The sequence below is a fragment of the Ruegeria sp. K11 genome (assembly GCF_056531905.1).
On the sequence record NZ_JBQFMP010000004.1, the window covers coordinates 1 to 56738 of the forward strand.

Below are 56738 nucleotides of genomic sequence, written 5' to 3' on the forward strand. Positions count from 1 at the left end.
GATGAAGGGTGCGGGAGTGCCTTTCGGAAAGGATGAGCGAAATGTACAGTTTCGAGTTTGAGAAGCCCTCGAGCATTGCGGATGCGGTTGCTGCGCTGGGGGCTGAGGATGCGCAGGCGTTGGGGGGTGGTCAGACGCTGATCCCGACGCTGAAGCAGCGGCTGGCGGCGCCGTCGGTGCTGGTCAGTGTGAGCGGGATTGCCGAGATGACCGGGGTTTGTGTCGAGGATGACGGCGCGGTCTCGGTGGGTGGGGCGACGACCCATGCGACGGTGGCGCGCGAGGCGGCGGGGTCGTACCCGGCGCTGGCGGCTTTGGCGGGGCAGATTGGTGATCCGGCGGTGCGCAATCGCGGCACCATTGGCGGCTCGGTGGCCAATAATGATCCGGCGGCCTGTTATCCGGCGGGTGTGTTGGGTTCGGGCGCGACCATCGTGACCAACAAGCGCGAGATTGCGGCGGATGATTTCTTTGAGGGCATGTTCGCAACCGCGCTGGACGAGGGTGAGATCATCACCTGGGTCCGCTTCCCGGTGCCGCAGGCGGCGAGCTATCAGAAGTTCCTGCAGCCTGCCTCGCGCTTTGCGCTGGTGGGCGTTTACGTGGCGCGGTTCGCAGATGGCGTGCGCGTGGCCGTCACCGGCGCCAGCGAGGATGGCGTGTTCCGCTGGTCCGAGGCCGAGACGGCGTTGAACACCGAATTCCGCGCCGATGCGCTGATGGATCTGCGGATCAACCCGGCCAACATGATCGGTGATCTGCATGGCAGCAAGGACTATCGCGCACATCTGGTCAGCGTCATGACAAAACGCGCCGTCAACGCCTGTACCTGACACACCACAAAACAAAGCGGAAAACACACATGCCCCCGGCACAAAACGCCGGGGGATTTTTATCAGGCGATCGTTTCAACCAGACCGGTCGGGTGCACGCAAATTGCCGTTGGGTTGCCGTCCATACGCCTTAGTGTTTTGGCGATTTCGGCGGCGTCGGCATAACAGAACGCAGTAGATAGCGCGTCGGCAGTTGTCGCATCTGCAGCCTGTACGCTGATCGTCGACCAACGCCAATCTGCAGTGCCTATCGGGTTCAGGATATGAGACTGACCATCCTTGAATTCCATTGCGCCGGGGCTGGAGGTTGCGATCGCGCGATTCTTCAACCGCAGAGTTTCAACCAATCCAAACTCTGGGTCGGACACGCCCAGCGTCCAATACCGACCGCCAGCATGGAATTCGCCAATATTGATCAGAACATCACTCCAGCCGGATTGTTTGAGTTCCTGCGCGACCAGATCCGTCGCAAAGCCCTGCGCTATTCCGTTTAGTGTCAGAGACTGCCCTGTTCCCAGCGCAATTCGGTCCGGCGAGATGCGCACCCGATTCCACCCGACGAGCTGGCGCGCCGACGCCCCGTCTTCGCCACGCGCCAGAGCGGTCCAAAGGGGTTGAACTGTGGGGTCGAACCGGCCTCCGGTGGCGGCATGAGCCTGCTGGCAGGCCTGCATCAATTGCAGAAACTCGGGCTCGGGGTTGACCAGAAGACCCGTTTGGTTGAGGCGGGAAAGACCGGACTCGGGCCTATACAGGCTGAACAGGGTCTCGCATCTGTCCAGCAGGTCCTGCACGCGCATGATGGCGGCCGTTGCCGCGCTGGGGCAAGCATCAAAGCTGAGGCTGACTTCGGCACCCATGGCATAGCCGGTCCACCGGGTCGGCGTGGCCGAGGCCGGAGCAGCAGCAGCGACGGCCGAGATAGCAAGGAAGCGACGGCGGTTCATCATTTCGCGGCCACCCCTCTGGACTGGCGTCGTGCTGCGACGATCAAAGGAACGCAACGGGTGCGGTCATCATGGATCGCGACGCAATCCAGGCATTGAAAGCACTCGTCGTACTGGATTTCTCCGGTCTTTCTGATCGCTCCGTATTTGCATTTGACCCTGCAAAGCTGGCACGGAGAACCGCATTCGGCGCGACGCTCGATCCAGTCGCGCCCACGGATCAGACCCCCGATCGCCAGAAACGCGCCCAAAGGGCAGACATAGCGGCAGAACCCCTTGAACAGCACCATCCCGAACAACAGCCAGAACAGCGCGTAGGCGACATAATACCACTCTCGCACAAAAAAGGTGGTGATGGCTGTCTTGAACGGTTCGACTTCGGCGGCCTTGTCGACATGATCGGGCGTAACAAAGACCATGGCGACTAGCCCGGCCAACACGATGTACTTCAGCCATTTCAGGCGTTGGTCCCACACACGGGACGGTTCGATCTGGCGAATACCAAGGAACTTGCCGATATGATGCGCGAATTCCTGCAGGGCCCCGAACGGGCAGAGCCAGCCGCAGAACAGCCCCCTGCCCCAGGCGACCAGACCGGCGATGGATACGGCCCAGATCAAAAGCGAGAACGGGTCGTAAAGCAAGAACGCGTAACTGCTCCCATCCAGCGCCGTGCGCAATGTTCCCAGAGCCGTGACAATGGACAATTGCCCCTGCCCCCACCAACCGACAAATCCCACGACAACGGCCAACACACCAAGCCGGATCGGCGTGAACGCCGGTTGCCCGGCAAGCGCGTTCACCCGCACGCCCAACGTCGTCACGAGGCCCACAAGAAAGACACTCAGAATGATCATGTCGGTTTGCCGATTGCGCAGTGCCTCCAGCCATGGCGGGGCCGGAGTGATCTGGACCGGGCGGTCAAAGAACCGTTCAGGCGTGGCATGAGGAATGTCGAGCGTGACCGAGCCGGTCTCGGGCTGAAACATCCCGTGTTCGCGCACGGCCAACACCTTGAGCACCCATTCGCGCGAAGGATCCAAACCAAGACGGCGATCTGTGCGCAGGATCATGGCGACCCCATCGGGCATGTCATCGGCCAGTTCGACCAGCAGGTCAGCATCGCGAAGCGCAACCGGCAAACCATCCTGTTCGGCGGAAATCCAATCGGGGGCGGTGTTGCGCACAAAATCCTCGCTGACCAAGCCGTGACGAGCGGTTTCGATCAACAGGATCGGCTCGTCATTGTCCGAAATCTCCATGAAGTTCTGCAGGTCTTCATAGCTGTCTTCTGACAGTGCGGCCCGGGCGATGGATTTGGGGCCAAGATCGACGATCCACAGGTCCAGAAAAGCTTCGTCAGGGTAATCCTGCGCCTCGGGGTCGTCATCTTCCCAAAGCGTGCCTGCGAACAGCGCGTCTACCTCGGCGTTGGTGACGGTCTTGCGGGTGGCAATACCCTGGGTGACCAGATCTTCCCAGTCCAGCGCTTCATCATGGTCGGGTTTCGGGAAGGCAGGTGGCGCACTGGCAAGGCCCTGCATCTTTTCGCGGGCGACCGCCAGCGCCGCCCCCATGACGGATTCGTGCGCAATTCGCACGCTGGCCGTCGCCTTGGTGACCCCATCAAGGTAAACAAGCTGTGAGCCGGACGCCGCATCACCATAGGGTGTCCCGACCACAATCGAGTCCGAAATCGACAGGCCGCCATATTGTTCGAAATACTTGTGAAACGGTGCTTCACCCAGTCCGGATACAAAGATCGGCTCGTTATGTTCGATCAGTTGGACGTCCATGAAACGGCCTTCGAGGTCCAGCACCACCAACGCGTTGATCGGCGCGCCTGAAAACCCCGGCAAAGGCGCCAAGGGTTCTGTTTCAAAGACATATCCCGCCTCGATGCCGCCTGAATTCAACAGCGCATAGACGCCCTTGTCGTTCAAAACATCGCCCAGCGAGAACGGAGCCCGGACATAGGTTTCGATCTGCGCGCGCGGCAACGGCTCGGCAAGGGCCGACAGTCCGTTAAGGAATAACAGAAGACTGCAAATGAACGCGCGCATAAGCGCGAGATTATAAGCCCGTATGCCATGGCGACATTCGACAAAGGTCCTAAGTGTTTGCATCTACGACCCCAAGGCCATTGACGGGCGGATCGCCGACACAGACACCCATCGGCACCCTTACGACCAAAGCAGCATTTTCCGAGAGGGGCACAGGTTGTAGGTTTTCTGTCGACCACCAGTCATTCATGGGAGGACATTATGGCCTGGAGCGCACCGAAGCTGAAAGAAGTGAACTGCGGCATGGAGATCAACATGTATTCTCCGTCCGAAGACGAAGGCCGCGAGCACGAGCGCGACCTGTTCTGATCACCTGAACGCAGCGGAGGCCCTAAGTGCATTTTCCGGGTCTTGGGGCTTCTGCAGGCGGTGACCTGGCGCCATGAAGTTGTAGGTGCCGGAATTAAGCGGATGGCCGTAAAGGGACCATTCTGCCTTCCGTACACTTGTCTTTGTCGGTGTCGCCAGATGGGGTGCGGTGGAGCATCCTGAACGCCTCGTTTGATATTCGACAGCAGATGCCGGAGAATCGTGGAATACACCTCAGATCGCTGCGCGAACCTCCTGTTGCGTCGGTCCTGCTGGCCAATGGGGGCATTGATCATATCGCGAGATTGCCAAACCTGCGCCAACCAGACGCTGTTCGGCCCGTTTGCTACCGGTGACATTCTGAATGTGTTGGCAGACAACCAATTTTTCGATGCGGCGGACCGTCGGCAGATTGACCTTCGGGACGTTTTTGCGCTTTGGGATAGCCTGCAGGCCAGTCTGTTCGCTGGACCCGACAAAATCACCTTGTTCATGTAATAGTGCGCGGTTCAGACCAATCTGATCGGCGAACAAACCGTTGGGGTCCGCCTAAGCTCGGGCGACAAGATTGCTTGTTAAAATCCCGGCTGCGCGCAGGTATCGGACAACCTGCTGGACCGGCTCACAAATGCTGATCAGTTGTTTTTTGACGGACCGCTCTGCCACGCCGCCCTGATGATCACACACTTGACGTGCGGTACGGTGCACGACAAACCTCTGTCGGATATCTGGTACCAACGCGACGCGCTCAATGCCGATCGTGGCACCGATTGAATGCCCGCACCCTGCCAGAGCTGCGACCGGAAGGAGATCGATTTTGGCAGCAGCCGCAGCCGGGCTATGCGCTGGCCGGGGATGCAGGGGCGACAGACCCGATCTGCCAAAAAAATACCAACGCATGCGCAGTTTGGGGTACTTCTGTTCGAGCAATCCGAAAATGCCCCATGGATTTCGTCTATCGCAAAATTTGACTGGGCGCTTCCCTCACAATGATCGATAACGCCCGGCATCAAACGACTTGACCCGGACCGGGATCAGGCCGAATGCTGCGCACCGGGCGCGGTTTTGGCCACCCCGATCATGACCTCTTTGGGAGCATCGCATGGACTGGGACGAATTCAATCATTGGGGCAAGCACATTTCCGATTGGGCGGCAGACTATCACAAAGGGCTGTCAGATCGTCCCGTACGTGCGCAAACCGCCCCTGGTGAGATTGCGGCTCTGCTGCCTCGGAACGCGCCGGATGGGGCCGAGACCATGGAAACCATCCTCAGCGACTTTGAACGCATCGTGATGCCCGGTATAACCCATTGGCAGCACCCGCGCTTTTTTGCATATTTCCCGGCCAACGCCGCGCCGCCGTCGATGTTGGCGGACATGCTGATCACGACCATCGCAGCGCAGTGCATGTTGTGGCAGACCTCGCCCGCAGCGACCGAGTTGGAAGGCGTCATGGTGGATTGGCTGCGGCAGGCCATGGCCCTGCCCCAAGACTATACCGGCGTCATCCAGGACAGCGCCTCTTCGGCCACGCTTTCGGCCGTCCTGACCATGCGCGAACGGGCCACAGGTTACACCGGCAATCGCGACGGGCTGAATGCTAAAGGCGATTTGCGCATCTATTGCTCGGAACAGGTGCATTCCTCGATCGATCGGGCCTGTTGGGTCGCCGGGATCGGGCAGAACAATCTGGTTAAAATCCCCACCACCGGGCCGCGCCACGCCATGGAGGTCGAGACGCTGCGCGCTGCGATCCGCGAAGATCGGACCAATGGCCATATTCCTGCCGGTCTGATTGCCGCGACCGGGGGCACCGGGATCGGGGCCAGTGACGATCTGGCGCCGGTCCTTGCGGTTGCGGCCGAAGAAGACCTGTACACCCATCTGGACGCCGCCTGGGCCGGGTCTGCCATGATCTGCCCCGAGTTTCGCAGTGACTTTTGGAACGGAGTCGAAGGGTTCGACAGCATCGTGTTCAACCCGCATAAATGGCTGGGCGCGCAGTTCGATTGCTCGGTGCAGTTCCTGCGCGATCCGGTGCCGCAACTCAATACCCTGAAAATCGAACCCGAATATCTCAAGACCACCGGGGCCGAAGTGACCAATTACTCGGAATGGACCATCCCTCTGGGTCGCCGTTTCCGGGCCCTGAAGATATGGTTCCTGATCCGCGCCTATGGCCTGGACGGTCTGCGCACGCGCATCCGAAACCATGTGACCTGGGCCAATGACGTGTGCGAGGCGATCCGTTCCATGGACGGGTTTGACATCGTGACCGAGCCGATCCTGAGCCTGTTTTCTTTCCGGTGCCCCGGCGATGATGCGGCACAGCAGCGACTGGTCGATGCGCTAAATGATGATGGGCGGATATACCTGACCCAGGGCATGTTCGAAGGCCGCAAGATCATCCGGTTTCAGGTCGGTCAGTTCGACACGACACGCGATCAGGTCATGATGGCCCCGCAAGTCATCCACGAGGTCTGGCGCGGGCTGTCCTGATCCCACCGGGGTCAGCCGCGCCGCCCCGAGATGTCGCAAACAGGAGTGACCCGCCCCGCGCGCCATGATAAGCGCCGGACAGAGGCCCCTCGATGACACACCAGAAAACACTGCATTACCCGTCGGCGGGCATCGGTTTCGTGCTGGTCGGAATCCTTGCCATTTCGGTCAACGATATGCTGATCAAGTTCTTGTCCGGCGGCTATCCCCTGCACCAGATGGTGTTCACCCGGTCGCTGATCGGCATCGGCTTCAGCCTGGCACTTGTACAGGTTGAAGGGGGGTGGCGCATTCTCAAAACAGATCAGCCGGGCCTGCATGTGCTGCGCGGGCTGGTGCTGGTTATCGCCAACCTGACCTTCTTTACCGCCCTTGCGGTGATGCCTCTGGCCGAGGCCACCGCCGTCTTCTTTGTGGCCCCGCTGATGATCACCCTGCTCAGCATCCCATTGCTGGGTGAAAAGGTCGGCCCGCTGCGGATCGGAGCGGTGCTGGTTGGTTTTGCCGGGGTGATCATCATGACCCGGCCATGGGAAAGCGGCAACAACCGCGAGATCAGCCTGCTGGTCTACCTGCTGCCCGTTCTGGCCGCGTTCACCTATGCGCTGAACACTGTCATGACACGGTTTTTGGGCGCAAAGTCCAAGGCGTCAGCCATGGCAGTCTACATCCAAAGCGCCTTTATCGCCGTCAGCCTGTTGTTTTGGGTCTTTGCTGGCGATGGCCGGTATCTGGACGGCATTGAAAACGAAAGCCTCATCTTTCTACTGCGTCCCTGGGTCCGGCCCGAGGGCACGGACATCTGGCTGTTTGCGGGTCTGGGTTTCAATTCGGCCGTTGTCGGATACTGCCTTGGTCAAGCCTACCGGTTGGCCGATGCCGCCACAGTTGCGCCGTTTGAATATGTCGGGCTGCCGCTGGCCATATTCTGGGGCTGGATGATCTGGGGCGAGTTGCCCGATCTGCCCGTCGCAATCGGCATTGCACTGATCCTGAGCGCGGGTATCTTTGTGTTTCTGCGCGAGCGGCAGAAGGACAAGGCTGTCAAGCGGAGCAAACGCTTAGATCGCAGGTTTTAAAGCACGCGCAGCGTCACACCTCAAAGCCGGGCATCAGAAAAATGCGCATACTCACGGCGGCAAAGAACAGGCCCGTGCCCGAAAGAACAAAGACATGCCAGATCGTGTTGTGGAAGGGCAACCAGTCCATCAGGTAGAACGCAATCCCGGCCGTATAGACGATGCCTCCGGCCATCATCAGGAACACCACCATCGGCGACAGTTCCTCGAGCATGGCGGGTCCGGCCCAGATCACGGCCCAACCCATCAACACGTAAAGCGCCAGCCCGATCCAGCGAAACCGGTGCGGATCCACCATCTTGAGCGCAGACCCCAAAGTGGCCGAAGACCAAAGGCCAAACAGCATCCCCGAAACCGGCGCGCCGGACATCAGCAGAAACGGCGTATAGGTCCCCGCGATCTTGATGTAGATCCCAGAATGATCCAGACGGCGCAACAATCCCGACCACTTCTCGCTTTCGATCATGTTGTAAAGCGCCGACATGCTGAGCATCAGAACCAGCGTGAAACCGTAGATCGAGGCCCCAAGGACGGCAAAAGGGTCACCCTGATACAGAATGGTCGACGCGACCAGCACCGGGGCAGCAACAAGGGCCAGAGACACGCCCAATATGTGAACCACACCATCGCTTCTGCGTTCGGCCCGGCTGTACGCCGGTCGGATGTCTGCAAAAGACCACATACAAATAAATCTATTCACCACTTGCGCTTGCGGCAAGGCAACTGCGGTCACTTCCTGTTTCGGAAATGATACAATTGCCATTTGCCGACGGCACCTTGCCAGATGTCGGATGCCGCGTCACAGTGCAGGAATTGCCGGAAAAAGGGGACGGATCATGAGTTGGGAAAACTATCTGGACACGCATCAGCAGCGCTTTATCGACGAGCTTTGCGATTTCATCCGCATCCCCTCGGTGTCCGCCAAACCCGAGAACGCAGGCGATGTTCGCACAGCCGGTCAGTGGGTGATCGACCGACTGACCGCCGCCGGGATCGAGAATGCAAAAATGTATGAAACCGCGGGGCATCCTGTGGTTTGTGCCGACTGGCTTCATGCGGGGGCCGACAAGCCGACGATCCTGATTTACGGTCATTTTGACGTACAACCGGCCGAGCCTTTCGACCTTTGGACCTCACCACCGTTTGAACCCACAATCCGCGGAGACAGGGTATACGGACGCGGCGCGACAGATGACAAGGGCGCCATGTTCGTGCCGATCGTGGCGGCTGAGGCATTGTTGGCCGAAACCGGACGTCTGCCGGTCAATGTACGGTTCTTTTTCGAAGGCCAGGAGGAGATCGGTTCGCCCGATCTGCCGCCATTCATCGAAACAAACCTGGACCTGCTGCAGGCTGACATGATCTTTTCTGCAGATGGCAGCCAGTGGGACACCGAAACACCTCAGGTCGTGTTGGGCCTCAAGGGGTTGACATCGCTGGAGGTCAAGGTGACGGGCGCACGGTCCGACCTGCATTCGGGGATGCATGGTGGCGGCGTCGCGAACCCCGGAATGGCATTGTCGCAACTGCTGGCCAGCATGAAGTCCATTGACGGGCGCATTACCGTCGATGGGTTTTATGACGACGTGGTCGATCTGACGGATGAAGACCGCGAGGCAATTGCGCGCGTGCCGTGGGACGAGGCTGCCTATCTGGCGCAGACCGGTGCACCCGCCACCTATGGAGAACCCGGGTACACCACGCGCGAAGCGTTGTGGGCGCGCCCGACGCTGGAGGTTAACGGGATCACTTGCGGCTGGCAGGGCGACGGCACCAAAACGGTTCTGCCTTCGACCGCGTCAGCCAAAATCACCTGCCGGTTGATCGCCAATCAAAATCCCGAACGGGTATTTGACCTGATCACAGCCCATGTCAAAGCGCACTGCCCCCCGGGCGTGACCGCCGAAGTGTCGAAAAACCCCGGTCGGGCCGATCCCTTTCTTGTGCCTGCCGGTCACAATGCCACGGCCATCGCCGGACAGGTTCTGGAAGAGGTCTACGGCAAGGCCCCCTTCAAGACCCGCGTCGGAGGGTCCATCCCTGTCATGTCCACCCTGCTGGATCAGCTTGGGCTTCACGCGGTGATGTTTGCCTTCGGCCATGAGGACGAAAACCAGCACGCCCCGGACGAGTTCTTTCGCCTGCCCACATTCCGGCGGGGTCAAACGGCATATGTCCGGCTGATGCAACGGCTTGGGGCGTAACGCTCAAGCGTCACGACGGTTGTCCCGGGCCAATCAAAAAAAGTCGTTTGATCCGGCAAGACGATGCTACCGGCACAGAGAACCGTTGCTGCGGCGCGCCAGATCCAGATGGAAATGCCCCTTGTGAAACCGATCGGCCTCGGGCCCTAAAACAGTGCCGAAAAGACCACAGGCACCGGCGTGCAGGTCGCGCAGGGCCGCGCCGAATTTGTCGGACCCCCACCCATCGCTGACTTTGATGATCGTGCCGTCGTTCAGCACAAACGCAGAAATATCGACGGCCCTGCCCGTGGCATGCTGGGACAGACGGGCACGGGGTTGGTTGTTCTGGGTCTTGCAGGCATAGTGACCGGCCAGCCGCATGCCTTTCAAGCCGTCCCCAAGCTCTGCGAACACAGGTTTGGCCGTGATCTCGATCCATGTCTTCAACGTCACCGCCATCTGGCAATCCATGACCGCCAACTGACTGAGCGCGACGTCCGACACGTTGTAGATCCGCACGGGCTCGGCGATGCCACAGCCTCGGAATTTACCCCGGATCGGCGCACGCGTTTCCCCCAGAATGGTCCAGTCACCACAAACCGCGCCGCGTTGGCGCATTTGCGCGCGTCCAACCGAAATCTTCTGGAACTTGCAGGGCCGCAATCTTGGTCTGGGTGAGGTTTCAAGGGGCAATTCAGGCAGCACCAATGGTTCTGCAGCGCGTACTGTCTCGTCGAAAAGGGGCTCATATGCGATCAGAGTGGAGGGTTGCAGAACTGGCCTGTCCCCACAATCCAGTGCGGCGCTCACTGCACTAGGAATTAGGAACAGGACAAGACACAATGCTGCCCCAGTCTGTCGCGCTCGCGCGACCAAAAGGAAATTTCGGACAAACCGCACCGCTTCAGGAGACATGATTGGCCAAAAACGCGACAACTGGATACTCCACTGCAAACAGGCATCCCGGCTCAGGATACGTAGGCTACGCGTTCAACTCCAACACTTTCTGATGGCAATCTTGCGGCGCGTTGGCACAGCGCTTGCAGGCATGAGAAACCGGATTGCCCAAAGCCACGTGTCGCTCAACTGGCCCGTCGAACGAGGAAATTCAGGAAGAATTGTCCGTCAATACGGCGCGGCTCGTATACCAGTCTGCGCCCTGTTTCCAACCCTTGCGGAAGTTTCACATCGATCCGGACCTTATAAGGCGTGACCGGAGGACCGAAATGCGAACTGAGGGTAAACCGCAGGGTCAACTGACCGCTGTCATCAAAGCTGCCCTTGAAGTCCCTGAACCAGGGCCCGCCACCGGTGAAGGCCTGTGCCGAAACCAGCGTCAGGGTGTTTCCGCTTTTCCTGATCCGTAGGGCAGCAAGCGGTTCGACCTTGCCGGGGTAATAGGCCGAATCCGGGCGGCTGGTCGTTTGCCAGAAATCGTCGTCCCATCTGCGTCGGATCGAGATGACATAATCCCCGTCAAATCCCACTGCTGCTTTCGGCACAACTTCTTGACACACCCGGCCCTGCTCTTTTCTCAGGGCCGCCAAAGTTGCCGGTGTGTCGTGACCATTGGCCGCCAGCCCGAGGTTCTTGCGCGCACTGCGATACCGTGCATAAGCCGATCTTGTGCGAGGGCCCACGACGCCATCCGCCGTACCCGCGCTGCACCCCACCCTGTTCAGTTCACTTTGAATATCGCGGACAAGCGCGCGCGTTCGGGCGTCGTCGTCCGGTTGCTTGGGCGGCAATGCGACGGTGTCCGGCGGAGATGGCGGATCGTCTTCAGCCGGGGCTGGTTGCGCTTCTTTCTGCCGCAAGTCTTCGCGCAGAGACAAGGCCAGCGTCACCGCAAAATGGTCCTTTTGATCCGCGTAGCTTTCCAGAAAGGTGTCAACCGCCTCCAGCGTTGCCAGAGACCGCGCCAGCTCAAAATCGGCGTAAATCTGATTGCTTATGGCCTCGGACTGCCCTGCTACACGTGGCGCTGGGGCTACTGCGGGAACCAGAAAGATGTCCTCGCTGGGCAATGAGCCATAGGTGAACGGCTCCTGAAACCCGTCTGTCATCTGGTAGACCGTGTCCCGCACCTTGCGAAACATCTTGCCCAATTCCAGACCCGGTTCTTCGATATGTTGCAGCAACGCGGTCGCATAGGGGCTGTTTCGCCCGTCGCCATCCAGCGCAAGGGTTCCTCCCTTGGCCGCATAACTGACTAGAACGCCGCTGGGGTCGATCCGTCCCAACCCGCGCCCGATCGACCGGGTTCCGTTCTCGCGGGTCATCGTATTCAGAAACGGATTGTTGCGGCAGGCATCGACCAGCACGACTTTCAAACCTTTCGCCGCTGCCAAAGAGCTTATGACACTGTCCAGCCGTATCGCTTCAAACTCGACATCCTGATCGCTGCGCAACTCGGAATTTACCGGGATCAGGTAGTTCGTGTTGTCAATCTCGATCCCGTGACCGGCGAAATAGATGACCGCCATGTCCGCGTCTTTGGCCGCCCGACCGAAATCCCGCAGGGCAAGGCGCATACCGCGATAGTCCAGATCATGACTTTCCCAAACCTTGAAGCCGATCCATTCCAGCGCCGAACTCAGATCGTCTGCGTCGTTTCTCGCGTTGGGCAGATTGGCCACATGGCGATACTCTGCGTTGCCGATCACCAACGCCACACGGTCCGCTTCTGCGTAAGCCGCTGCGGCGAACACCTGCCACAGCGCGACCAGTACAAAAATCACCTTGTATGACATCCGAGACAACATGGCACGGATCAACGCTAAACCACCTATACCAACTGAACTGCGTGACACTGTACCACGAAAAGCAGCCCCGCACGATTACAGCGCCTTGTGCTGATCGCGAGAGGATAAAGAGCAGGTCACCGTAGCCGGGCTTCAAGAATGACCGATCGTGCGTACCGACCCGACCCATCGAACCATTGCGTCGGAACCACATCGCTCAGATCGCGCCGGCCTTTTCTTTCGTGCTGGAACTGCGCAAAGGCTTTTTGACCACTGCCATGCTTTCGGTTCGGCTTGGATGGCAGCCAGTTGGTATAGGCAACAGCCTCGCCGCTGTACCAGCGCCACCCGATGACATCGTTGTCTTCCTGCGGGTCTTTCCGAAATCCGAAATATGGACCTTCCTTGTAGCTAATATTCGTTCTGCTGTCGTAACCCGCATCAAAAAATGAAGGCTCATTGGCGATCATGCGCACGACAAAAGCATTTTCCGCGGCGGATGTAATCGAGGCCAGATCAACACCACATTTCTGTGCGTCGCTGCGGGCTGTCTGGATGCTGCCCCCATAGACCAACGCCACGTACAAACTGTCGCGAAACGTGCCATAGATACTTTTTCGTAAGCCCAGGCATTTCAGGATCTCGGTAATCTCTTCGGTCTCGCCCAGCACCTCCAGCTCGTCCGGGTTTTGACGCACTGCAAAAGGGTTGCTGATGAAGCCTTCATCCACCCCATCCTGAAACCCGATCCCCAGACGCGCCAAAACAGCAGGATCTGTAAACCCTGTCGGCTCCAACCCATGCGCGGCCTGCAAAGCCCGGATGCCGGACCGGGTCTTGGGTCCAAATGCACCATCCGGTGTTCCCACGTCGAAACCCGCTGTGTTCAGGGCCTCTTGCAGCTGTCTCTTTCGGGTCCGGTTCGGCAGCAAAACATCCTCGACCGCACGCGCCTGCCCCTGCTTGCGGGCCCAATTCGGAGTGATCTGGGCCATGCGGGTCAGCACGTCCGGCGTTGCGATCGTGGTCGCGCGGTACTTTTGGGCGGTCAAGCTCCAGCCCCGCAGGGTATTCACCTTCATCGCGGCCGCCATCACTTCCTGTCGGGATGCGGGCAGAGGCGCGCTTGAAACCGGGATGTCGGGCAGCTTCAACGCGGCAGGTTCGGCTTGCGGGACCAGAAAAATATCCTGGCCCGGCAAAGAGCCATAGATAAAGGGCTCCTGAAACCCGTCTGTCAACGCGAACACCCGATCCCGAACGCGGCGGAACATTTTGCCCAGTTCAAGACCGGGCTGTTCCAGATGCTCCAGCAGCGCGGTCGCGTAAGGGCTGTTTCTGCCTTCTCCGTCCTGCGCAAGGGTTCCCCCGCGCGCGGCGTAGCCGACGATGACACCGCCCGGCTCAATCGCCGCCAGACCGCGGCCAACCGAGCGTGTGGACGACGACCGGGTCATTTGCGCGGCAAACGGATTGTTGCGGCAGGCATCCACCAACACAATTTTCAGCCCTGGCGCGTCGGATATGGCGTTTACAATCGTATCCAGCCTGATCGCTTCAAATTCGACATCCCGGTCGCTTTTCAACGTGGCATTGACTGGTATCAGGTAATTCGTGTTCTCAATCTCGATTCCGTGCCCGGCAAAATAAACCAGCGCGATTTCCGCGTCAGAGGCGGCTTCGGCAAAATCACGCAGAGCCAAACGCATCGCGTTGTAATCAAGGTTTTGACTGGTTGTGACGGCAAAACCGATTCTCTGCAGAGACTTCGAAATATCCTCGGCATCATTGGCTGGGTTGTTCAGGCTGGAGACGTTTTGATAGGCTGAATTTCCAATCACCAGCGCCACGCGATCTTGATTGGCAAGGCCCCGATCTGGAACCAGAGCTATACAGAACACCACGAGATACAGCAGATGGCAGCTTGGCCAGGGACGTTTCGAAAACATAAGGCAGGACTCACCTCAACACCGGTTACGCAAGGGACGATACCACAATTCTGCAAAAGAGCGAACGGGCTGCTTATTCGGACCTTGTTGCCCCCGAACTGGACTCTGATGAAAATCGGACCTACTCTCAGCCGGAAAGTGTCAGTTCAAATCCGTTAATTTCCCGAGGCTTAATGTGTCGTGGGTCAGAGTTCTCAGCGCCGTCTTCCTGTTTGCATTGGTTTTGACCATCTGCGCGAGTCATCCCGCCCGCGCCGCAGGCGAAAGCAAAAGCCAACAGCCACGGGACGATGTCGTGTTTGTTCCACCCGACATCGGAGCCCCCAAGGACCGTATGGGAGCAGGCACGCGAAGCACCACATCGGATCAAAGCACAGACACGTTACAAATTCTTGTGCCGGACGGCGGCGGGCTGACGACCTTGTCGTCTCCGCCTCTGATCTGGAGATTGCCGCGCGGGCACAGGGGCGACCTGACAATTGCACTGACCCCGGTTTCAGGGGGTGGCGCCGAATTGACACTGCGCGGTCCGTTTCCACCTGGTAACTATGGGCTGGACCTTGCACGATCCGGTTTCGAAATGGAAACCGGACGTATTTACGAGCTTACTGTTACCCTGCTGGTAACTACGTCAGGGACTGCGGCAGCGCGGGAGGTCGCTTTGATCGAACGTGTTCCCGAGAGCATGCGCGCGTCCAATCCGGCTGCAGCAGGACTTTGGTTTGATGCCCTTGCGCAATTGTCCGAGATCGGTCTGAGCGGGCGGGTGCGCGTGCTGGACCCGGACAAGTTTGATCAGCTGTTGTCTACGGCTGGCGTAACGCAGTGACGTACAAGTCTCGACACCCGCCCGGGTTGGGGGCATCAACACTGTTACCGCTTTGGCAGCGCTGGGTTTTGATCCTCACGATCACACTCGGCATAGGCAGTGTTCTGGTCGAACTTCGTGAACGCGGCGTACTCGAACCGGTGGAGTTGCTTCAGTATGACTGGACCACCTCGGCGATCGCCAGCCCTCGACCCGTGCAGGACGTGCAACTGGTGGCAATCTCGGATCGGGACTTGGGCGAATGGGGCTGGCCTGTCCCCGACGACAAGCTGACGCAATTGACTCAAGCTGTGCTGGCCGCCGGGGCCAGCGCTGTCGGGATCGACATTTACCGGGATGTGCCCGCAGGTGCCGGACGCGCAGGGCTGCTGGAGGTTCTGAACGACCCGCGGGTTTTCGTGATCTCCAAACTACCTGACGCGAACGGGACCGGTATTTCAGCCCCACCAAACGCCCGAACCGGGTTTTCGGACATACCTATCGATTCGGACGGTGTCGCCCGCCGGGCCTTATTACTGGTAGGCACGCAAGACGGGGTTTCATTGTCCCTGCCGTTACAGCTTGCGGCAAGATTCGCGGATCAACCCGCCTTGCGAAGCGACCCTGACAATCCACGTTTTCTGATGTTCGGCGACACCGTACTGCGGCCTTTGCAGCCCGGATCGAACCTGTTTCGAAATGCCGATACGGCCGGATATCAGATCACCATTGCCTATCGGAACACCCGTCCGATTGCTTCGCATGTTCCTGCCGCCGAGGTTCTGGCGCAGACCGATCCGGGACGTTTCGAGGGGAAGGCGGTGATTATCGGGATCACCAGTCATTCGGTCAAAGATTACTTTTCGACGCCTCTCAATCGATCCACCGGGGCCGGGTTTACCTTTGGTGCCGAGATTCATGCGGCCATCACCCAGCAATTGATCGACTATGCAAATGGCACGCTCTCGCCTCTTATTTCCATCGACGGTCCGATCTCGACTGCGTTGATTTTTGCGTCGGTCCTTGCGGGCACGTGTCTCGCCGTATTGGTGCGGGCTACCTCCAAGGCAATTGTGCTGGCCGGGGTCGGAGTCGTCTTGCTGGCCGTGGGTCTGTCCGCATTCCAGAACCTTGCGCTGCTTTTGCCAGTGGCCCCTTCGGTACTGGGCTGGACATTCGGTTTCCTGATCGGGTTCGCAATCATCGCCGGACTATCACGCCGACAAAGGCGCACCATCGTTCAGGTTTTCTCGTCTCATTTGTCCGACGAACTGTCCTCAGAAATCTGGCAACAACGCAAAAAGCTGTTGTCCGGCGGCAAGCCGAAATCCCGCAGAGTGTTTGTGACCGCCCTGCTGGCCGATATCGAAGGGTCGACCCGCACCGGAAACGCGATGGATGCAGAGGCATTCATGACCTGGATTTCCCGCATTCTGGACAAGCTTGGTGAAGTCGCGCGGCAACATGGTGGCTTTGTCGAGAAATACACCGGCGACGGCATCCTCGTGGTCTTTGGCGCACCAATCCCAAGCGAGACATCAGAGCAACGACAAGCCGACGCAGTCGCGGGGTTACGTTGCGCCCACGCGATGCGCGCTGCGGCCATTGCTCTCAACAAAGAGGTCACGGATCAACCACAATACCGGTTGCGCATTGCCCTGAACAGCGGTGAAGCGCTGGGGGGCAGTTTGGGCGTCAGCGGCTCGATGCATTACAATGTGATCGGCGACACGATCAATGTCACCGCTCGTCTGGAAAGCTGGATCAAATCTCTGTCGCCGGATGGCGACGGGTTTCGCCCGGTCTGCATGACCCAATCCACCGCAGACCTGATTGATGCCGGGGCTAACTGGCCTGTCCTGTCCAGCTTTTGCCACGACGACGGGGTAACACAGATCAGTGTGATCAATGCGATGTAGCGGGCTTTGATCTCAGGCGGTTGCACTTTCGCAACTGGCGCATGGAATCTACTGCTTCGAAACCACAACATCCACATAGTAAGCTGGGTCAAACCGGCCTTCGGTGCTGCGAATACGTTTGCTGGACGACATATCAGGCGGCAGATCTATCGATATAGAAAAGGGCACAACACGAGTTTTTCCGAACAGATAGTTGGTCCTGCCGCTGATGCGCAAACGGCCCGAATCGGATAACGAGGCCCGATATTTCTTCGATCTCGCCTCGCCGCCGCTCGAACGGTCAACTGCGCTGATCAACTGAAATCCGACCGCTGATTTCCGATATTTCAGCCATAGCATTGTTTCCGTGCGTGTCCCCGCTTCTGCCCCGAGCGGGTCGGGCCGCCGGCGGATGTCAATCACGTAGTCTCCAAAATACGCATTGGCCCCGGACTCGCCCACCGTTGTACCGGACAATGAAGGCGCGCTCTGCCCTCGTGTCTGGGGTTGGCTTTGAGCCGATGGTTGCGCCGGAACGGCTTTCTTCAGGGCCGCATAGCTTTGAGCGGTCAGATACCCCGTCCGCGCCACGCCAGTTTTGGCTTGAAAGCCTTTGAGCGCCGCGCGCGAGCGCGGTCCGAATATCCCATCCGCAGGTCCCGCCTGATAGCCAAGAGCGTTCAATCCAAGTTGAATATTACGATAGTCGGTCCGGCTGAGTTTCAGCGCGGTCTCAATGTCCTGACCCGGTTTCTTCGGCTCGGCGACAATAACTGCCTGATCCGTTTCTTGCTCGGGTTTTACCGGCACTTTAGCCTCAGGTTCGGGAGGAGGCGGTGGCGTGGTCTGCTGGCTTTCGATACGCAACGCGGCGGCAACCTCCTTGGCGTACTTACCGGCAGATGTGTCAGGGAATAACTGCGCAATCATTGCCAGCGCGCCCTTCCTGGCGGCCTCATCCTCCATACGCAGGGCCTCTTGCAGAATGCGTTGCGCGGAAATGGCGCGGTCCTCTTGAGGTTGTGCGGCGGTGTTCGGGGATTGCGCAATCCCAGCGACCGGACCCTCGACCGCAGCAGGCACAAGGAAAAAGTCCCGTCCGGGCAATGAGCCATAGGTGAACGGTTCTTGATATCCGTCGGTCAGATCGAAAACGGTATCCCGCACTTTACGGAACATTTTGCCCAACTCCAGACCGGGCACCTCGATATGTTCCAGCAATGCTTCCGCATATGGGCTGTTGCGCCCTTCTCCATCCAGCGCCAGAGTGCCGCTGCGGGCGGAATACCCAACAAGAACACCGCCCGGATCGATCCGCCCCAACCCCTGTCCGATCGAGCGTGTGGCCGTGGTGCGCACCATATTCGTCAGGAACGGGTTGTTGCGACAGGCATCGACCAGCACCAGTTTCAAACCCTGCGCCGTGGACACCGCATTCAACATCGTGTCCAGGCGGATCGCCTCAAACTCGACATCCTTGTCGCTTCTCAGCTCTGCGTTGACCGGAATCAGATAATTGGTGTTGTCGATCTCGATCCCGTGCCCGGCGAAATAAACGAGTACCATTTCAGCACCGGCCATCTGCTCAGAGAAATCGCGGAGTGTCAGGCGCATGGCCCGGTAATCGAGGTTGTACTTCTCGGTCACATTGAACCCGATCCGCCTGAGCGCTGCCGCAATGTCTTGTGCATCATGCGCCGCGTTCGGCAGGTTCGAAACGTTATCGTAAAGGGCGTTTCCGATCACAAGCGCCACACGCTCGGCATAGACTTTGACCGTTCCGCCCATCCACAGGGCAGCGGCCAAAATCAGGATTAGAGAATAGCGAGGCCGATACATCTGGTGCCCTGAAACAGCTGAAAACTCACAAAACCTGCCGAAAAGCCTAGCACATTACCGGCAAAGCGGCGAATCCAGCCATTTGGTCTGGGGTTCAGCTATCCAGGGTCGTTCCCTGGGCGTTAATCAAAGCCAATCTCGACCCTGCCGAACGCACCGAAATCGGCCAGAACACGAGTGCCTGAGGGACATTCGAGGGGGCGGATGAAACTGCCCGACAAGATGATCTGACCGGGTTGGATGCTCTGCCCGTATTGCGCCATCCGGCGGGCAAGCCAGACGACACTTTCGACCGGATCGTTCAGCACGCCTGCCCCAAGCCCGGTTTCCTCGACCTCATCGTTTCGGAAAGTGATTGCTCCGACCCAGCGCAGATCAAATGCATCAACCGGATGTCGCTGCGGGCCCAGTACCACCCCGGCATTGGCCGCGTTATCGCCGATTGTATCGAATACGTTGCGCGTCGCACCTGTTTCGGCATCCACGCGGACAATCCGGGTGTCCAGAATTTCGAGTGCAGGCACCACATGCTCCGTCGCCGCGAGCACGTCGTCGCGGGTGACAGACTCACCGCCCAGTGCGTCTTTCATGACAAAGGCGATCTCGGCCTCGACACGGGGTTGGATAAACCGACCCGGCGGAACAGTGGATCCGTTTTCGAACACCATATCGTCGAACAGGATACCGCTGTCAGGAATGTCGATATTCAACGCGTATTGCATGGCTTTCGAGGTCAGCCCGATTTTCCACCCGACAATATGACGCCCTTGCGCCAGCTTCGCCTGACAGATGGCATTCTGGATCGCATAGGCGTCGTCCATGTTCATCTCGGGGAACGCGCGCGTCAGCAAACCGATCTGCTGTCCGGTTTCTTCCGCGTTCAGCAACTGCCTCGCGGCCCGGGCGTGATCTTCGGGGCTCATATGGTTTCATCCTCAATCGTATTGCGCAACAGGCCAATACCGGTGGCCTCGACCTCGACCACGTCTCCGGGCTGCAGGAACTGTGGCGGATCAAGCCGCGCGCCCGATCCGGTTGGCGTGCCGGTGACGATGATGTCACCGGGTAGCAGGGTCATGAAGGTCGAGATGTATTCGATTTCCCGCCGGATCGGGTGCATCATGTTCGACAGCGCATCCTGTTGCCGCACCTCACCGTTGACACGCGTCGTGATGCGCGCTTCATCCAGTTGACGCGCATCCGTGAAGGGCACCAACCACGGCCCCATCGAACCCGAGCGATCCCAGTTCTTGCCCTGCGTGACGTTGAATTTCGCATGGCGCACCCAATCGCGGATCGTGCCTTCATTGCACAAGGTCAGGGCGGCGATATGGTCATAGGCATTTGCCTGCGCAATCCGGCGACCGGGCTTGCCGATGACAATCGCGACCTCCCCCTCGTAATCCAGCTGATAGCTTTCCGGTGGCCGGATCAGAGGCCGCCCGTGGCCTGTAAACCCGCTGGCAAAGCGCGGGAAAAGCGACATGAATTTAGGCTGCTCTGAGCCATCTTTATATTCGGCATTGCGGTCCGGGAAATTGACCCCGACGCACAGGATGCGCCGTGCATTGGGCATCACCATCTCATAGTCAAATTCTGGATGCGTCACCGGAGCACCCTTGGAGGCGGTCATGAGGTCATCCAGACCACCAGCCTGCACAACATCAAACAAGGTGGGCCAATTCGGGAACCGGTCATTCAGGGCAATCATGCCATTGTCGGTGACGGCCCCGTAGAAAGTTTGGCCATGGGATGTAAACGACGCAAAACGCATTTTCGGACCTCAGTGGTGACCGGAGTGCTGCCGGTTCTGGATGACATATGCGATGCGCGGCGCAGTGGTATTTTCGCGCGCATCCGACCCGCTCAGGGTGCGATGATCGGGCTGGCTTGAAGGTCAGGCTCTTTCGTATCAACACCCACAAACTGACTGCCATGCTTGAACCAACTCTCGGGCGCCGGGGCCCCCCATAGCGTCTGACGCTGCGGGTCTTTGAGGTCCCACTTGATCGGTTCAAGATCAGGGTCGACGGTTTGGTAATCGGCGCAATAAATCTCGATCCGGTGACCGTCCGGATCGAGCACGTACAAAAAGAACGCGTTCGAGATGCCATGCCGCCCAGGACCACGTTCGATATTTGAGACATAGCCCGTGGTCGCCATCAGATCCAACAGATCAATAATGTTCAGCGGCGTGGGCACCCAGAACGCGACATGATGCATCCGCGGCCCCAGACCATTGGTGAATGCCATGTCATGAACCCCGCCTTTGCGATGCATCCACGCAGCCCAAAGCCTCTTACTGTCTTCATCTTCAGTGTATTCCGTCACCCGGAACCCGAAATCCGAATAAAACGCGACCGAAGCATCCACATCGTGGCTAAAACAGTTAAAGTGATCAATCCGCAGAGGCTTGACCCCATGATAGAGGGCATATTTCTGATGGATCGGCTCAAGCCGGTCCATCTTGTGGTAAAATTCAAGCGGAATTCCGATATTGTCCGATGTCAGCAAAGTGCGCCCCTGATACGCGCGCTGAGCCCATTCCGTAGGGCGACCTTTTTCCCGGAAATACCGCTCGGCGCGATCCAGATCGTCTTCGTCAAACGTTTTGAAACCCAGTACGCCCACGGTTCCCGGTGTGTCGGATTGCTGCAGGATCAAACTGTGATGCCCCCTCTCCTCCATCGCGCGCAGGTAAATGCATCGGTCATCCTCATCGGTGACCTGCAAGCCCAAAATCTCGGTGTAGAATTTTCGCGACGCAGCGAGGTCACGAACGTTCAGACAGACATGGCTCAGACGGATTGTATTGAAATCGGGATACAGGTTCGGAGCGGGAACGGGCATCGAAGCCTCCTATTCAACGGATAGATGGATCGGGGTCAGGTCTGCGCCTGAAAACTGCGCGGGCATAGCGCATGGCAACGCCTTGCCCATCACGAGACCCCAAGACGGGTGATCTTGTGCTGACCGGTGGCAAAGCCGATGTGCTTTTGCTCCATGTAAAACTCAAACGACCAGTCACCGCCATCCCGACCAATCCCGCTGGCCTTCACGCCGCCAAAAGGCGTGGGCAAATGGCGAACGTTTTCCGAGTTGACCCAGATCATCCCAGCCTCGAGCCTGTCGGTGAACCGCAGCGCGCGGGTCAGGTCGTTGGTCCAGACATACCCTGTCAGGCCATAGCGCGTATCATTTGCGATCTGCAGCGCTTCGTCCTCGGTACGAAAGGGGATCGAGGTCAGGACCGGGCCGAAAATCTCCTCCTGCGAGATGCGCATCTCGGTGCTGGCGTCGGTGAACAGCGTCGGGCGAATGAAATAGCCGCTGTCGCCTACAGGCTCACCTCCCGCCGCCACTGTGGCCCCGTCGTCGCGGGCGATATCAAAGTAACTGGTGACCTTGTCATAATGCTCCTCTGAGATCAGCGGCCCAATCTCGGTCGCCGGGTCCAGAGGATGACCCACCCGGATGGCATTCACCCGCTCGATCAGCTTGGCCTCGAAGGCCTCGCGAATACTGTCCTGCACCAACAGCCGTGACGAGGACGTGCAGCGTTCACCGTTGATCGAGTAAATCATGAAGATCACCGCATCCAGCGCCCGCTCAAGATCGGCATCCTCGAACACGATGACGGGGTTTTTTCCGCCCAGCTCCAGATGGTTGCGCTTGAGCGTATCGGCACCCTGCTTGGTGATCAGACTGCCGGTGCGCGACTCGCCCACAAAGGCTATCGCCTTCACCTTGGGTTGTTCGCACAGCGCCTTGCCCACCTCTTCGCCGAACCCGTTCACGGTGTTCAGAACACCCGGGGGCAAACCTGCCTCTTCCGCGATTTCGACCAGCAACCGGGCCGTCAGCGGAGACGCTTCGGCAGGCTTGTGGATCACCGTGCAGCCTGCGGCCAGCGCGGGAGCGATCTTCCAGGTCGACAACATGAAGGGTGTGTTCCACGGGGTGATGACGCCAACCGGCCCGATCGGCACCCGTGTCGTGATATTCATCAGCGTCGGCGATTTCAGGTGCTGACCGTCACGCGCCTGAACAACCTGATCGGCGAAATACCGAAAGTTCTCAGCGCCCCGCAAGGCAGCCTTGGACATGAACTTGTATGCCTGCCCGGTATCCCAGCATTCACACAGGGCGATCTCATCCGCACGGGCTTCAATCGCGTCGGCAATGCGGATCAGTATGTCCCGACGCGCGACCGCCGGCATATCGCGCCAATCGGCAAAAGCCGCGTGGGCCGCGTTGGCTGCAGCATCGATATCTGCAGCCGATCCATATGCGACGTCGCAGATCACGCTTTTGTCGACCGGAGAGATCGTTTGAAACACACCATTGCCGCCCGCCCTGTCTTGCCCCGCGATCCGGTTCATGATGCCGCCATCGCGGTATTTCGACAGGTAGCCCGAGAGCTTTTTCAGATTGTCATCCAGCTTGGTCATCGAACCCTCATTTCTGACCCGACAACCGGGTGTGAATTGGTGTGTCTTTCCAGCTGAGTTCCGGGTCGATTACCCGGATTTCCAGAGAAAACGCAAAAAAACCAGTGGCAAGCAGGTCGTGCAGTTGCGCCTGCCCCGCTGCGAAAAGGTCATCTCCGATGCGGCGCAATTGGTCCTGACTGCGACCGTCACCAACGCTGAGCGTCATGGCCAGAAAATCATTGTCGTCGTGCCCGTCCGCGATCACCGCAAAATCAGCCTTGTGCGCCCGCACGCGAATACCGGCGGTCGGAAAATCCACCGAGCCGACAAGGACCTGATGCATCTTGCGGCAGAACGCTGCCAGATCGGTCTTGGCCTCAAGCTGCGGCGAATACTCTATGGACAGATGCGGCATGACTCCTCCAATAGGCACTTTAATAACATGTTAAATAAATAATCTCTTGTCAATAGATAACGCGTTAATCATTTTGACTGTTACCACCGAGCGCAAAGTGAGCCACATGACAGAGCAAGACGGATTTGAATTCAACGCGACGGGACGGTCCCTGCCGATTGCGCTGTTGCGGGCCCGCGAAAAGGTGATGCAACGGTTCCGCCCCCTGTTGCAGCGCCACGGCGTGACCGAACAACAATGGCGTGTCATCCGCGTTCTGGATGAGGCGCCTGGTCTGGACATGGGCGCGTTGGCCGAAGCGGCCAACATCCTTGCGCCATCCCTGTCCCGGATGACCCGCGGGTTGGAAGACAGGGGCCTGATTGCGGTCAGCCGAACACCTGGCGACGGGCGGCGGGCCAGCCTGCGTCTGACAGAAAAAGGCACAGCGCTGATTCGGCAGGTCGCCCCCGAAAGCGCCGCAATACGGGCAGAAATCGAGACGCGTGTGGGCGCGGATCGCATGACCGCGTTGCTGGATCAACTCGAGGCCCTGCTGCGCGATCTGGACGACATCGAACAGGATGCGGCCAAGTCCTGAGCTGAGATTCCGGGGTTAAATCAGCCCGGCCGCAATCCATTCATCGACGATGCGCAGGGCCGCTTCGGAAAAGGCCGGATCATTGATATGCGCGTCCAGCTCCAACAACGTGACGTTCGCGGGACAGCAGGCGCGGACCTCGTCGACAAAGCAGCGCAGCCCCTCGGGATCACTGAGCGGCCCGCCCGGGCGGTCCCACTCATTGCCACCCTGATTGGGCAGAATAAACGTTGTCGGACCCTTTGCCTGCCCCAGTTTGGCGCAGATCTCGCGCGCCATGTGGCGGCGCTGTTCGGCCGTCATCATGACCGAAGACAACAAACGGTTGTGGGCGTGTGTCTCTTGACCGGCCAGTTTGGCGGGAACCTCCTGCCAACCGACAAAATCCACCAGATCATAGCAGCCGATAGACACGATCTGCGGCGTACCTGTCAGCCCAGCGGCGGTCATACGGTCGGCCCCTGCAGAAATTGACGAACCCAAAAGATGGTTGCCCACCTCTTGTGGCGCGAAATCCATCACTGCTGCAAACCGGCCCTCGGACGCGAGGCTTTCAAAGGCCCGCCCGCCCATACCCGTGGCATGAAACACGGCCACTTCATAACCGCGTTCCTCCAAAGCGGGTTTCAGGGCAACCATGTATTTCAGCACGGTTTTGCCGAAGGAGGTCATGCCGATCAAGGGCTTGTCCGCATCCGGCGCTTCCACCGCGCGTGCCGCGCCCAAAACCGCTCCGGCCGCCTGGCTCAGCGACGATTTGCAAACCGAGTTCAGACCGTAAAGCCCCCCGGCCCAGAGGATCATCTGAATATCCGCCGGCAACCGCTCTGGCGGGATAAGCGGCGAGAAGGACACTGTTGAGATGATGTATTTCGGCACCCCGACAGGAAGCGCCGAGCACACATCCAGTGCCAGATCGGTACCCATGGTCCCCCCAAGCAACAAAGCCCCGTCGATCCGGCCCTCGGAATACAATCGTGCGGCCAGCGTCGCCCCACCTTTGGCCATGATCTGCATTGCGGTGTTCTCGTCCCCGCTGTCTATGGCTTCCTGAATGGAATGCCCGCCAGCCTCGGCGACGGTATGTTTTGAGATATTGGTTGGCACCGACGGATCACCCAACACGCTGACATCCATCGATAAGACCCGACCACCCTGTGCCTGAATCGTCTGGGCCAAATAACTCAGTTCGTCATCCTTGGTGTCATAGGTCCCGACAAGCAGAATGGTTTTTTCAGTCATGGTCGGTGGTCCTCAGAGTTTGATCCAGGCGGTTTTCAGGTTCAGGTATTTGTCAAACGCATGCAGCGACTTGTCATGGCCATTGCCCGACTGTTTCACGCCCCCCAATGGAACGGTGACATCCGCCCCACCATAGGTATTCACATGCACGACTCCGGCCTGAATGCGAGAGATCATCCGATGCGCGCGTGACAGATCCGATGTCCAGACGCCCGCCGCCAGCCCATAGTCCACGCCATTGGCCAGTGCGATCGCCTCCTCTTCTGTGTCAAATGCCTGAACTGTCAGCACCGGGCCGAACACTTCTTCCTGAACAATACGGTCCGTGGCCTCGACACCCATGACGATGGTCGGCGCCATATAGGTACCGCCGGTCTCCTCAAGAATGCGATGCCCACCGGTGACGATGTCACGCCCGGCGGCGCGAGCTTCTTCGACAAAGGCAAGGTTTTGCACCAGCTGGCGCTCGGAATTGACCGCGCCTGCTTGGGTTTTGGGATCAAGCGGGTCACCGACGATCATCGCTTTGGCCTGTTCAACCAGCTTTGCGACGAAAACATCGTGAACCTCGCGCTGTACCAACAGCCGTGATCCGGCCACACAAACCTGACCAGAATTGCGAAATATCCCCGCAGCCGAGACTTTGGCAGCTTCGTCCAGATCGGGGGCATCGGCGAACACGATGTTGGGCGATTTGCCCCCCAGTTCCAGATAAACGCGCTTGAGGTTCGACCGCGCCGATGCCTCCATCAATCTGCGGCCCGTGGCCCCTGACCCGGTGAACACCAGCGCGTCCACATCATCGGATTCGGCGATGGCCGCGCCAACAACCGCGCCTTCTCCGGTCACTACGTTCAGAACGCCCGGTGGAATACCCGCCTCAAGCGCCAGTTCCGCCAACCGGATCATGGTCAACGACGCAGTTTCCGCAGGTTTCAGGACCACAGTACATCCGGCGGCCAACGCGGGTCCCAATTTCCAACTGCCGATCATCAGCGGGAAATTCCAGGGCACAATTGCACCGACAACGCCAACGGGTTCCTTGTGCACCAACCCGAGGGCGCCCGGTGCGGTTGGTGCGATCTCGCCGTACAATTTGTCGATGGCCTCGGCGAAATACCGAATGGTACCTGCTGCGCCGAGCGGTTCGGCCTTGTAGGCCATGCCAATCTCGGTCCCGTTGTCGCGCACGCCGAGAACGGCCAGATCCTGCGCCTCGGCCTCGATCAGACCGGCCCAGTTCAGCATCAGCCTTTTGCGGACCGCTGGCGCAAGCCCGGACCAGCGACCATCGTCAAAGGCCCCACGTGCCGCCCGGATCGCCGCCTGAGCATCCTGCGGCGTCCCCCTTGGCATCGTCGTCAGCATTGTTCCATCGATGGGAGAAAGCACATTCATGACCCCGCCATCCGACGCGCCACAGCGCGCTCCGTCAATTAAATGATGTGCGGGCGGGATTACACGGGTTCGCAGGTCATCTATTCTGGAGAAGTCCAATGTCATCCTCATCGGTTTAAATATTGAACCATCAGTTGCGAAAAATTGTCTGATTTAAAACCTGCATTTGTCAATAATGATTTTTTTGTTGACAGGTACGAAATCCAATTCAGAATAAATGCTACTAAAGGTTCAAATAATAAACCGATTAATATTACGCATCGCAGGGAGATGACATGTCCAAAACAACCAGGGCCGTTCTGGCCGCGCTTGCTGTTGGCCTCGCCGGACCGGCGCTGGCCGAGTATCCGGAAAAGCCTGTCAGTTTTATCGTTCCATGGCCTCCGGGTGATCTTGAGGATGTGTTGACTCGCATGATCGCCGAGGATTTTCAGGCCGAATATGGCGTACCCGCAGCCGTGGTAAACAAGCCCGGCGGCGGCGGTGGCCCCTTCCCCGGCGCGGTCGAGGTCGCCACGGCTCCGGCAGATGGCTACACCATCGGCTCCTTTGTTCCGGCGGTATCCCTGATTGGGCACGAAATCGACATTCCTGAACTGACGCCCGAGAAATTCGACCCCGTCGGAATCTTCCTGACCTATCCCTTCGTTATCGCGACCTCGGGCAACGCGCCCTATGCCTCGATGCAGGAACTGGCTGACTACGCCAAGGAAAACGACGTGTTTCTGGGCCATTTCGGCGACGTGCTGACGCCCACTCAGGTCACCAAGGCGCTGTCTTCGACCATGGGGTTTGAATGGGGCGGCGACGCTGCGTTTGATGCGCTGGACTGTAACACATTGGCCTCGGGCGATGCGGACGTGATCAATACTACGCTGCAACTGATCCTGCCCTGCATCGACGACGTGAATGTTCTGGTCTCGATCACCGGTGAACGGATCAGCAAGGTTCCCGACACCCCGGCGATTGGCGAGGTTGAGCCGACGCTCGATATCTCGCTGTGGAACGGGCTGTTCGTGACCAAGGACACCCCGGCAGATGTGCGCGAAAAGATCGCCTCTGTAGCCGAGAAGACGGTGAAAAGTGAGCGCGCGCAGCAACTGGCCGCGGAAACAGGTGCGCTGGTCTATTGGCTGAATGCTGATGAAAGCGCGGCTGTGATTGCCGAGGACAAGGCGACTCTGGGCACGATTTCGGACGCTCTGGGTCAATAACTGCGATCATGTGAGAGGGCGCAAGCCCGCCCTCTCAAACTTGTCGGGGCTTTGTTCCAATGGATGAATCCGAACTGCTGAAGGTACGCACAAAGACCTCGGGCCAGGTGGTTTTTGTCATTGCAGGCCTGATCCTGACGCTGGTCCTGCTGTCGCAGATCGGCACACAGACCGAATGGACCGACAAGGCGCGCAACATCGGCAGTCAGCCGCGTTTGTGGCCTGCGATTGCGCTGCTCACGATGCTGGCCGGGTTTGCGGCCCATTTCCGCCTGATGCGGCGCAGGAAACCCAATGCCTTGGACTGGGTTGAGGCGCGCCGCTGGGCCGAGCCGCTGGAATACCTGCTGTGGTTTCTGGTCTACGTGGCTGCAGTGCCCCGGCTGGGGTTTCTGCCGATGAGCCTTCTGTTTGCCTGTTCGCTGACCTACCGTCTGGGGTATCGGAGCCGGACCGCTTTGTGGATCGCAGCCCTGTTCGCTGTTGCCATGGTCGCGCTGTTCAAGGGCTTTCTGGGCGTCAACATCCCCGGGGCGTGGATTTATGAATTCCTGCCCGCCTCCGTGCGGACCTTCTTTCTGGTGTATCTCTGATGGAACTGATCGCCTCGGCCATTGATGTTCTTGCCCGCTGGGATGTGATGCTGGCCCTACTGGTGGGGGCGGTTGGCGGCGTGGCCATCGGGGCCATCCCCGGCGTCGGTCCCGCTGTGGCCATTGCGATCCTGCTGCCCGCAACTTTTTCGATGGATCCGATTGTCGGGCTGACCCTTTTGCTGGGTATCTATGGCTCGTCCATGTATGGCGGCGCGATCCCCGCGATCCTGATCAACACGCCGGGCACGGCGGTCAATGCGCTGACCACCTATGATGGCTTTCCGATGACTCTTCGAGGCGAGGGCCGCCGGGCGCTGTCGCTTGCCTATTCGGCCAGCTTTCTGGGCGGCTTGTTCTCGGTCATCTGCCTGATCTTCCTATCGCCCGTGCTGGCCAAAATCGCGCCCATGTTCGGCTCGCGCGAGATATTTCTGGCCGCCCTACTGGGCCTTATTCTGGTCGTTGTCGCGCATAAGGGGCAAATGGCCATTGCCGCCGCTCTGGCCGGGTTCGGCATTCTGATCGGAACCGTCGGGCTGGAGCCTGCCGCCTATACCCGGCGCTTCACCTTTGGCCAAAGCTGGCTGGCGGGGGGCTTTGACCTGATCGTGGTGGTTCTGGGCCTGTTCGCGCTGTCGCAGGCGTTTCTGCTGCTGACGATGGATGATGAGAAGATCCGGCTGCCCCGGTCACGCGGTTCGCTGTTTCAGGGCTTCCGCGAACTGGCCCGCCACCCGCGTGTGGCGGCGATCTCGGCCAGTTTCGGGGTGGTCATGGGCATGATCCCGGGAGTCGGAGAGTTCACGGCCCAGTTCATGTCCTATACCTCGGCCCGTAAATTGTCGAAGAACCCCAAAGCGTTCGGCCATGGCTCATCCGAGGGGCTCATCGCGTCTGAAACCGCCAACAACGCGGTTCCTGCTGCGGCGATGATCCCTTTGCTTGCGCTCGGTATACCGGGTGAGGCGCTGACGGCGATGATGCTGTCGGTGTTCTATGTGCACAACGTCGTGCCGGGGCCGGGGCTATTCCAGAACGACATGGATTTCGTTGTCGCGCTTTACATTGCGCTGCTGGTTCTGAACGTGATCGTGGTCGGCTTCCTGCTGGTTTCGACCGGCTGGCTGGTGCATCTGACGCGCATCCCGAATCGTTTTCTTGGGATGTGCATTCTGTTGCTCAGCTTTGTTGGGGTCTATTCGATCCGCAACTCGACCATGGACTGTATCATTGCGGCGGTCTTCGGGCTGCTGGGGTTTGTCTTGAAACGCCTGAACATGCCCATCGTGCCGATCATTCTGGGCATGGTTCTGGGCGGCATCATGGAGGTCAAACTGCGCGCCTCTCTGGCGCGGGTCAAAACGCCGTTGGATTTCATCGACCGCCCCATCGCCTTTCTGCTGTTCTGCGTCATCCTCATCATCCTTGTTTCGACGATTTGGCGCGTCTGGCGGGAATGGCGACCGGTGGATCGCCGCTCGATGCAGAAAAAGGCATCCAACACATTTGCAAAACGGATTTCAGGTCGCTCGCACCGGCATTTCGAAAACCGCAAGAAACAACAAAGACGGAGGCGCTTCTATGACCATGTGGGTTCCTGAAGACGACGGGTTCGCCGACCTCGGCTCGCATGACAGTTTCGCGAGTGGCGCGCCGTACAACACCTTTGCGCGGCTGCGGCGCGAAGCCCCCTGCCACTGGTCCGAATTTGAAGGCGGCAAGGGCTATTGGTCGATCACGCGCCACGCGGATATCGACAAGATGGTGCGCGATACCGAAACGTTTTCCTCCGCGCGTGGCATTCGGATGGAGGATCAGACCTACGAAGAATACATGGCCCGCCGCACCTTTCAGGAAACAGACGGAACCGATCATCGCAAGGTGCGGATGAAGGTGGCCAAGGCGTTTTCGCCCAAGGTGGTCGCAGGGTTCGAAGATCAGATCCGCGACCTGTGCGGCCCCATTCTGGATCGCGCTTTGGAAAAAGGCAGATTCGACGCCACACGTGATATCGCCCGGGAATTGCCGATGCGGATGCTGGGGCAAATTCTGGGTGTTCCCGATGAAGACCTGCCGTGGCTGGTCGACAAAGGGGATGCGTTGATGGCGAACTCGGATCCCGATTTCACCGACCATGTCGTCGACAAGATGCAGACGGACGAATTCCGCCTGATGCCGTTCAACTCACCCGCCGGGGCCGAGCTTTACGAGTATTCCCGCACGCTGATGGACAAGAAGAACGCCAGCGGAGACACCAGCGGTATTCTGCATCTGATTCTGCAACCAGATGAAAATGGCGAGACGATTTCGGAGACCGAATTTCGCAATTTCTTCTGCCTGCTGGTGGCGGCGGGCAACGATACGACGCGCTATTCCATCGCCGCAGGCATTCAGGCCATCGCGCGGCAGGACGGCCTGCTGGAAGAGATGCAATCGGGCGAAGTCTGGGGCACCGCCGCGGATGAGATTGTCCGCTGGGCCTCACCCGCGACCTATTTCCGCAGGACGGCCATGACAGATGTCGAGGTTCACGGCCAGCAGATCAAGGAAGGCGACAAGGTGCTGTATTGGTTCATTTCGGCCAACCGGGACGAGACCATGTTTGACGACCCGTATCGCCTGGACCTGTCGCGCAAGCCCAATCGTCAGCTGGGGTGGGGGCAAGGCGGGCCGCATGTCTGCCTGGGCATGCATCTGGCCCGGCTAGAGGTACGTGTGCTGTTTCAGGAACTGGTCAAACGGATCAAATCCATCGAACCCGACGGCCCCGAGGCGTTTGTTCGGTCCAACTTTGTAAATGGCATCAAGCGGATGCCTGTTCGCGTCACTTTGCAATAGGTCCTTTATGTCCAACCGTTTACGCGCCCTTTTTATCGATCACCTCTCGATCCCGCGCGGCAAATACATGCCTGCCAGCAAGATCACCGACGCCTCGACCCGGTTCGCGCGCGCGACCTTCGGGGTGCATTACGACCGCGATCTGCTGCTGGACGCGCCGCACGCGAAAGTGCGCGAGGGAGCACCCGACATGGAGCTGCGGTGGCCGGGCGACGATGTCCGCAAGGGGTGGGAACCCGAAACCTCAGTCGTGCTGGGCGATCTGTTTGACGCCGACGGCGCGCCGTTGTCCTTATGCCCGCGCGGGGCGTTGAAGCGCGCGGTTGCCGATTGGGAACAGCACGGGCTGAAACCGATGCTCGGGATCGAGCTTGAGGCCTATGCCCTGCAAGGGGGTGAGGATGGCCGTTTGCGCCCCTATGATGCCCCGGGTGGGGGCGTCTACGGCACTGGCCCATTCGCCGATCCGATGCGGATCAACGATGTGATCTGGAACAAGGCGCTGGAAATGGGCTTCCGGCTGGACCTGATTACTGCCGAATACGACAGCCCTCAGTTCGAATATACATTGACCTTCGATGACGCGCTGACGGCTGTGGATGATATCGTGCTGTTCCGCCTCATGGCGCGCGAAATTGCGCTGGATCACGGGATCGTTCTGACCTTCCTGCCCAAACCTCTGTCCGAATTGGGTGGATCGGGCATGCATATCAACTTTTCCTTTCAGGATGCCGAGGGCAGGAACGCGCTGGCCAACGGTGAAGTCGGCGGCCCCGATCATCTGAATGACCTGTCGCGCGGCTGCCTTGCCGGTCTAGTGCATCACCATGAAGGGCTGGCCGGCCTGATCGCACCTACTGCGGGCTCTTACCGCCGCCTGCAACCGGCGTCCCTGTCGGGTTACTGGAAGAACTGGGGTGGGGATCATCGCGGCGTGACCACCCGCGTCTCGGGCGAAGGCGGCGCAAAGGCCCGTCTGGAACATCGCATGGCAGATGCCAGCGCCAATCCCTACACCGCCTGCGCTGCGGTCCTGCAGGCCGCGCGGCTGGGGTATGAGGCCCATATGACCCTGCCTCCGATCGAAACCGGCGACGGTTTTGACAAGGTCGACGCCCGCACCGGCACGGCCGCCAATCTGCGCAAGGCCATTCAGGACCTGCAGGCCGATAACGCGCTGGTGGATGCGGTCGGGCGCGAACTGGTCGAAAATCACGCCTTCATGAAGGAACGCGAATTCCGTAAGACCCGCGAGATGGAGCCTGACGCTCTGCTCGATTTCTATGTGTGGTTTATCTGAGATGCGACTTGCGACCCTTGTCACCAACACCGATGACAGCGCCTTTTGCCGGGCGCGACCGCTGGATGACGAAAAATTCGCCACTTTGATCGCCGAAATACGCCCGGACTGGCATGTCACGCCCTTTTGGGTCTGCAGGGGAGAATTCCCTGACGATCTGTCCGGCTTTGATGGCGTGATGATCACCGGCAGCCCGGCCTCGGTCACCGAAGAAGCGGACTGGATGCAAAGGCTTGAAGGCTTGGTGCGGCAGATCATCGAACAGGACATCCCGCTGTTCGGCGCGTGTTTCGGACATCAGATCATCGCAAAATCGCTGGGTGCTCCGATCATCCGGAACCCTGAGGGATGGGCACATGGTCGGATCGAAACCGCGCGTGTGGGGCCGGTTCCCTGGTCGGATCGGGCAAATGGATGGGCACTTTACGGCTCGCATATCGAACAGGTCGGGACTTTGCCTGATGGTGCGCGACGTATCTTTGAAAGCCCCGGATGCCCGATTGCCGGATATGCCATCGGCGACCGGGTTTTCACGGTGCAGCACCACCCGGAAATGACGCCTGAGTTCATCGCCGATCTTGTCGAGGAATATGCCGATTACGTGGGCGAGAACGTCACACAATCCGCACGTCAATCCCTCGCCGTAGGTCCGGCAGATCGCACGGAATTCGCCCGGGAAATTGCTGCCTTTTTTGAGTATGGGAGGCGCTAGATGGGAACCATAACCAAAGCGCTGGACCTGCTGTCCCTATTCGCCCGCGACCGGGCCGAGATCGGGCTGGGCGAATTCGTGCGCCTGACGGGCCGCGACAAGGCCACCGTGCATCGCCACCTGACCGAGTTGGCCGAAAACGGCTATCTGGAACAACACCCGGATACGCGGGCCTATCGCCTTGGCCCTGCACTGCTGCGGCTATCCGCCCTGCGCGAAACACTGTTTCCGGTGCGCAAACTGCTGCAGCCCATCGTGCTGGAACTGTCCGAGGCCGTGGGCGAGCTGGCCCACGCCAGCCTGTTGCAGGGTGAGGCGCTTTCCCCCGTCGCCCATGCGGACCCTGCCCTGCACGGTGTTCAGGTCAATTTCGACGTGGCCGAGATGCTGCCCCTGCACGCGACCTCGTCGGGCATCGCAGCGCTGGCATTTTTTCCTGACGACGCGCGCGCGCGAATTCTGGCCCGGCCTTTGTCGAAATTCACCGACCAGACGATCTCGGACCCGATGCGTCTGAAAGACAAGCTGGATGCCGTGCGGCGCTATGGCGTTGTTACAGTTGTGGGGGCGTTTGACGAAGGCGTCAGCTCGGTCGGTGCTCCGCTTTTCGACGAAAGCGGGCGTGTGCTGGGGTCGCTGGCCGTTGCTGTCCCAACGGGACGTGCAAGGCCGGAAAAACTGCGCGACATCGCGCAACTGCTTTTGAAAGAGGCGGACCGCGCCTCGACCGCTCTGGGCGGCACATTCCCCCGGGATTTCGCACAGCTGCCGCCGCAATGGGGGGCAGAACCCTTGGCCAAACAGGTGATCTCATGAAGGACAGCAATTTTCTGAAAGAAAACAACGCACGCCACCTGTGGCATCCGATGACGCATCCTGCCGACAGCCTTGCCAACCCGCCGGACATTATCGTCGGCGGCGAAGGTGTCTGCATTACGGATGTCGATGGACATACGGTTGTGGATGGCGTTGGTGGCCTATGGAACGTGAACCTTGGCTATTCCTGCCAGCCAGTGAAAAACGCGATCTCGGCCCAGTTGGATCGCCTGCCTTACTATTCGATCTTCAGAGGCACGACCAATGATCTGGTCATCGAACTCAGCTGGATGCTGCGCGAGTTCTTTGCCCCGGATGGCCTGTCCCGCGCCTTTTTTACATCAGGTGGTTCGGACGGCATCGAAATCGCGCTGCGTCTGGCGCGGCAGTATCACAAAATTCGGGGGGACGCTGGCCGGGTCAAGTTCCTGAGCCTCAAGAAAGGCTATCACGGCACGCATACTCTGGGCGCATCGGTCAATGGCAACCCCAATTTCCGCACGCAATACGAACCGCTGATGCCCGGATGCCATCACATCCCCTCGCCCTACACCTATCGCAATCCTTTTGGTGAAACCGACCCCGAGAAGCTGGCACAGTTTTGCCTAGCGGCGCTGGAAGACGAGATAAAGTTCCAGGACCCCTCGACCATCGCCGCCATGATCATGGAGCCCGTTCTGGGCGCAGGCGGCGTGATCCCGCCACATGAAAGCTTTATGCCCGGTGCGCGCGAGATCTGCTCGAAACACGGTATCCTGCTGGTCGCGGATGAGGTGATCACCGCCTATGGCCGCACCGGAGCCTGGAGCGGATCACGCAGGTTCGGCGTGCAGCCCGACATGGCTGTAACCGCCAAGGCGATCACCAATGGGTACTTCCCCTTTGGCGCGGTGATGATCAGCGATGGGGTTTCCGAAGTGTTCGAATCGGACACCACCGGCAAAGGCAATATCGGTTCGGGCTATACCTATTCAGGACACCCGGTCGGAGCGGCCGCCGCAATAGCCTGCCTTAAGGAAACCACCCGCCTGAACGTCCACCAGAATGCCGCACAGCGCGGCGCTCAGTTGTACAAAGGCTTGCAGGCCCTTGCCGCAAAACACGATGTGATCGGCGACGTGCGCGGTGGCTATGGCCTGATGTGCGCGGTCGAACTGGTCTCGGATCAGGGCACGAAAACGCCCATCGACAAGGGCACCATCGGCAAAGTGCAAAAAGTGGCCTATGACGCAGGCGCGATGGTTCGGGTGTCCGGCAACAACATCATTCTCTCTCCGCCCCTTGTCGTGGCCCAGACCGATATCGAAACGATCCTGACAGCGCTGGACGCAGGCTTCACGGCGATCTGAGCGTGACTGTTGCGGCATCTGTCGCCGCCTTGCCCGGCAGCACCTTTGGACAAGCTGTCACTGGTTTGAGTGATCCTCAGGATGACCGATCAGGCGCAAGACCTGTAAGGTCGGCGAGCGTCCGATCGATGCGTCCAAAACCAAAAGCGGCGGGTGCTGCTGCCGGGCGGGAGCGAACTGTATGAGCGTCGTCCCACTGCCTATCAGGCTCAGCGACACTGTATCAACGGGGCACAATCCCTGTCCGGTCTGCGGGTCAAAACCATTTCAATCGGTGAACGGTATCTGTTCGTCTGCTCCCTCAATTGGGACGCGCGTTCGGTCTATGCATTCTGCCCATTGACTCACGGCTTTAACGCCGCACAAAAAACGCATCTGCGAAAGGGTGCTCACTCTGGTGGCGGTATCGGATTGGGCCCACGATAGGCCCAGAGGTAGTCTGGCGGGGTCGGTCCTTTGTTCCGCCCGCCTTGTGTCATCTGTTCATAAGCATGGGACAAGATGCCCACTGAGCGCGACAGGCAAAACAAACCCCGCGCGAGCGGCCCGGGGAATCCAAGTTCCGCATAGATGACAGCGGTCGCGCCATCGATGTTCATCGGAACGGGTTTTCCTGTGCGAACAGCCAACATCGTTTCGAGCGCGCGCCCGTATCGGGCGAACCGTCCGTCGACCACCCCCGCGGATGCCGCCTGATCCACCTGTTCCAACAACCGGGGCGCGCGGGGGTCTGCGGGTGTGTGAAAACGGTGACCGAAACCAGGGAGGTACTTTGTCCGCTCGGCCTGCCATCGATCAATCGATTGCGCAGCGGACTGCTCCGTGCTCAGCCCGGATTGCACACCGGCATCGACCCAGCCGTAAAGTTCAACCGCCTGTTCGCCTGCACCGCCATGCACATCGTCCAGCATATTGACCGCAGATGCCATCGCGCCGTTCAGTCCAAGCCCACAGGTCACCGCCATGCGCGCCGTCGCGATCGAGGGGGCTTGCGGGCCGTGATCCACGGCGGCAACCAGCGCGGATTCCAGCAGCTTCGCCTGCGCCTCGGTCGGAATCTCGGCGCGGGTCATCAGCCAGATCATCTGCGGAAAGGTCAGCGTTCCGATCAGATCCTGAATGTCATGGCCGCGAACCCGGATTTGGCCGGGTTGCATCTCGATGATCTCGGTCGTCCACCAATCAGTCACATCGTTTTGGTCGGGTCTCATATTACGCCCTCCTTCTGAAGGTCGTCCAACTCGTCTGTCGTGATCCCGAGCGCGCCCCAGATTTCCATATTGTGCTGTCCCAATGTCGGGGGCGGAGTCTCGACCTCTGGCGGGTGCCCATCCATCTTGACCCCGGTGGTCAATACATCAATGTCGCGCCCGACGCCGGGTACGTAATTAAACCTGCGCAGAAACCCACGATCAGCGACCTGCGGCATGTTCAGCACTTCGGGAACCGTCAAAACCGCCCCCGACGGTACGCCGAGCTGATTGAGCTCCTGCGCCCACTCCTGCGCGGTTCGGGATATCAAAACGGTCTCAAGCGCGGCTTTCAGCGACACTCTGTTGCGCTTGCGGTCTTCCCGGGTGGCATATTCGGGCTGTTGCCGAAGCGCGGCCAGACCAAGATGATCTGTCAGGGTCACCCATTGTTCGTCTTTGTTAGCCGCAATGTTGATCAACCCATCGCTTGCCTGAAACGCGCCGGATGGTGCCGAGGTTACGTTTTCATTGCCATTGGCCGAGGGCTCGACACCCGCAATCAGATAGTTCGAAATGACCCAGCCCATCGTGGCCAACACCGATTCCAGCATCGACACGTCGATAAAGGTTCCGCGCGGCCGGGCGTTAAGCGCAGCAGAAATTGCGAACGCCGCCGTAATGCCGCCGACCGTGTCGGCAACCGGATACCCCACACGCAAGGGGGCCGTTTCGGGGTCCCCCGTGATCGACATGACACCGGCAGCGCCCTGAATAATCTGATCATAGGCCGGGCGATGCACCCAGGGCCCATCCTGCCCAAAGCCCGAAATGGCGCAATAGATCAACCGGGTATTCAGGGACCTTAATGTCTTATATCCCAACCCAAGGCGCTCCATGACGCCGGGGCGAAAATTCTCGACCACCACATCGGCTGTTTGGACCAGATCGGCAAACATCTTTTTGCCGCGTGGATGCTTGAGGTTGACGGTCACCGATTTCTTGCCCGCGTTCTGCGCCAGAAAGGATACGCCCATTCCTTTTGCGTTCAGGTCCGGATCCGCCCCCAGCTGACGCGCCAGATCACCGCGCCCGACCGCTTCGACCTTAATCACCTCGGCCCCCAGATGGGCCAGATGATGACAGCAAAAAGGCCCCGCCAGAACGTTCGTCAGATCAAGAACCCGAATAGCTGCAAGCGGTTGCGTCATCTGTATGCCCAGTCCGTCTGTGTCATCGGGGCCTGATTGACTTTGGCCAACACCGTCAGGCCGGTCATGCTGATCCAATACGACAAGCTCGGGTCGGTGGACCGTCGCTCAGTCGCGACAAAGGCTGTCCGGCTGCGGTTTGTCATGTCCCCTCCAACATCTCGGGCGGGAACAGCACAGCGCCTTCCATAATCCGTCGTTGCGTGCGAAAGGTCCCGGCCGAAATCGCCTCTGGCCCTGTTGGATGCATCTGAACATCGGCAGTTGTCGGCAGAACGCCCGAGGGGTTGCCAATCCTCAAGTCGCAACCATCCGGCTGCGCAATTGCATGGACCAGACTGCCGGGTATCCGGGCAGCGACGGCGGTACACATTGCACCGGTCAGGGTAATGGCGCGATGAAAATTCCCCATCGAGACCAACCTGACATTCAGATCATGGGTGTCGGGCCCATAACGGCTGGCGTCCAGAGCCGCGAAATCCTGCGGACCGGACAGCATGGCAACCTTTGGGCTGGAGGGTCGCACAGCCTCCAAATTGTGCGCCATGCCCATCCTGACAGCACCCGCACGCCGGATCTGCTCCATCTGCTTCACCAACTCGGGATCGCTGTCCAGATCCTGCGGCGCCTCGACCGCTCGCTTTCCCAAATCAGACGCACGCACAAACACCACCGGGTTCGCCGCGTCGATAAGCGAGACCTCAACAATGCCCAGCCCGTCCACCTGAACCCGATCAATGGCGTTCCCGGTCGGCAGAAGATGTCCGGTCCCTGCCCCACCGGGTGCCAGAAAATCAAGCGTCACCCTGGCCCCGGTGCCCGAGACGCCGGGAATGGTGAAATCGCCCTGCTCGACCACGTTGCCCGCGTGCACTGGAAAGCGGGCATGATAGATACTTTGGGTGTTGGTGCTATAGATGCGGACAAGCGCCTCGGTCTGGTCGGGGCTGACCTCAATCATCCCCTCTTCCACCGCAAACGGCCCCACGCATGAAGACATGTTTCCGCAGGCCGACCCATAGTCCGCGAGGGCCTCGGTCACCCCGATCTGGACAAAGGTATAGGCGACATCGGCATCTTCGCGGTCTGAGGGCTCGACAATAACCACTTTGGACACCGAGGACAGGCCACCCCCCATTCCGTCCAGCTGCCGTCCGTACGGGTCGGGGCTGCCCAATACATGCAGAAAGATACGGTCTCGGATCGCCTGGTCAGCGGGCAGATCAGCCGCATTAAACACCACCGCTTTCGAGGTTCCGCCGCGATAGAACGCGGCGCGTAAACGCGCGGGCATCACGCGGCCCCCGCCAGAAAGCTGCGGAAGGCCCGCGGCAGCAGCCCGCCCTCGGCAAATGTTGCGCGCTCGCCATCATTATACAGCCGAACCTCCAACGGCGTGGTCTCGGACCCGCCATCCCGGCGATGAATGGTCAGGGCGGCACAGGTCAGAGCGTCGTCAAGCGCAATATCATAGGTCTCCGAGCCATCCAGTTGCAGGGTTTTGCGGGTCACGCCTGCGGGAAAACACAGCGGGGCAATGCCCATGTTCACCAGGTTAGAGCGATGAATCCGCTCAAAACTTTCGGCAATCACCGCCCGAACCCCCGCCAGCCAAGGCGCTTTTGCGGCGGTGTCCCGGGACGAGCCACAGCCATATTCCTTCCCCCCGATCACAACAAGCTTCTGACCACGCGCCAGATAGGTCTCGATGGCCTGGTACATGCTTACGATAGTGCTCTCAGGCTCGATCCGGGTCCACGACCCCTCATGATCCGGGGTCATTTCATTACGCAGCCTGTAGTTGGCAAAGGTCGAACGGATGACCACGTCGGAACAGCCGCGTCGCGTACCGAATGAATTGAAATCCCGCGGCGCAACCCCATTTGCCTGCAGGTACTGACCCGCCTCGGATTCGGGTGTGATGATGCCCGACGGCGAAATGTGGTCGGTCGTGACACTGTCGCCCAGAATCGCCAAAGGACGTAATCCTTTCAGCGGTGCAATCCCGTCATGAGAGGGTTCGATCTGTTTCACGAAGGGCGGAAAACTCACATAGGTCGACGGCCCCCAGTCATACCTACCTGTCCCGGCATCCAGCGTGTTCCACTGATCGTTCACATCGCCAATGGCCGAATACGTGCTGCGAAACCCGTCGGGCGTGACATGCGTTTCGACGATATTCGCGACTTCCTCGGCCGATGGCCACAGCTCTGACAGCATCACCGGGGCGCCCGTTCGGTCAACACCAAGCGGCTCGGTCGTGATGTCCTTCAGAATCGTGCCCATCAGGGCATAGGCAACAACCAAAGGAGGCGACGCGATCATGTTCCGCGATGCCAGCGGGTGAATACGCCCGGCGAAATTCCGGTTGCCCGACAGAACCGCAACGCCCTTGATTTTGTTGTCCGTGATGGCCTTTTCGTGGGCCGGATGCAGCGGCCCCGACATTCCGTTGCAGGTCGAGCAGGAAAACGCGGCCACTTCAAATCCCAGCGCATCAAGCGGGTCTTGCAGGCCACTGTCCGCCAGATATTTCGCAACCACCCGCGACCCCGGCGCCAATGAGGTTTTGACATGCGGTTTAACAGTCAATCCGCGCGCCACCGCATTGCGCGCCAGCAGACCCGCCAGCACCATGTTGCGGGGGTTCGCCGTATTGGTGCAGCTGGTAATGGCCGCGATGATCACGTCGGCGTCGCCGATATCATGGTCAGTCCCCGCGACAGGCACGCGCCGCTCTGTTTCCCCGTCCAAGGTCAACCGATCCGTTGCTGCGGCCAGATCAATGCGCTGTTCCGGGCGGGACGGACCGGCCACCGAACGGCCAATACGGCCGAGGTCCAGCGTGACGACCTTGTCGTATTCGATTGCTGTATCCGCTCCGTCAGCCCACAGGTTTTGCGCCCGGCAATATGCCTCGGTCCGTTGCAGGTCCTGCCCTCTGCCGGTCTGACGTAGGTAGCCCAGGGTGCGTTCGTCCACCGGGCAGAACACCATGGTCGAGCCGTATTCAGGTGCCATATTGGCAATGGTTGCCCGGTCAGCCACGCCAAGCGTGTTGTACCCTGCCCCAAACAGCTCGACAAACGTGTCGACCACTCCGATGCCCCGCAGCTTTTCCGCCACCACCAATGCGATATCCGTGGCTGTGACGTCATCGGACGGCCTGCCGAGCACTTCCAGACCGATAACCCGGGGAACGTTGACAGGCGTTGTTTCTCCGAACAGCTGAGCTTCGGCTTCCAGCCCGCCGATGCCCCAGCCCATGATGCCCAGCGCGTTGATCATCGGCGTATGGCTGTCCGTACCCAGACAGGAATCCGGGATCAAAAGTGTCGAATCCTCGTTTGACGGGAGCACTGTCTGCCCCAGATATTCAAGATTGACCTGATGGCAGATCCCGCCGCCGGGCGGAATGACCCTGAGCCGGGGAAATCGCGCCGCGCAGGCCTTGAGAAAGGCAAAGCGTTCGCGGTTGACCTCAAACTCACGCTCCATGTTTTTTGTCAGGGCCAATTTGTCCGCCCAGTGATTGATCGACATCGAATGATCGATCACCAAATCCACAGGCAGGCTCATATCCACCACGGATGGATCGCCGCCCTGCTCTTCCAGCTTGTTGCGCATCGCCATGATGTCGATCAGGGCGGGAATCCCCAACATGTCGTGCAGCAACAACCGTGCAGGGCGAAACGGAACCGCCTGACCATTCCGTGCCAGAACAGTCAAAACCGCCGCGCCGTCTGCGGAATTGCGGGCCGCGTTCTCGGCCAGAACGCGCAATGCGTAGGGAAGCTTGCGATATCCGTCACCCAGCATTGCGCAGTAGTCGACGGCGCGAAAAGGTGTTCCGGCAAGGGTCTTGTACTGCACGTCGGTTCTCCTGAATTTTTCCAAAGCTAGACAGGGATACCCAATTGCAGCAAGATGTGGCGAATACGATTTCACCTGACAGAACAACGATGGCACCCAATCGCACCGAATCCGTTGAACGCGCCATGTCGATCCTCAGCGCGTTTTCCACGCAAAGGCCAAGCATGTCCCTGGCCGAACTTGCCGAAGAAACAGGTCTGCACAAAAGCACGATCCTGCGCCTGACAAACTCGATGGCGATTTACGGGTTCATCCAGCGCGATCAGGACGGGCAATTCAGCGTCGGACCCAGCGTGTGGCGTCTGGGCCTGATTTTTCGCCGCGATTTCACCAAACGTGAGCATGTTGCCCCCTCCCTGAAAATCCTTGTCGAGGCGACGGGTGAGACGGCATCATTCTACGTAAGAAATGGCAATGAACGTATATGTTTATATCGCGAGAATTCGCCCAATCTGCTGCGTTTTCATGTCGAAGAAGGCATGCGTTTGCAACTGTCAACGGGCGCCTCGGGGTTGGTCCTCAGCCATTTCTCAGGCGAGCCCGTCGATGACCTGACACGGTTCAACAAGAATGGAACCGTAAGTTCGGTTGGTCATACCAACCCGAATATCTCATCACTTTCCACTCCGGTCTTTGACAGTTCCGGTGCGCTAATAGGTGCTCTGACAGTCTCTGGTCTGGCCAACAGATTTGACGACGAAGCCCGCGCCAATGCAACGCCGCTTCTGGAGAGTCTGGCCCGGGGGCTGTCCGCCCATTAGCCGCATGATTTCACCAGATAGAACGCCAATCAACCACGCTTGCCAGATACAGACCGCCCCCGTAGTCAGATTGACAACCATGCAAACCCGGAGCCCGCCACGATGCTGAATCACGAGATCACCAAGGCTTTTCGCCAACGCCTGAACACAGGCGGGGCGGTTTTGATGCCGGGGGCAGCCAATGCGCTGGCTGCGCGAATGATCGACCAGTTGGGGTTCGAAGCGCTGTATATCTCGGGCGCGGGCCTGACCAACAGCTATCTCGGCATGCCGGACCTCGGGTTTGTTTCCCTACCCGAGATTGCGCAGCACACATCGGCCATTCGCAATGTCACGGACCTGCCCATCGTAGTTGACGCAGATACCGGGTTCGGCAATGCACTGAACGTCCATCACACGGTACGTACGCTGGAACGTGCGGGGGCCAGCGCCATTCAACTGGAAGATCAGGTGAATCCCAAGCGCTGCGGCCATTTTTCCGGCAAAGACGTGGTCGATCTGCCCGAGGCGCGCAGCCGGATCAAGGCCGCCGTGGATGCCCGACAAGACCCCAACTTCATGATCGTCGCCCGCACCGATGCTTGCGCGTCCCAGGGCCTGACCGCTGCCCTGGATCGGGCCGAGGCGTTTATCGAGGACGGGGCCGACATCACCTTTGTCGAGGCCCCGCGCTCGGTCGACGATATTCGCAGTATTCCCACCCGCTTGAACACCACGCCACAGTTGATCAACCTGGTCGTGGGCGGGAAAACCCCAATCGTTGATCTGGCAACACTGGACCAGATGGGATTTGCGTTGGTTCTGTACGCAAACGTGGCCCTTCAGGGCGCGCTGAAGGGTATGCATGACGCCCTGTCCATGTTGAAATCCGATGGACAAATGGACGAAAGCGGCCCGGTGGCGCGGTTTGAAACTCGGCAGAGTGCCGTGGCAAAAGCGTATTACGACGAGATGGAAAAGCGATACTCAAACGACTAGAGCCGGACGTGGTCGGGCCGTATTTCAACGGCCCAAGCTGACCACTGTGCAGGCCACATCTGATCTGCTGCAGATGTCACAGCTGCGCGGTTCAGGAATTTTGCGTACGGGTTTTACAACCCGCAAGCGTCAAGTCATGCCCAGCGCCTCTTTATACATCTCGATCACCGCCTCTTGCTCGGCAATATCGTCCTTGTCCCGCTTTCGCAGAGAAATGATGCTGCGCAGGGCTTTCACATCGTAGCCACGGGATTTGCTTTCGGCATACACCTCTTTGATCTGATCGGCGATATCCTTCTTTTCCAGCTCCAGACGCTCGATCCGCTCTACAAACTGGCGCAATTCGCCAGAGGTCACGCGGTAGTTCGCGGCGGCCTGATCTTCGGTGATATCTTCCATATGCGTCTCTCCAAAAGGCTGAAAAACCGGTGCCGGGGCATCGGGCAATGATCCGGATACAGCGCCCCCGCCTCAACTGCAAGCGTCCTTTCGACCCCTTCACCTTGTGCCGACGGCACTGATCCGCTAAGCGCGGAACGAGGTTTTCGAATGAGCGTGAGGGACCATGTTCGACATTATGGTTTGGTGTGGCGCAGCCCTTTCGCTGGCAGGGCTGTGCGGTCTGGTCTGGTGTATCCTGCGCGTGATGAAAGCACGGAAATCCGGGCTTTCTGATGATGACTTGCGTGCGGTTGTTCAGGCCGTGTTGCCGTGGAACATGGCCTCGCTTTTTCTGTCTGTCATCGGATTGATGCTGGTCATCCTCGGTATCTCCTTCGGATGACCGCAGCCTTCAGATCGGCATATTGTCGAACCGGGCTTCCAGCGCATCTTCGCACAGTGCCGCATCCAACCTGCGCAGTCGGGAAGGAATATGCATTCCCTGCGCCCGCATCCGGTCCAAAACCTGACTGACGCTGGGCTGCAATGCCAAACGCGTATCCAGACAAGCACCTTTCAGCTTTTGCTCTAGTTGTTCCGCTTCTGAATATAAATCCTGTGTAGTCATCTGCGTCCTCCCAAACGGTGCCTGTATCGACGATATATGTAACGAAAATAAGATCACCATGAGACTCGCTGAACTCTCTTCAATTTCCCGCCAACATGGCATGAAAATCGGCAATTCACCGCGAGTCGGTTAACTCTTACGCGAAAAGCCACCGAATTGCCTTGATGGACATCAACTCGTGATTTGGAAATTCCATCACATTCCGCTATCAATATGTGAAAGCAACCTGTGGGAGGATCGGATGACGCCCGAAATAACAGCTTTTTTTGACGCGCAGACAAACACCGTTTCCTACGTTGCCCAGGAGCCTCAGGGACGCGCATGTGCAATCATCGACAGTGTTCTGGATTTCGATCACGCGTCGGGCCGGACCGATACCACATCGGCCGATCAGATCATCGACCATGTCACCAAACACGAATTAAGGGTCGAATGGATACTGGAAAGTCACGTGCATGCGGATCACTTGTCCGCAGCCCCCTATCTGCAGCAGAAACTGGGCGGCAAAATCGGTATCGGTGAAAAGATCGTCGTCGTTCAGGACACCTTTGGCAAAGTCTTCAACGAAGGGACCGAGTTCCAGCGCGACGGCAGCCAGTTCGACGCGCTGTTTTCCGAGGGCGACAGTTTCCACATCGGCCAGATGCGTGCCGATGTGCTGCACACTCCGGGCCATACCCCGGCCTGCATGACTTATGTCATCGGTGATGCGGCTTTTGTGGGCGACACGCTTTTCATGCCTGATTTCGGAACCGCCAGATGCGATTTTCCCGGCGGGTCATCGGCCGATCTTTATAACTCGATCCAGAAAATCCTGTCGCTGCCGGACCAGACACGCATCTTCGTCGGGCATGATTACAAGGCACCCGGTCGCGACCAATATGCCTGGGAAACCACCGTGGGCGAGCAGAAGGCGCTGAACGTCCATATCGGTCAGGGCCGCAGCATCGAAGAATTTGTCGAGATGCGCGATGCCCGCGATGCAACGCTGGCCATGCCACGTCTGATCCTGCCTTCGCTGCAGGTGAATATGCGCGCGGGCCAAATGCCTCCGGCGGACGAAAAGGGCGATGTTTTCATGAAATTACCTGTGAACAAACTGTGACATCGGGCCAGACGACAAGAGGGTAACACAGATGAATATTGAATGGGTTTGGGGCCTGGTTGGCGGGCTACTGATCGGGCTGGCTGGCGCGGTTTATCTGCTCGGAAACGGGCGCATTATGGGTGCCAGTGGCATTCTGAGTGATCTGCTCGCGCCCCAGAGCAATTCGGGTCGCGGTGAGCGGATCGCATTTGTTACCGGTCTGATCGGGATGCCTTTGCTTTTGCGCCCCCTGATATCCCCGCAAGCCGAGACACATCTGACCGGCGATTTCGCCGTTATCATCATAGCCGGGCTTTTGGTGGGCGTCGGGACGCGGATCGCCAACGGATGCACCTCGGGGCACGGAGTATGCGGCATCTCGCGTTTGTCGCTGCGCGGTATCGTGGCAACCGTGTTTTACATTTTGGCCGGGGGTGTGACCCTGGTCCTGTTCCGGCACATGTTGGGGGTGATCTGATGCGCGGCATATTGGCCTTTATCGCCGGTTCATTGTTCGGAACCGGACTTCTGGTTTCCGGCATGACGGACACCACCAAAGTACAAGGGTGGCTGGATGTTTTCGGGGCCTGGGATCCAACCCTTGCATTCGTGATGGGCGGCGCAATCATTCCCATGGCGATTGCCTGGCAAATGACCCGGAGCCGCACGCCTCTGGTCGGCGGGCAGTTTCCGTCCGCACCGCGGGTTGAGCTGGATCGGCGGCTGATCGTCGGCTCGGTCCTGTTTGGTATGGGATGGGGGTTGGCCGGTCTGTGCCCCGGACCCGCAATGGCCTCGCTCAGCTATGGCGGTTCAGGTGGCGTCGTTTTTCTGGCGGCCATGATTGCAGGTATGTTTGCGGCACCGAAACTGGGCGCACAACTGGACAGGATGGCCAGCGCGGCCTAATCAATTGTCATGGAGATTCGCCCGATTACCCCCCGCTATGCCGTCTCGCCGCAGATTACGGTCGAGGACGTGCCAGCCATCGCCGAGGCAGGATTTGTCAAGGTGATCTGCAACCGCCCGAACAGTGAAGTTCCGCCCGACATTCAATCTGATGCCATCGGTCAGGCGGTGCGCGCTGCCGGAATGGAATATGAAGTTCTGGAACTGACCCACCAAACTATGACGCCCGAAAATGTGTCCCTTCAGCGTGATCTGGCTGAAAGCTGCAGCGGCCCGGTCTTGGCCTATTGCGCTTCGGGCACACGCTGCTCGGTCGTGTGGGCGCTGGGACAATGTGACCGGCTGAGCACGGATGAAATCCTCGACGCCACTGGCAAGGCCGGGTATGCGCTGGATCAATTGCGCCCGACGCTGGATCAACTGCGCGGCAACGGCAGTTAGTCAGCATGCTCCGGGCCATTAAGGCCCGCAAGTTGAGTAATTTCAGCCAGCATGTTTTCCGGCTTGTCCGCAAGCCCAACATCATGTGGTGCATCCGATGCGGCAATACCGTCCTTGGGTCCGTCACTTGTGGGCTCGGCTATCGCTTGCACGGTCTTTTCAGGCAAAGGCCGCGATGGTTTGCTGGCCATGAAACCAGCCTGTTCCGGTTCAGGCAACGGCGTCAACGATGCAAGTTCGTTCACCCGGACTGCGCGCCAGCCGCGGCATTGACCAAGACGCCCGACGGACGCGCAAGAGCGATCAATCGCCAGCACCTCGATCCCGTCCAGCCTGGCATTGGGAAGCGGCAGCACATCCCCGGCCTTTAGCCCTGCCAGGGTTGCAAAGGGCAAGGGCAGTCGACTGATCACTGCGTTCAGATCCGCCCTAATCATACCGGTGGCCTGCTCCAGACGCATGGCGGCACCCCCGTCCGCTTCATCCTCGTGATCCTCTGGTCGTTCGGGCAGCATCACGCAAAGTTGCCCCTGCCGGGCGCCACCGGCCAGTTCGAATGTCAGGTCAAAGACGCGGTACGCGTCCGCAACCAAAGCTAGCGTCAGGGCGCGCATGTTTTCGGGGCGGGCAACAAACTCCATCCCTGACAGGCTGGCCTGATCCGATGGTGCCTCAACCAGATTTAACGCGCGTTCCAGCATATTCTCGATCAGCGGGGCGACCATCGCGGCATCTGTATCAGTAAATGGTCGGGGCTGCGGTGGAGCGTTCAGAACTGTGGAAATCGTCTGTTGCTGCACAATCGCGGACACGCAACTCGGGTCGAGACAGACAGCCGCAACATGACTTTCCGCCGCCGAGAACAACAGCATCAGCCACCCGTCTTGGACTACTGCTGCAAGGTCGTCCTGAACTCTGCGCGTGTGCTTGACGCCGATGACGGACAGGGGCAACCCAATCCCCTCGCCCGCCGCGCGAGCAAGACCTAAACGCAAGGCCCTGAGGATCGGGCGGGACGCTTCATCAACACTGTCATGGGTGACAGAGAGTTTGCGCGCCAACGCCGGGTTGACCTGTTTCGACATTCGGTGGAACCGCCAGTGAAATCCGTTTCTCGGACCTGTTTACCCCAGCGAAGGTTACAATTGTCTTTATGCGCTCACTGCGCGGCTTGCTGATATGCAAGCGGCAGGCTGACACGGAAGGCGGCCCCGCCCTGACCCGGCAGATAGGTGACCTCACCCCCAAGACGCTGCATGATCTCGCGGCAAATCGCCAGTCCCAGCCCCGCACCGCCCGCCTTGTCCGACCCCACGCGGGCAAATTTCTCGAAGATCATCGACTGCGCATCCGCCGGGATACCACTGCCATTGTCGACGAAATCAACCACCGCCTGCCCGCCCACGTCATGCGCCGAGATCGTCAGGCATGCGTCATCCGAATCGCAGTATTTCTGGGCGTTCGAAATCAGGTTGATGAACACCTGCCCTAACCGGTCCAGATCGGTATGGAGCGGGATACGTTCCGCAGGCCGGACCCGGCGTACGGAAAGGTGCCTGTCCCCCCCGGCCAACGCGCTCGAAACCGCCCGATCCAGAACCGCGCTGAGGGTACCGTCGCCCATATTCAGGCTGACCTGCCCGCTTTCCAGAACGCTCAGATCAAGCAGATCGTCCAGCAGGCGCGTCAGGCGCAAAGCCTCGTCGTAAATGATGGCAGCGTACCGTGTCTGCTCGGCCGGCTCCAGGCCGTCCGTGTCGCGCAGAATCTCGGAAAACGCACGGATCGAGGTCATTGGCGTGCGCAGTTCATGGCTGACCTGACTGAGGAAAGCGTCCTTCTGCATGGAAACCTGCGTCAGTTTCCCATTCGCCTCGCGCAGCTGACGCGCGGTCCGGCTCAGCTCGGCGGATTTCGCTTCGAGCTGGCTTGAATATTCTAGCAATTGCGCGGATTCGTCGGCCACGGCCAGCAGATCTTCGACCGAAACGGACGAACCGCCAACAATCTGACCAATCATCGCATGGGCCGCCGCCGCCCCGACCGAGCCACTCAGTTCCCGTTCCAGACGCTCCAGAAATGCAGGCGTGGGTTCCGGCAAGCGCCCCGGTCTTCCACCTTGTCGGCTGGCTTCGGCTTGAAAGAAATCCTGCGCTGGGGCAGCGCCGAGAATCCGCTGTGTCATGATCATCAGGTCTTCGCTTTGCGCCACCGAACCGGTCCATCCCCGGGGGGCAGCAGAATGATCGAACACGTTGACGAACTGCGCCCCTTGCAGACGCTCCAACGGGCTGGGAAAACTCAGCAGCGAGACAACGCAGAAAGCAATTGTGTTCAAAGACAAAGACCACATGACCGTGTGCACCAACGGATCGATGCCTTCGATCCCAAACAACGCCTGTGGCCGCAACCATCCCCATCCGAACAGGCCGTGTTCAATAATCGGCTGCGCAAGCAGACCGCCGCCCACCCCAGGCAGCAGCAGCGTGTATATCCAGATGCCGAAACCGACGCTTAACCCGACCAGTGCCCCCGTACGTGTTGCCCCACGCCAGAACAACCCACCGACCAGAGCCGGCAGAATTTGCGAAATCCCGGCAAACGCGACCAATCCGATCGAGGCCAGCGCCGCACCGCCGCCCGACAGACGGTAGTAGTAATAACCCAGCGCCATGATCACCGCGATGGATACCCGCCGCGCTAGCAGAACGATGTTGCGCACGTCGCCCGACACCGACCCTGACCCTTCCTGCGTGTTCAGCCAGATCGGCATGACCACATGATTCGACACCATCGTCGACAACGCCATGGCCGTGACGATCACCATGGACGTGGCCGAGGAAAAGCCCCCGATAAAGGACAGCATCGCCAGCCAGTCATTGCCTTGTGACAGCGGGACCGTCAGCACGAACAGGTCCGGGTTCGAACCTGGGGGTAACAGATCAAGACCGACAACCGCAATCGGGACGACAAACAGGCTCATCAACAACAGGTACAGCGGAAAGGCCCAGGCGGCGGTGCGCAAGTGGCTTTCGTCATCATTCTCGACGACCATGACCTGAAACATCCGGGGCAGGCAGACAAATGCGGCAGCAGACAGAAAGATCAGCGTCGTCCAGCGTCCGGTATCCACGTGCCATTGACCAATTTCCGAGGCGTCAATGCGCTCCATCATGGGTCCAAATCCGCCCGCGACCCCCCAGACGACAAAAATCCCGACGGCCAGAAGCGCAACCAGCTTGACCACCGATTCCAGCGCAATGGCCGTGACGACGCCATGGTGCCGTTCATTCGCATCCAGATTGCGTGTACCAAACAGAATGGCAAAGATAGCAAGCCCGGCGGCGACCCAGAACACGCTCGACCCTTCGCGATAGAGGCCGGTCGGATCCGCTTCGGCGAAGATCGAAAAAGACAACGTGATCGATTGCAGTTGCAGCGCAATGTAAGGCGTGCCGCCGAGGACAGCCAGAATCGTGACACAGATTGCAAGTGTGTTCGACTTGCCGTAGCGCGAGGAAATCAGGTCAGCGATCGAGGTCACGCGCTGGCTCCGTCCGATGCGAACCAGTTTCCGCAATCCCCACCACCAACTGAGCATCACAAGTGTCGGGCCCAGATAGATCGTCACGAACTCCAGCCCCGAGCGCGCAGCGTTTCCAACTGCACCATAAAACGTCCAGGCAGTGCAATAGATCGACAGGGACAAGGTGTAGATCAAAGGGGATCGCAACCATTTTCCCCGCCCGGCAGCGGCCATGCGATCTGCAATGAAGGCCACGCCAAACAACAGCACAACATATCCCAGACACACCAGGATCAGGATGTTCAGCGTCGCCATGACCCGTTCTCCGACTCGGCGGTGTCCGTCGCGGACAATCGTCTGGCGGCAATTCCAAAGACAAGGCTGATCAAGATCATCGCGCCCCAGCAGGCGAAAATGTAGAATATGGCCGATGAAAGTGGAAGCGCAGACGCCCCGTCATTAGCGTCCGGCCAGAGCAACGGCAGAGCAATCATCCCCGCCCCCAGAAACGGCAACAACCGGGCCGCGTCCGCAAGTCTGCGCCTGCGATAACTTTGCCGCTCCAGAAACAACGAAGGGCGGGCCGGCGACGGGCGTTCGGCTTCGTCCCGCGGTTGTGTCATGACCTGGACGCCTGCGCGTGCAGATCGCGCACTGCGGTCAGAACTTCGGTATTGGAAAAGGGCTTGGTCATGAACCGGCTGACCCCGGCCTGCTCGGCCATCTCGCGGTCGCGCAATTGGCCGCGGGCCGTCAGCATCAGGACGGGGAGGTCCTGCATATCTTGGATTTCCCGCAAGTCACGCAAAATGTCCATTCCACTTTTGCCCGGCAACATCACGTCCAGAATCACCAAATCAGGCTGCGTCGCCAGAATGACTTTAACCGCATCGCTGCCTTCGGCATGAGTTTCGACCAGCCACCCCTCACGGGTCAGCAAAAACCGGATGGCCTCGGTGATGTTCGGCTCATCCTCAATCAGCAGAACCTTTCGGCTCATATGTTCAGTTCCTCCCCATGACCGGCACCTCGTCCGGTCATCCGTTATGCCCAGACTAATCACGCCACCCGGAAACTGTCAAAAACCTTCGCTTAGAATCGACGGTTCGCGACGCGACGCGCAATCGTTTTTGGGACAAATCCGGCAACTGGCCCCGGCATGGGTCGTTGTTGGATTCGGAGGGATACTCTCTTCAACGGGCATTACCAGCATCACCGAACGATATACCGGCTCGGCATCGAACCCGGTTGCAGCCTCGGGCAAGGCAATGGCGAAACACTCAAATTCCGCCGTGCTGCGCCCCACCTGCACGATGCGCTTCCGAATCGGCACTAGAGGGCGGTTCAGCGCCGTGAAGGCAGGCCATAACGGGCAGGTTTCCCCGTGGCGCGGCAATGCAAACCCCGCTGTTGGCTTGAAAAACAGAATGCTTCCCGAAGCATCGCACACCACCAGACCCGCCGGGCGCGGCAACATCCCTTCGGGCAAACAGGCAAGCCGACGCAGCACCCTGGCCAGACTGACCGAGAACGCCGAAGCCAGAGCCAGAGGGTCAAGCGGCCCGTCTTCCAACGCCGCCTGAACCCGCGCCAGAGGCATCGCCCGCGCGTCAGACGCGTAGATCGCCAGCAATTCTTCTGCTAATGTGCGCGCAGCCCCGGTGCCCAACGCGGTCAGCGCGATGTCCTCCGGGGTTCCGTCCGCCTCAAGCTGAGGGAAGTGATAGCTGTGATCGGCAAAAAACGCCTCGACCTCATCAGTCGGAACACCGCGCTGCTCACCGCTGCCTCCGGTATCGTCCAAATATGCCACCAACGCCTTCGAGCTTTCAGCCAGGCGTTCCGCATCCTGATTGAGGTTGCGATGGAACCGGTCGCGCCATTCGGCTTCGATCTCGCCGGGCTCTGCCAGAATCGCCGCCGTCGAGCGGATTGCCGCCGCCGTTGACAGAACCTCGTGCATCGAGGCTGCCAAATGAGGGTCATGCGTCAGGCGATCAGACAAAATCTCGACCGTGCGTTCCAGCGAAACCACACGACGGTGCATTTGTGCCAAGACACCCGCCCAACCGGGAAACCGTCCGGCAAATTCGTCCATCCCGTCCAGTTCGGCCTGATGGCCAACCGCATCCGCGGCGGCTTCGCGCAGCGCGGAAAGAAGTGTTTCCTCAACACCTTGCGTCAGCAGTGAAGGTTCAACCGACAATGCGCCCGCGATGTCGATCAACAGCTTTCCCCCGATGCGGCGCTTATTGTGCTCGATCAGGTTCAGATAGGACGCGGATATCCCGACCTGTCGCGCCAGCTGTGCCTGCCGCAGACCCGAGATCTGCCGCCTTTCGCGAATACGGCTTCCGGTCAATGTGCTCCGCATGAATTTGGAACCCCAAGATAACCTGTTTTCAGAATAACCAAGTAACTATCGCGGTTTGCCACGCAATTTTCAAACACCTTTTACATCATTTACAATACACTCGATTTCGTCACCTGCGCGAAATCGGATAATACGCCGCGCTGCCCCTTCTCAATCCAGGCAATACGCGTCACCATAGGTATATGAGCGATCCTGCTTTCGAATATGCGCCAATCGGGCTTGTCGAGCTTGAAAACCGGATCATCCGCCGCTGCAATCTGCAATTTGCACGCACCTTTGGCGGCGATGAGGCCGAGTATCGTAATATGCCTTTGCTGCATCTGTACCCATCGGTTGCAGATTGGGAACGGATCGGCGCGCGCAGCCTGCAGATCATGCGGGACACCGGGTATTACACGGACGAGCGGGTCATGCGGCGACGCACCGGGGACCTGTTCTGGTGCCGTGCACGCGGGCGGTCACTGACCCCGGACGACCCTTTCCGCCACGGGATCTGGAGCTTTTCCGACATCTCGGAAGAGAGGCCACTGGTCGAACTGACGACGCGCGAACGCGAAGTGGCGATCCTGTCCTGTCGGGGGTTGTCGGCCAAGGAGATCGGCGTCGAACTGGGCCTGAGTTATCGCACGATCGAGGCCTATCGCGCGCGGTTGCTAGAGAAATTCGGGGCACGGAAGCTGCCTGAACTGGTGGCGAAACTCTCGGGAATGCCCTTATGAGGCTTCCAGCCCAGGAATCTTGTGCAAAAACCACTATCAGACCCGTTCAGACCTGCTTTTCATGGCCGGGCGCATGGCTTATAACGCTGCGTAATCAGACCAGAGCCCGCTTCGCATAGACGGGCCTAAGGGGAACCTTCGAGGATACTCATGACAGATACCAAACACGAAGCGGATGTGGCGTTCATCAAAGCCTTGGCCGAACTGCTGCGCGAAAACGATCTGACCGAATTGCAGGTCAAGCGTGAGTATGGCGAAGAAGACAGCCTGAATGTGCGGGTCAGCCGTGCCATGCAGGCCGCGCCCGCGCCGGTTCAGGTTGCAGTGCCTGCCGCCGCCCCGGCCGCAGCGCCCGCCATTGCTGCGGCCGCCGCAGCCCCTGCCGAGACCGCAGCCGCATCCGAGGATCCGGCCAGCCACCCCGGCGCCGTTACCTCGCCGATGGTGGGCACCGTTTATATGCAGCCCGAACCCGGCGCTCCTGCGTTCATCTCGGTCGGTGCATCGGTCTCCGAAGGCGACACTCTGCTGATCGTTGAAGCGATGAAAACCATGAACCACATTCATGCGCCCAAGTCGGGCACCGTCAAACGCGTTCTGGTGGCGGATGGCGATGCCGTGGAATTCGGCACGCCTCTGGTCATCGTTGAGTAAGGCGGGCCCATGTTCGACAAAATCCTGATTGCCAACCGAGGCGAGATCGCCCTGCGCGTGATCCGTGCCGCGCGCGAGATGGGGATTGCGACGGTCGCCGTGCACTCCACCGCCGACAGCGACGCGATGCATGTGCGTATGGCTGACGAGTCGGTGTGTATCGGCCCCCCGCCCAGCCCGCAAAGCTATCTGTCGGTGCCCGCGATTATCTCGGCCTGCGAGATCACCGGCGCGCAGGCGATCCATCCCGGCTATGGCTTCTTGTCCGAGAATGCCGAGTTCGTGCAAATCGTCGAAGATCACGGCATCACGTTCATCGGCCCCACCGCCGAGCATATCCGGGTGATGGGCGACAAGATCACTGCCAAGGACACCATGAAAGCGCTTGGCGTTCCCTGCGTTCCCGGCTCGGACGGCGGGGTTCCAACGCTGGCTGATGCCAAGCGGATCGGTGAGGAATTCGGCTATCCCGTCATCATCAAGGCCACCGCCGGCGGTGGCGGGCGCGGCATGAAAGTCGCGCAAAGCGCTGATGAGATGGAAAGCGCCTTCATGACCGCGCGGGCCGAGGGCAAAGCCGCCTTTGGCAATGACGAGGTCTATATCGAGAAATACCTCACCACACCGCGCCACATCGAGATCCAGGTCTTTGGCGATGGCAAGGGCAAAGCGGTACACTTGGGCGAGCGTGACTGTTCGCTGCAACGTCGCCACCAGAAGGTGTTCGAAGAGGCTCCCGGCCCCGCGATCAGCCCGGAAGAGCGCGCCAAGATCGGCAAAATCTGTGCCGACGCCGTGGCCAAGATCAACTATATCGGTGCGGGCACCATCGAGTTCCTGTATGAAAACGGCGAGTTCTATTTCATCGAGATGAACACCCGCCTGCAGGTGGAACACCCCGTTACCGAGGGCATATTCGGCGTCGATCTGGTGCGCGAACAAATCCGCGTCGCCGCTGGCGAAGAGATGTCTTTCGGTCAAGATGATCTTGAGATCAACGGCCACGCCATCGAGGTTCGGATCAATGCCGAGAAACTGCCCAACTTCTCGCCCTGCCCCGGCAAGATCACCGCGTATCACGCTCCGGGCGGTCTGGGTGTTCGGATGGACTCGGCGCTTTATGACGGATACTCGATCCCACCCTATTACGACTCGCTGATCGCGAAACTGATCGTGCAGGGCCGCGACCGGGACGAGGCGCTGGCGCGTTTGAACCGCGCCCTGGGTGAGTTGATCGTCGACGGCATCGATACCACCGTGCCGTTGTTCCATGCGCTGCTGCAGGAAAAAGACATCCACAGCGGTGATTACAACATCCACTGGCTGGAACGCTGGCTTGCGGAGAATATGGCCCAATGATTTTGCGGGGTCGGAGAGCAAAGGCTTTCCGACCCTAGGTTTGCCCGAATGCGCCTGACCTCCGACCTTCTTCTGCACGGCTACTCGATCGGCATTTTTCCGATGGCCGAACACCGCGAAGCGTCCGAGCTGTTCTGGGTCGACCCCAAACTTCGCGGCGTCTTTCCTCTGGATGGGTTCCACATCTCGCGCAGTCTTGCGCGGCGCATTCGCAACTGCAGCTTCACTGTCGATATCAATCGGGACTTTGCCGCAGTCGTTGACGGGTGTGCAGACCGGACCGACACGTGGATCAACGAAGAACTACGTGAATTGTACCAAGAACTGCACCGTTCAGGCCACGCGCACTCGCTGGAAATCCGCGATCATGAGAGGCTTGTCGGCGGTGTGTACGGCGTGGCGCTCGGGGCCGCGTTTTTTGGTGAAAGCATGTTCTCGCGCAAAACTGACGCCTCAAAGATCGCGCTGGCCTATTTGGTGGATCGCCTACGTCAGACAGGGTTCCATTTGTTCGACACCCAATTTCTGACCGCGCATCTGGCTTCGCTGGGAGCAATCGAAATCCCCCGCACACAATACCGGCTTGAGCTGGAGGACGC

The 56738-nt window shown here is 59.3% G+C and carries 52 protein-coding genes (1 of these 52 running past the window's edge); 27 read left to right on the forward strand and 25 right to left on the reverse strand.

What is annotated here, in order from left to right; genetic code table 11:
* Positions 1–41 precede the first annotated feature (41 nt).
* A complete protein-coding gene (locus ACR0K4_RS07150; protein WP_480522298.1) occupies positions 42–833 on the forward strand; it encodes an FAD binding domain-containing protein in 792 nt (263 codons plus the stop codon).
* Positions 834–895: 62 nt separating this feature from the next.
* Here the strand turns inward: ACR0K4_RS07150 and ACR0K4_RS07155 are convergent, their stop codons facing one another.
* Both ACR0K4_RS07155 and ACR0K4_RS07160 read right to left on the reverse strand, forming a co-directional pair.
* Positions 896–1783, reverse strand: coding sequence for an FAD:protein FMN transferase (locus ACR0K4_RS07155; protein ID WP_480853410.1), 888 nt, complete (start codon positions 1781–1783; stop codon positions 896–898).
* Positions 1780–3843, reverse strand: coding sequence for a 4Fe-4S binding protein (locus ACR0K4_RS07160; protein WP_480853675.1), 2064 nt, complete (start codon positions 3841–3843; stop codon positions 1780–1782). The genes ACR0K4_RS07155 and ACR0K4_RS07160 overlap by 4 nt, the downstream gene beginning before the upstream one ends.
* 201 nt (positions 3844–4044) lie before the next feature.
* Between ACR0K4_RS07160 and pqqA the strand changes: the two genes are divergently transcribed.
* The 3 genes from pqqA to ACR0K4_RS07175 all read left to right on the forward strand — a co-directional run bounded on the left by pqqA (position 4045) and on the right by ACR0K4_RS07175 (position 7731).
* Entirely contained in the window at positions 4045–4152 is a 108-nt protein-coding gene (pqqA, locus tag ACR0K4_RS07165) for a pyrroloquinoline quinone precursor peptide PqqA (RefSeq protein ID WP_480517975.1), read from the forward strand.
* A gap of 1102 nt (positions 4153–5254) precedes the next feature.
* Entirely contained in the window at positions 5255–6652 is a 1398-nt protein-coding gene (locus ACR0K4_RS07170; protein WP_480853411.1) for a pyridoxal phosphate-dependent decarboxylase family protein, read from the forward strand.
* Positions 6653–6744: 92 nt separating this feature from the next.
* The gene (locus ACR0K4_RS07175; protein WP_480853412.1) at positions 6745–7731 is read left to right on the forward strand and encodes a DMT family transporter; all 987 of its coding nucleotides are present in this window, start codon (positions 6745–6747) and stop codon (positions 7729–7731) included.
* Between the two features lie 13 nt (positions 7732–7744).
* On the opposite strand, the gene trhA is transcribed toward ACR0K4_RS07175, so the two are convergent.
* Positions 7745–8494 (reverse strand): PAQR family membrane homeostasis protein TrhA, encoded by a 750-nt coding sequence (trhA, locus tag ACR0K4_RS07180; RefSeq protein ID WP_480853413.1) that lies wholly within the window; start codon positions 8492–8494, stop codon positions 7745–7747.
* Positions 8495–8567: 73 nt separating this feature from the next.
* Here trhA and ACR0K4_RS07185 point away from each other — a divergent pair, with 73 nt between their 5' ends.
* Positions 8568–9935 (forward strand): dipeptidase, encoded by a 1368-nt coding sequence (locus ACR0K4_RS07185; RefSeq protein ID WP_480853414.1) that lies wholly within the window; start codon positions 8568–8570, stop codon positions 9933–9935.
* A gap of 66 nt (positions 9936–10001) precedes the next feature.
* Here ACR0K4_RS07185 and ACR0K4_RS07190 read toward each other — a convergent pair whose 3' ends face one another.
* The 3 genes from ACR0K4_RS07190 to ACR0K4_RS07200 form a co-directional block, all read right to left on the reverse strand.
* Positions 10002–10535, reverse strand: coding sequence for an extensin-like domain-containing protein (locus tag ACR0K4_RS07190; protein ID WP_480853415.1), 534 nt, complete (start codon positions 10533–10535; stop codon positions 10002–10004).
* 464 nt (positions 10536–10999) lie between these two features.
* Entirely contained in the window at positions 11000–12694 is a 1695-nt protein-coding gene (locus ACR0K4_RS07195; RefSeq protein WP_480853416.1) for a caspase family protein, read from the reverse strand.
* Positions 12695–12798: 104 nt separating this feature from the next.
* A complete protein-coding gene (locus ACR0K4_RS07200) occupies positions 12799–14610 on the reverse strand; it encodes a caspase family protein (RefSeq protein WP_480853417.1) in 1812 nt (603 codons plus the stop codon).
* A 175-nt stretch (positions 14611–14785) separates the two neighbouring features.
* Between ACR0K4_RS07200 and ACR0K4_RS07205 the strand changes: the two genes are divergently transcribed.
* Together ACR0K4_RS07205 and ACR0K4_RS07210 are read left to right on the forward strand one after the other, a co-directional pair.
* The gene (locus ACR0K4_RS07205; protein ID WP_480517958.1) at positions 14786–15439 is read left to right on the forward strand and encodes a DUF928 domain-containing protein; all 654 of its coding nucleotides are present in this window, start codon (positions 14786–14788) and stop codon (positions 15437–15439) included.
* A 68-nt stretch (positions 15440–15507) separates the two neighbouring features.
* Positions 15508–17337, forward strand: coding sequence for a CHASE2 domain-containing protein (locus ACR0K4_RS07210; protein ID WP_480853418.1), 1830 nt, complete (start codon positions 15508–15510; stop codon positions 17335–17337).
* 48 nt (positions 17338–17385) lie between these two features.
* Here ACR0K4_RS07210 and ACR0K4_RS07215 read toward each other — a convergent pair whose 3' ends face one another.
* The 6 genes from ACR0K4_RS07215 to ACR0K4_RS07240 all read right to left on the reverse strand — a co-directional run bounded on the left by ACR0K4_RS07215 (position 17386) and on the right by ACR0K4_RS07240 (position 24003).
* Complete coding sequence (locus tag ACR0K4_RS07215; RefSeq protein WP_480853419.1) at positions 17386–19155, reverse strand: caspase family protein; 1770 nt, start codon at positions 19153–19155, stop codon at positions 17386–17388.
* A 122-nt stretch (positions 19156–19277) separates the two neighbouring features.
* Positions 19278–20078, reverse strand: a complete 801-nt coding sequence (gene hpaH / locus ACR0K4_RS07220; protein WP_480517952.1) for a 2-oxo-hept-4-ene-1,7-dioate hydratase — start codon at positions 20076–20078, stop codon at positions 19278–19280.
* Positions 20075–20929 (reverse strand): fumarylacetoacetate hydrolase family protein, encoded by an 855-nt coding sequence (locus ACR0K4_RS07225; RefSeq protein ID WP_480517950.1) that lies wholly within the window; start codon positions 20927–20929, stop codon positions 20075–20077. Before ACR0K4_RS07225 ends, hpaH begins: the two co-directional genes overlap by 4 nt.
* A 92-nt stretch (positions 20930–21021) precedes the next feature.
* Positions 21022–22005, reverse strand: a complete 984-nt coding sequence (gene hpaD, locus ACR0K4_RS07230; RefSeq protein ID WP_480517948.1) for a 3,4-dihydroxyphenylacetate 2,3-dioxygenase — start codon at positions 22003–22005, stop codon at positions 21022–21024.
* Positions 22006–22094: 89 nt separating this feature from the next.
* Complete coding sequence (hpaE, locus tag ACR0K4_RS07235) at positions 22095–23606, reverse strand: 5-carboxymethyl-2-hydroxymuconate semialdehyde dehydrogenase (RefSeq protein WP_480853420.1); 1512 nt, start codon at positions 23604–23606, stop codon at positions 22095–22097.
* Positions 23607–23613: 7 nt separating this feature from the next.
* Positions 23614–24003, reverse strand: coding sequence for a 5-carboxymethyl-2-hydroxymuconate isomerase (locus ACR0K4_RS07240; RefSeq protein WP_480853421.1), 390 nt, complete (start codon positions 24001–24003; stop codon positions 23614–23616).
* Between the two features lie 106 nt (positions 24004–24109).
* Here ACR0K4_RS07240 and hpaR point away from each other — a divergent pair, with 106 nt between their 5' ends.
* Complete coding sequence (hpaR, locus tag ACR0K4_RS07245) at positions 24110–24583, forward strand: homoprotocatechuate degradation operon regulator HpaR (protein WP_480853422.1); 474 nt, start codon at positions 24110–24112, stop codon at positions 24581–24583.
* Positions 24584–24598: 15 nt separating this feature from the next.
* Here hpaR and ACR0K4_RS07250 read toward each other — a convergent pair whose 3' ends face one another.
* Entirely contained in the window at positions 24599–25825 is a 1227-nt protein-coding gene (locus ACR0K4_RS07250) for a Tm-1-like ATP-binding domain-containing protein (protein WP_480853424.1), read from the reverse strand.
* Between the two features lie 12 nt (positions 25826–25837).
* Complete coding sequence (locus ACR0K4_RS07255) at positions 25838–27328, reverse strand: aldehyde dehydrogenase (protein WP_480853425.1); 1491 nt, start codon at positions 27326–27328, stop codon at positions 25838–25840.
* Positions 27329–27498: 170 nt separating this feature from the next.
* On the opposite strand from ACR0K4_RS07255, the gene ACR0K4_RS07260 reads away from it, so the two are divergent.
* Genes ACR0K4_RS07260 through ACR0K4_RS07295 form a run of 8 tightly spaced genes read left to right on the forward strand, consistent with a single transcriptional unit; the run spans position 27499 to position 36048 of the window.
* Positions 27499–28437 carry a tripartite tricarboxylate transporter substrate-binding protein gene (locus ACR0K4_RS07260; protein ID WP_480853426.1) on the forward strand — a complete coding sequence of 313 codons (939 nt, stop codon included), beginning with the start codon at positions 27499–27501 and terminating at the stop codon, positions 28435–28437.
* Positions 28438–28496: 59 nt separating this feature from the next.
* Positions 28497–29030 (forward strand): tripartite tricarboxylate transporter TctB family protein, encoded by a 534-nt coding sequence (locus tag ACR0K4_RS07265; RefSeq protein ID WP_480853427.1) that lies wholly within the window; start codon positions 28497–28499, stop codon positions 29028–29030.
* Positions 29030–30634, forward strand: coding sequence for a tripartite tricarboxylate transporter permease (locus tag ACR0K4_RS07270; RefSeq protein WP_480853428.1), 1605 nt, complete (start codon positions 29030–29032; stop codon positions 30632–30634). Before ACR0K4_RS07265 ends, ACR0K4_RS07270 begins: the two co-directional genes overlap by 1 nt.
* Positions 30615–31871 (forward strand): cytochrome P450, encoded by a 1257-nt coding sequence (locus ACR0K4_RS07275; protein ID WP_480853429.1) that lies wholly within the window; start codon positions 30615–30617, stop codon positions 31869–31871. The genes ACR0K4_RS07270 and ACR0K4_RS07275 overlap by 20 nt, the downstream gene beginning before the upstream one ends.
* A gap of 7 nt (positions 31872–31878) precedes the next feature.
* Entirely contained in the window at positions 31879–33171 is a 1293-nt protein-coding gene (locus ACR0K4_RS07280; protein WP_480853431.1) for a type I glutamate--ammonia ligase, read from the forward strand.
* A 1-nt stretch (position 33172) separates the two neighbouring features.
* Entirely contained in the window at positions 33173–33883 is a 711-nt protein-coding gene (locus tag ACR0K4_RS07285; RefSeq protein ID WP_480853432.1) for a type 1 glutamine amidotransferase, read from the forward strand.
* Positions 33884–34699 carry an IclR family transcriptional regulator gene (locus ACR0K4_RS07290; RefSeq protein WP_480853433.1) on the forward strand — a complete coding sequence of 272 codons (816 nt, stop codon included), beginning with the start codon at positions 33884–33886 and terminating at the stop codon, positions 34697–34699.
* On the forward strand, positions 34696–36048 hold the full coding sequence (locus ACR0K4_RS07295; RefSeq protein ID WP_480853434.1) for an aminotransferase class III-fold pyridoxal phosphate-dependent enzyme: 1353 nt from the start codon (positions 34696–34698) through the stop codon (positions 36046–36048). The genes ACR0K4_RS07290 and ACR0K4_RS07295 overlap by 4 nt, the downstream gene beginning before the upstream one ends.
* A gap of 389 nt (positions 36049–36437) precedes the next feature.
* Here ACR0K4_RS07295 and ACR0K4_RS07300 read toward each other — a convergent pair whose 3' ends face one another.
* From ACR0K4_RS07300 to acnA, 4 genes are all read right to left on the reverse strand, one after another.
* Positions 36438–37259, reverse strand: a complete 822-nt coding sequence (locus tag ACR0K4_RS07300) for a citryl-CoA lyase (protein WP_480853435.1) — start codon at positions 37257–37259, stop codon at positions 36438–36440.
* Positions 37256–38449 carry a CaiB/BaiF CoA transferase family protein gene (locus ACR0K4_RS07305; RefSeq protein ID WP_480853436.1) on the reverse strand — a complete coding sequence of 398 codons (1194 nt, stop codon included), beginning with the start codon at positions 38447–38449 and terminating at the stop codon, positions 37256–37258. Before ACR0K4_RS07305 ends, ACR0K4_RS07300 begins: the two co-directional genes overlap by 4 nt.
* Positions 38450–38591: 142 nt before the next feature.
* Positions 38592–39743, reverse strand: coding sequence for a PrpF domain-containing protein (locus ACR0K4_RS07310; RefSeq protein ID WP_480853437.1), 1152 nt, complete (start codon positions 39741–39743; stop codon positions 38592–38594).
* Positions 39743–42322 carry an aconitate hydratase AcnA gene (acnA, locus tag ACR0K4_RS07315; protein WP_480853439.1) on the reverse strand — a complete coding sequence of 860 codons (2580 nt, stop codon included), beginning with the start codon at positions 42320–42322 and terminating at the stop codon, positions 39743–39745. Before acnA ends, ACR0K4_RS07310 begins: the two co-directional genes overlap by 1 nt.
* Positions 42323–42411: 89 nt before the next feature.
* Here acnA and ACR0K4_RS07320 point away from each other — a divergent pair, with 89 nt between their 5' ends.
* Entirely contained in the window at positions 42412–43083 is a 672-nt protein-coding gene (locus ACR0K4_RS07320) for an IclR family transcriptional regulator (protein WP_480853440.1), read from the forward strand.
* Positions 43084–43185: 102 nt separating this feature from the next.
* Positions 43186–44061, forward strand: coding sequence for an isocitrate lyase/PEP mutase family protein (locus ACR0K4_RS07325; RefSeq protein ID WP_480853441.1), 876 nt, complete (start codon positions 43186–43188; stop codon positions 44059–44061).
* A gap of 129 nt (positions 44062–44190) precedes the next feature.
* Here ACR0K4_RS07325 and ACR0K4_RS07330 read toward each other — a convergent pair whose 3' ends face one another.
* Entirely contained in the window at positions 44191–44460 is a 270-nt protein-coding gene (locus ACR0K4_RS07330) for a DUF2312 domain-containing protein (protein WP_480517908.1), read from the reverse strand.
* A 166-nt stretch (positions 44461–44626) separates the two neighbouring features.
* Here ACR0K4_RS07330 and ACR0K4_RS07335 point away from each other — a divergent pair, with 166 nt between their 5' ends.
* Positions 44627–44845, forward strand: coding sequence for a hypothetical protein (locus ACR0K4_RS07335; RefSeq protein WP_480853442.1), 219 nt, complete (start codon positions 44627–44629; stop codon positions 44843–44845).
* A gap of 9 nt (positions 44846–44854) precedes the next feature.
* Here ACR0K4_RS07335 and ACR0K4_RS07340 read toward each other — a convergent pair whose 3' ends face one another.
* Positions 44855–45070: a hypothetical protein gene (locus tag ACR0K4_RS07340; RefSeq protein ID WP_480517904.1), complete on the reverse strand. Its 216-nt coding sequence runs from the start codon at positions 45068–45070 to the stop codon at positions 44855–44857.
* A 241-nt stretch (positions 45071–45311) separates the two neighbouring features.
* On the opposite strand from ACR0K4_RS07340, the gene ACR0K4_RS07345 reads away from it, so the two are divergent.
* The 4 genes from ACR0K4_RS07345 to ACR0K4_RS07360 are packed head-to-tail and all read left to right on the forward strand — an operon-like array spanning position 45312 to position 47507.
* Positions 45312–46175, forward strand: coding sequence for an MBL fold metallo-hydrolase (locus ACR0K4_RS07345; RefSeq protein WP_480853443.1), 864 nt, complete (start codon positions 45312–45314; stop codon positions 46173–46175).
* Between the two features lie 31 nt (positions 46176–46206).
* A complete protein-coding gene (locus ACR0K4_RS07350; protein ID WP_480853444.1) occupies positions 46207–46635 on the forward strand; it encodes a YeeE/YedE family protein in 429 nt (142 codons plus the stop codon).
* On the forward strand, positions 46635–47066 hold the full coding sequence (locus tag ACR0K4_RS07355) for a DUF6691 family protein (protein WP_480517898.1): 432 nt from the start codon (positions 46635–46637) through the stop codon (positions 47064–47066). Before ACR0K4_RS07350 ends, ACR0K4_RS07355 begins: the two co-directional genes overlap by 1 nt.
* A gap of 9 nt (positions 47067–47075) precedes the next feature.
* A complete protein-coding gene (locus tag ACR0K4_RS07360) occupies positions 47076–47507 on the forward strand; it encodes a protein tyrosine phosphatase family protein (protein WP_480517896.1) in 432 nt (143 codons plus the stop codon).
* Here the strand turns inward: ACR0K4_RS07360 and ACR0K4_RS07365 are convergent.
* The 5 genes from ACR0K4_RS07365 to ACR0K4_RS07385 all read right to left on the reverse strand — a co-directional run bounded on the left by ACR0K4_RS07365 (position 47504) and on the right by ACR0K4_RS07385 (position 53407).
* The gene (locus ACR0K4_RS07365) at positions 47504–48592 is read right to left on the reverse strand and encodes a FliM/FliN family flagellar motor switch protein (RefSeq protein ID WP_480853445.1); all 1089 of its coding nucleotides are present in this window, start codon (positions 48590–48592) and stop codon (positions 47504–47506) included. The genes ACR0K4_RS07360 and ACR0K4_RS07365 overlap by 4 nt on opposite strands.
* A gap of 74 nt (positions 48593–48666) precedes the next feature.
* Positions 48667–51348, reverse strand: a complete 2682-nt coding sequence (locus ACR0K4_RS07370; RefSeq protein WP_480853446.1) for an ATP-binding protein — start codon at positions 51346–51348, stop codon at positions 48667–48669.
* The gene (locus ACR0K4_RS07375; protein ID WP_480853448.1) at positions 51336–51656 is read right to left on the reverse strand and encodes a hypothetical protein; all 321 of its coding nucleotides are present in this window, start codon (positions 51654–51656) and stop codon (positions 51336–51338) included. The genes ACR0K4_RS07370 and ACR0K4_RS07375 overlap by 13 nt, the downstream gene beginning before the upstream one ends.
* Complete coding sequence (locus tag ACR0K4_RS07380) at positions 51653–52033, reverse strand: response regulator transcription factor (protein ID WP_480517888.1); 381 nt, start codon at positions 52031–52033, stop codon at positions 51653–51655. Before ACR0K4_RS07380 ends, ACR0K4_RS07375 begins: the two co-directional genes overlap by 4 nt.
* Before the next feature lie 78 nt (positions 52034–52111).
* Entirely contained in the window at positions 52112–53407 is a 1296-nt protein-coding gene (locus ACR0K4_RS07385) for a helix-turn-helix domain-containing protein (protein WP_480853449.1), read from the reverse strand.
* Positions 53408–53589: 182 nt separating this feature from the next.
* On the opposite strand from ACR0K4_RS07385, the gene ACR0K4_RS07390 reads away from it, so the two are divergent.
* From ACR0K4_RS07390 to aat, 4 genes are all read left to right on the forward strand, one after another.
* Positions 53590–54126 carry a helix-turn-helix transcriptional regulator gene (locus ACR0K4_RS07390; RefSeq protein ID WP_480517884.1) on the forward strand — a complete coding sequence of 179 codons (537 nt, stop codon included), beginning with the start codon at positions 53590–53592 and terminating at the stop codon, positions 54124–54126.
* A 150-nt stretch (positions 54127–54276) separates the two neighbouring features.
* Positions 54277–54780 carry an acetyl-CoA carboxylase biotin carboxyl carrier protein gene (accB, locus tag ACR0K4_RS07395; protein ID WP_480853450.1) on the forward strand — a complete coding sequence of 168 codons (504 nt, stop codon included), beginning with the start codon at positions 54277–54279 and terminating at the stop codon, positions 54778–54780.
* Between the two features lie 9 nt (positions 54781–54789).
* Positions 54790–56139, forward strand: a complete 1350-nt coding sequence (gene accC, locus ACR0K4_RS07400) for an acetyl-CoA carboxylase biotin carboxylase subunit (protein WP_480517880.1) — start codon at positions 54790–54792, stop codon at positions 56137–56139.
* Positions 56140–56187: 48 nt separating this feature from the next.
* Positions 56188–56738, forward strand: partial view of a leucyl/phenylalanyl-tRNA--protein transferase gene (aat, locus tag ACR0K4_RS07405; protein WP_480517878.1) — the 5' portion only. Its footprint extends 82 nt past the window's final position; the window shows 551 of its 633 coding nt (coding positions 1–551); it begins with the start codon at positions 56188–56190; its stop codon lies beyond the right edge, outside the window.

Coding starts and splice junctions, on each gene's coding strand:
- ACR0K4_RS07150 (WP_480522298.1), top strand. CDS start 42: ATGTACAGTTTCGAGTTTGAGAAGCCCTCGAGCATTGCGGATGCGGTT.
- ACR0K4_RS07155 (WP_480853410.1), bottom strand. CDS start 1,783: ATGATGAACCGCCGTCGCTTCCTTGCTATCTCGGCCGTCGCTGCTGCT.
- ACR0K4_RS07160 (WP_480853675.1), bottom strand. CDS start 3,843: ATGCGCGCGTTCATTTGCAGTCTTCTGTTATTCCTTAACGGACTGTCG.
- pqqA (WP_480517975.1), top strand. CDS start 4,045: ATGGCCTGGAGCGCACCGAAGCTGAAAGAAGTGAACTGCGGCATGGAG.
- ACR0K4_RS07170 (WP_480853411.1), top strand. CDS start 5,255: ATGGACTGGGACGAATTCAATCATTGGGGCAAGCACATTTCCGATTGG.
- ACR0K4_RS07175 (WP_480853412.1), top strand. CDS start 6,745: ATGACACACCAGAAAACACTGCATTACCCGTCGGCGGGCATCGGTTTC.
- trhA (WP_480853413.1), bottom strand. CDS start 8,494: ATGGCAATTGTATCATTTCCGAAACAGGAAGTGACCGCAGTTGCCTTG.
- ACR0K4_RS07185 (WP_480853414.1), top strand. CDS start 8,568: ATGAGTTGGGAAAACTATCTGGACACGCATCAGCAGCGCTTTATCGAC.
- ACR0K4_RS07190 (WP_480853415.1), bottom strand. CDS start 10,535: ATGCGCCAACGCGGCGCGGTTTGTGGTGACTGGACCATTCTGGGGGAA.
- ACR0K4_RS07200 (WP_480853417.1), bottom strand. CDS start 14,610: ATGTTTTCGAAACGTCCCTGGCCAAGCTGCCATCTGCTGTATCTCGTG.
- ACR0K4_RS07215 (WP_480853419.1), bottom strand. CDS start 19,155: ATGTATCGGCCTCGCTATTCTCTAATCCTGATTTTGGCCGCTGCCCTG.
- hpaH (WP_480517952.1), bottom strand. CDS start 20,078: ATGAGCCCCGAAGATCACGCCCGGGCCGCGAGGCAGTTGCTGAACGCG.
- ACR0K4_RS07225 (WP_480517950.1), bottom strand. CDS start 20,929: ATGCGTTTTGCGTCGTTTACATCCCATGGCCAAACTTTCTACGGGGCC.
- hpaD (WP_480517948.1), bottom strand. CDS start 22,005: ATGCCCGTTCCCGCTCCGAACCTGTATCCCGATTTCAATACAATCCGT.
- hpaE (WP_480853420.1), bottom strand. CDS start 23,606: ATGACCAAGCTGGATGACAATCTGAAAAAGCTCTCGGGCTACCTGTCG.
- ACR0K4_RS07240 (WP_480853421.1), bottom strand. CDS start 24,003: ATGCCGCATCTGTCCATAGAGTATTCGCCGCAGCTTGAGGCCAAGACC.
- hpaR (WP_480853422.1), top strand. CDS start 24,110: ATGACAGAGCAAGACGGATTTGAATTCAACGCGACGGGACGGTCCCTG.
- ACR0K4_RS07250 (WP_480853424.1), bottom strand. CDS start 25,825: ATGACTGAAAAAACCATTCTGCTTGTCGGGACCTATGACACCAAGGAT.
- ACR0K4_RS07255 (WP_480853425.1), bottom strand. CDS start 27,328: ATGACATTGGACTTCTCCAGAATAGATGACCTGCGAACCCGTGTAATC.
- ACR0K4_RS07260 (WP_480853426.1), top strand. CDS start 27,499: ATGTCCAAAACAACCAGGGCCGTTCTGGCCGCGCTTGCTGTTGGCCTC.
- ACR0K4_RS07265 (WP_480853427.1), top strand. CDS start 28,497: ATGGATGAATCCGAACTGCTGAAGGTACGCACAAAGACCTCGGGCCAG.
- ACR0K4_RS07270 (WP_480853428.1), top strand. CDS start 29,030: ATGGAACTGATCGCCTCGGCCATTGATGTTCTTGCCCGCTGGGATGTG.
- ACR0K4_RS07275 (WP_480853429.1), top strand. CDS start 30,615: ATGACCATGTGGGTTCCTGAAGACGACGGGTTCGCCGACCTCGGCTCG.
- ACR0K4_RS07280 (WP_480853431.1), top strand. CDS start 31,879: ATGTCCAACCGTTTACGCGCCCTTTTTATCGATCACCTCTCGATCCCG.
- ACR0K4_RS07285 (WP_480853432.1), top strand. CDS start 33,173: ATGCGACTTGCGACCCTTGTCACCAACACCGATGACAGCGCCTTTTGC.
- ACR0K4_RS07290 (WP_480853433.1), top strand. CDS start 33,884: ATGGGAACCATAACCAAAGCGCTGGACCTGCTGTCCCTATTCGCCCGC.
- ACR0K4_RS07295 (WP_480853434.1), top strand. CDS start 34,696: ATGAAGGACAGCAATTTTCTGAAAGAAAACAACGCACGCCACCTGTGG.
- ACR0K4_RS07300 (WP_480853435.1), bottom strand. CDS start 37,259: ATGAGACCCGACCAAAACGATGTGACTGATTGGTGGACGACCGAGATC.
- ACR0K4_RS07305 (WP_480853436.1), bottom strand. CDS start 38,449: ATGACGCAACCGCTTGCAGCTATTCGGGTTCTTGATCTGACGAACGTT.
- ACR0K4_RS07310 (WP_480853437.1), bottom strand. CDS start 39,743: ATGCCCGCGCGTTTACGCGCCGCGTTCTATCGCGGCGGAACCTCGAAA.
- ACR0K4_RS07320 (WP_480853440.1), top strand. CDS start 42,412: ATGGCACCCAATCGCACCGAATCCGTTGAACGCGCCATGTCGATCCTC.
- ACR0K4_RS07325 (WP_480853441.1), top strand. CDS start 43,186: ATGCTGAATCACGAGATCACCAAGGCTTTTCGCCAACGCCTGAACACA.
- ACR0K4_RS07330 (WP_480517908.1), bottom strand. CDS start 44,460: ATGGAAGATATCACCGAAGATCAGGCCGCCGCGAACTACCGCGTGACC.
- ACR0K4_RS07335 (WP_480853442.1), top strand. CDS start 44,627: ATGTTCGACATTATGGTTTGGTGTGGCGCAGCCCTTTCGCTGGCAGGG.
- ACR0K4_RS07340 (WP_480517904.1), bottom strand. CDS start 45,070: ATGACTACACAGGATTTATATTCAGAAGCGGAACAACTAGAGCAAAAG.
- ACR0K4_RS07345 (WP_480853443.1), top strand. CDS start 45,312: ATGACGCCCGAAATAACAGCTTTTTTTGACGCGCAGACAAACACCGTT.
- ACR0K4_RS07350 (WP_480853444.1), top strand. CDS start 46,207: ATGAATATTGAATGGGTTTGGGGCCTGGTTGGCGGGCTACTGATCGGG.
- ACR0K4_RS07355 (WP_480517898.1), top strand. CDS start 46,635: ATGCGCGGCATATTGGCCTTTATCGCCGGTTCATTGTTCGGAACCGGA.
- ACR0K4_RS07360 (WP_480517896.1), top strand. CDS start 47,076: ATGGAGATTCGCCCGATTACCCCCCGCTATGCCGTCTCGCCGCAGATT.
- ACR0K4_RS07365 (WP_480853445.1), bottom strand. CDS start 48,592: ATGTCGAAACAGGTCAACCCGGCGTTGGCGCGCAAACTCTCTGTCACC.
- ACR0K4_RS07370 (WP_480853446.1), bottom strand. CDS start 51,348: ATGGCGACGCTGAACATCCTGATCCTGGTGTGTCTGGGATATGTTGTG.
- ACR0K4_RS07375 (WP_480853448.1), bottom strand. CDS start 51,656: ATGACACAACCGCGGGACGAAGCCGAACGCCCGTCGCCGGCCCGCCCT.
- ACR0K4_RS07380 (WP_480517888.1), bottom strand. CDS start 52,033: ATGAGCCGAAAGGTTCTGCTGATTGAGGATGAGCCGAACATCACCGAG.
- ACR0K4_RS07385 (WP_480853449.1), bottom strand. CDS start 53,407: ATGCGGAGCACATTGACCGGAAGCCGTATTCGCGAAAGGCGGCAGATC.
- ACR0K4_RS07390 (WP_480517884.1), top strand. CDS start 53,590: ATGAGCGATCCTGCTTTCGAATATGCGCCAATCGGGCTTGTCGAGCTT.
- accB (WP_480853450.1), top strand. CDS start 54,277: ATGACAGATACCAAACACGAAGCGGATGTGGCGTTCATCAAAGCCTTG.
- accC (WP_480517880.1), top strand. CDS start 54,790: ATGTTCGACAAAATCCTGATTGCCAACCGAGGCGAGATCGCCCTGCGC.